This is a genomic window from Nocardia sp. NPDC001965 (assembly GCF_053594175.1).
The window spans coordinates 1-56,032 of sequence record NZ_JBSFDZ010000031.1; the positions used below are offsets into that span (position 1 = coordinate 1).

General features: G+C 68.1%; 57 protein-coding genes and 1 pseudogene (1 of these 58 cut by a window edge). 25 read left to right on the plus strand and 33 right to left on the minus strand.

What is annotated here, in order from left to right:
• On the minus strand, positions 1-257 hold a 257-nt coding region (locus ACWCPQ_RS28500; RefSeq protein WP_449904574.1), incomplete at its 3' end, for a hypothetical protein.
• A 380-nt stretch (positions 258-637) separates the two neighbouring features.
• Positions 638-817 (minus strand): hypothetical protein, encoded by a 180-nt coding sequence (locus ACWCPQ_RS28505; RefSeq protein ID WP_449904576.1) that lies wholly within the window; start codon positions 815-817, stop codon positions 638-640.
• 259 nt (positions 818-1,076) lie between these two features.
• Here ACWCPQ_RS28505 and ACWCPQ_RS28510 point away from each other — a divergent pair, with 259 nt between their 5' ends.
• Entirely contained in the window at positions 1,077-1,787 is a 711-nt protein-coding gene (locus ACWCPQ_RS28510; RefSeq protein ID WP_449904579.1) for a helix-turn-helix domain-containing protein, read from the plus strand.
• Here the strand turns inward: ACWCPQ_RS28510 and ACWCPQ_RS28515 are convergent.
• Positions 1,769-2,344, minus strand: coding sequence for a dihydrofolate reductase family protein (locus ACWCPQ_RS28515; protein WP_449904582.1), 576 nt, complete (start codon positions 2,342-2,344; stop codon positions 1,769-1,771). The genes ACWCPQ_RS28510 and ACWCPQ_RS28515 overlap by 19 nt on opposite strands.
• Positions 2,345-2,448: 104 nt before the next feature.
• On the minus strand, positions 2,449-3,219 hold the full coding sequence (locus ACWCPQ_RS28520) for an SDR family oxidoreductase (protein WP_449904585.1): 771 nt from the start codon (positions 3,217-3,219) through the stop codon (positions 2,449-2,451).
• A 550-nt stretch (positions 3,220-3,769) separates the two neighbouring features.
• Here ACWCPQ_RS28520 and ACWCPQ_RS28525 point away from each other — a divergent pair.
• The 4 genes from ACWCPQ_RS28525 to ACWCPQ_RS28540 all read left to right on the plus strand — a co-directional run bounded on the left by ACWCPQ_RS28525 (position 3,770) and on the right by ACWCPQ_RS28540 (position 7,450).
• Positions 3,770-4,345: a DsbA family protein gene (locus tag ACWCPQ_RS28525; RefSeq protein ID WP_449904587.1), complete on the plus strand. Its 576-nt coding sequence runs from the start codon at positions 3,770-3,772 to the stop codon at positions 4,343-4,345.
• A 189-nt stretch (positions 4,346-4,534) separates the two neighbouring features.
• Positions 4,535-5,653, plus strand: coding sequence for an outer membrane protein assembly factor BamB family protein (locus tag ACWCPQ_RS28530; RefSeq protein WP_449904589.1), 1,119 nt, complete (start codon positions 4,535-4,537; stop codon positions 5,651-5,653).
• A gap of 94 nt (positions 5,654-5,747) precedes the next feature.
• Entirely contained in the window at positions 5,748-6,692 is a 945-nt protein-coding gene (locus ACWCPQ_RS28535) for an ATP-binding cassette domain-containing protein (RefSeq protein ID WP_449904591.1), read from the plus strand.
• Positions 6,689-7,450, plus strand: coding sequence for an ABC transporter permease (locus tag ACWCPQ_RS28540; protein ID WP_449904593.1), 762 nt, complete (start codon positions 6,689-6,691; stop codon positions 7,448-7,450). Before ACWCPQ_RS28535 ends, ACWCPQ_RS28540 begins: the two co-directional genes overlap by 4 nt.
• On the opposite strand, the gene ACWCPQ_RS28545 is transcribed toward ACWCPQ_RS28540, so the two are convergent.
• Positions 7,434-10,598, minus strand: coding sequence for a BTAD domain-containing putative transcriptional regulator (locus tag ACWCPQ_RS28545; protein ID WP_449904595.1), 3,165 nt, complete (start codon positions 10,596-10,598; stop codon positions 7,434-7,436). The two genes, ACWCPQ_RS28540 and ACWCPQ_RS28545, sit on opposite strands and share 17 nt — an antisense overlap.
• Positions 10,599-10,745: 147 nt before the next feature.
• Between ACWCPQ_RS28545 and ACWCPQ_RS28550 the strand changes: the two genes are divergently transcribed.
• The 9 genes from ACWCPQ_RS28550 to ACWCPQ_RS28590 all read left to right on the plus strand — a co-directional run bounded on the left by ACWCPQ_RS28550 (position 10,746) and on the right by ACWCPQ_RS28590 (position 20,529).
• Positions 10,746-11,009 (plus strand): ferredoxin, encoded by a 264-nt coding sequence (locus ACWCPQ_RS28550; protein WP_449904597.1) that lies wholly within the window; start codon positions 10,746-10,748, stop codon positions 11,007-11,009.
• Between the two features lie 53 nt (positions 11,010-11,062).
• The gene (locus ACWCPQ_RS28555) at positions 11,063-12,289 is read left to right on the plus strand and encodes a cytochrome P450 (RefSeq protein ID WP_449904599.1); all 1,227 of its coding nucleotides are present in this window, start codon (positions 11,063-11,065) and stop codon (positions 12,287-12,289) included.
• A 92-nt stretch (positions 12,290-12,381) separates the two neighbouring features.
• Positions 12,382-13,029, plus strand: a complete 648-nt coding sequence (locus ACWCPQ_RS28560; protein ID WP_449904601.1) for a hypothetical protein — start codon at positions 12,382-12,384, stop codon at positions 13,027-13,029.
• Between the two features lie 134 nt (positions 13,030-13,163).
• Positions 13,164-14,000, plus strand: coding sequence for a hypothetical protein (locus tag ACWCPQ_RS28565; protein ID WP_449904603.1), 837 nt, complete (start codon positions 13,164-13,166; stop codon positions 13,998-14,000).
• 112 nt (positions 14,001-14,112) lie between these two features.
• The gene (locus tag ACWCPQ_RS28570; protein WP_449904605.1) at positions 14,113-15,540 is read left to right on the plus strand and encodes an MFS transporter; all 1,428 of its coding nucleotides are present in this window, start codon (positions 14,113-14,115) and stop codon (positions 15,538-15,540) included.
• A 41-nt stretch (positions 15,541-15,581) separates the two neighbouring features.
• A complete protein-coding gene (locus ACWCPQ_RS28575) occupies positions 15,582-15,788 on the plus strand; it encodes a heavy-metal-associated domain-containing protein (protein ID WP_449904607.1) in 207 nt (68 codons plus the stop codon).
• 154 nt (positions 15,789-15,942) lie between these two features.
• The gene (locus ACWCPQ_RS28580) at positions 15,943-16,791 is read left to right on the plus strand and encodes a helix-turn-helix domain-containing protein (RefSeq protein WP_449904609.1); all 849 of its coding nucleotides are present in this window, start codon (positions 15,943-15,945) and stop codon (positions 16,789-16,791) included.
• 157 nt (positions 16,792-16,948) lie between these two features.
• The gene (locus tag ACWCPQ_RS28585) at positions 16,949-18,796 is read left to right on the plus strand and encodes an ABC transporter ATP-binding protein (RefSeq protein WP_449904611.1); all 1,848 of its coding nucleotides are present in this window, start codon (positions 16,949-16,951) and stop codon (positions 18,794-18,796) included.
• Positions 18,793-20,529, plus strand: coding sequence for an ABC transporter ATP-binding protein (locus ACWCPQ_RS28590; RefSeq protein ID WP_449904613.1), 1,737 nt, complete (start codon positions 18,793-18,795; stop codon positions 20,527-20,529). Before ACWCPQ_RS28585 ends, ACWCPQ_RS28590 begins: the two co-directional genes overlap by 4 nt.
• Here ACWCPQ_RS28590 and ACWCPQ_RS28595 read toward each other — a convergent pair.
• The 8 genes from ACWCPQ_RS28595 to ACWCPQ_RS28630 all read right to left on the minus strand — a co-directional run bounded on the left by ACWCPQ_RS28595 (position 20,526) and on the right by ACWCPQ_RS28630 (position 26,397).
• Positions 20,526-20,759 carry a hypothetical protein gene (locus tag ACWCPQ_RS28595; protein ID WP_449904615.1) on the minus strand — a complete coding sequence of 78 codons (234 nt, stop codon included), beginning with the start codon at positions 20,757-20,759 and terminating at the stop codon, positions 20,526-20,528. The two genes, ACWCPQ_RS28590 and ACWCPQ_RS28595, sit on opposite strands and share 4 nt — an antisense overlap.
• A 290-nt stretch (positions 20,760-21,049) precedes the next feature.
• A complete protein-coding gene (locus ACWCPQ_RS28600; RefSeq protein ID WP_449904617.1) occupies positions 21,050-22,525 on the minus strand; it encodes an alpha/beta hydrolase family protein in 1,476 nt (491 codons plus the stop codon).
• A gap of 140 nt (positions 22,526-22,665) precedes the next feature.
• A complete protein-coding gene (locus tag ACWCPQ_RS28605) occupies positions 22,666-23,928 on the minus strand; it encodes an amidohydrolase family protein (RefSeq protein ID WP_449904691.1) in 1,263 nt (420 codons plus the stop codon).
• A gap of 87 nt (positions 23,929-24,015) precedes the next feature.
• On the minus strand, positions 24,016-24,306 hold the full coding sequence (locus ACWCPQ_RS28610; protein ID WP_449904619.1) for a DUF6510 family protein: 291 nt from the start codon (positions 24,304-24,306) through the stop codon (positions 24,016-24,018).
• 3 nt (positions 24,307-24,309) lie between these two features.
• Positions 24,310-25,038, minus strand: a complete 729-nt coding sequence (locus tag ACWCPQ_RS28615) for a ferredoxin reductase (RefSeq protein WP_449904621.1) — start codon at positions 25,036-25,038, stop codon at positions 24,310-24,312.
• On the minus strand, positions 25,035-25,640 hold the full coding sequence (locus ACWCPQ_RS28620) for a sulfite oxidase-like oxidoreductase (RefSeq protein WP_449904623.1): 606 nt from the start codon (positions 25,638-25,640) through the stop codon (positions 25,035-25,037). The genes ACWCPQ_RS28615 and ACWCPQ_RS28620 overlap by 4 nt, the downstream gene beginning before the upstream one ends.
• Before the next feature lie 245 nt (positions 25,641-25,885).
• A complete protein-coding gene (locus tag ACWCPQ_RS28625; RefSeq protein WP_449904625.1) occupies positions 25,886-26,179 on the minus strand; it encodes a tail fiber domain-containing protein in 294 nt (97 codons plus the stop codon).
• A 68-nt stretch (positions 26,180-26,247) separates the two neighbouring features.
• Complete coding sequence (locus ACWCPQ_RS28630) at positions 26,248-26,397, minus strand: hypothetical protein (RefSeq protein WP_449904627.1); 150 nt, start codon at positions 26,395-26,397, stop codon at positions 26,248-26,250.
• A gap of 291 nt (positions 26,398-26,688) precedes the next feature.
• Between ACWCPQ_RS28630 and egtD the strand changes: the two genes are divergently transcribed.
• The gene (gene egtD / locus ACWCPQ_RS28635) at positions 26,689-27,663 is read left to right on the plus strand and encodes an L-histidine N(alpha)-methyltransferase (RefSeq protein WP_449904629.1); all 975 of its coding nucleotides are present in this window, start codon (positions 26,689-26,691) and stop codon (positions 27,661-27,663) included.
• Between the two features lie 35 nt (positions 27,664-27,698).
• Here egtD and ACWCPQ_RS28640 read toward each other — a convergent pair whose 3' ends face one another.
• Positions 27,699-28,985, minus strand: coding sequence for an MFS transporter (locus ACWCPQ_RS28640; protein ID WP_449904631.1), 1,287 nt, complete (start codon positions 28,983-28,985; stop codon positions 27,699-27,701).
• Between the two features lie 109 nt (positions 28,986-29,094).
• Here ACWCPQ_RS28640 and ACWCPQ_RS28645 point away from each other — a divergent pair, with 109 nt between their 5' ends.
• Positions 29,095-29,280 (plus strand): hypothetical protein, encoded by a 186-nt coding sequence (locus ACWCPQ_RS28645; protein ID WP_449904633.1) that lies wholly within the window; start codon positions 29,095-29,097, stop codon positions 29,278-29,280.
• Between the two features lie 50 nt (positions 29,281-29,330).
• Here the strand turns inward: ACWCPQ_RS28645 and ACWCPQ_RS28650 are convergent, their stop codons facing one another.
• The 4 genes from ACWCPQ_RS28650 to ACWCPQ_RS28665 form a co-directional block, all read right to left on the minus strand.
• Positions 29,331-29,510, minus strand: coding sequence for a hypothetical protein (locus ACWCPQ_RS28650; protein WP_449904635.1), 180 nt, complete (start codon positions 29,508-29,510; stop codon positions 29,331-29,333).
• Between the two features lie 131 nt (positions 29,511-29,641).
• Complete coding sequence (locus tag ACWCPQ_RS28655) at positions 29,642-29,782, minus strand: hypothetical protein (protein ID WP_449904637.1); 141 nt, start codon at positions 29,780-29,782, stop codon at positions 29,642-29,644.
• 5 nt (positions 29,783-29,787) lie between these two features.
• Complete coding sequence (locus ACWCPQ_RS28660) at positions 29,788-30,183, minus strand: hypothetical protein (RefSeq protein ID WP_449904639.1); 396 nt, start codon at positions 30,181-30,183, stop codon at positions 29,788-29,790.
• 133 nt (positions 30,184-30,316) lie between these two features.
• Positions 30,317-31,249, minus strand: a complete 933-nt coding sequence (locus ACWCPQ_RS28665) for an aldose 1-epimerase family protein (RefSeq protein WP_449904641.1) — start codon at positions 31,247-31,249, stop codon at positions 30,317-30,319.
• Between the two features lie 171 nt (positions 31,250-31,420).
• Between ACWCPQ_RS28665 and ACWCPQ_RS28670 the strand changes: the two genes are divergently transcribed.
• Together ACWCPQ_RS28670 and ACWCPQ_RS28675 are read left to right on the plus strand one after the other, a co-directional pair.
• Positions 31,421-31,840, plus strand: coding sequence for a DUF6325 family protein (locus ACWCPQ_RS28670; protein WP_449904643.1), 420 nt, complete (start codon positions 31,421-31,423; stop codon positions 31,838-31,840).
• Between the two features lie 13 nt (positions 31,841-31,853).
• Entirely contained in the window at positions 31,854-32,165 is a 312-nt protein-coding gene (locus ACWCPQ_RS28675) for an SHOCT domain-containing protein (protein ID WP_449904645.1), read from the plus strand.
• Positions 32,166-32,169: 4 nt separating this feature from the next.
• On the opposite strand, the gene ACWCPQ_RS28680 is transcribed toward ACWCPQ_RS28675, so the two are convergent.
• From ACWCPQ_RS28680 to ACWCPQ_RS28695, 4 genes and pseudogenes are all read right to left on the minus strand, one after another.
• Positions 32,170-32,457 (minus strand): DUF1330 domain-containing protein, encoded by a 288-nt coding sequence (locus ACWCPQ_RS28680; protein WP_063035550.1) that lies wholly within the window; start codon positions 32,455-32,457, stop codon positions 32,170-32,172.
• 116 nt (positions 32,458-32,573) lie between these two features.
• Positions 32,574-33,575, minus strand: coding sequence for an adenylate/guanylate cyclase domain-containing protein (locus tag ACWCPQ_RS28685; RefSeq protein WP_449904647.1), 1,002 nt, complete (start codon positions 33,573-33,575; stop codon positions 32,574-32,576).
• 595 nt (positions 33,576-34,170) lie between these two features.
• A pseudogene (locus ACWCPQ_RS28690) lies at positions 34,171-36,231 on the minus strand (CocE/NonD family hydrolase); the annotation flags it as partial.
• A gap of 153 nt (positions 36,232-36,384) precedes the next feature.
• Positions 36,385-36,975: a class I SAM-dependent methyltransferase gene (locus ACWCPQ_RS28695; RefSeq protein ID WP_449904648.1), complete on the minus strand. Its 591-nt coding sequence runs from the start codon at positions 36,973-36,975 to the stop codon at positions 36,385-36,387.
• Between the two features lie 91 nt (positions 36,976-37,066).
• On the opposite strand from ACWCPQ_RS28695, the gene ACWCPQ_RS28700 reads away from it, so the two are divergent.
• Together ACWCPQ_RS28700 and ACWCPQ_RS28705 are read left to right on the plus strand one after the other, a co-directional pair.
• Positions 37,067-37,648, plus strand: coding sequence for a helix-turn-helix domain-containing protein (locus tag ACWCPQ_RS28700; protein WP_449904650.1), 582 nt, complete (start codon positions 37,067-37,069; stop codon positions 37,646-37,648).
• Positions 37,649-37,894: 246 nt separating this feature from the next.
• Positions 37,895-38,437 carry a C40 family peptidase gene (locus ACWCPQ_RS28705; RefSeq protein WP_449904652.1) on the plus strand — a complete coding sequence of 181 codons (543 nt, stop codon included), beginning with the start codon at positions 37,895-37,897 and terminating at the stop codon, positions 38,435-38,437.
• Positions 38,438-38,559: 122 nt separating this feature from the next.
• On the opposite strand, the gene ACWCPQ_RS28710 is transcribed toward ACWCPQ_RS28705, so the two are convergent.
• Positions 38,560-39,726: a thiolase family protein gene (locus ACWCPQ_RS28710; RefSeq protein WP_449904654.1), complete on the minus strand. Its 1,167-nt coding sequence runs from the start codon at positions 39,724-39,726 to the stop codon at positions 38,560-38,562.
• Between the two features lie 1,169 nt (positions 39,727-40,895).
• Here ACWCPQ_RS28710 and ACWCPQ_RS28715 point away from each other — a divergent pair.
• Both ACWCPQ_RS28715 and ACWCPQ_RS28720 read left to right on the plus strand, forming a co-directional pair.
• Complete coding sequence (locus ACWCPQ_RS28715; RefSeq protein ID WP_449904656.1) at positions 40,896-41,726, plus strand: EamA family transporter; 831 nt, start codon at positions 40,896-40,898, stop codon at positions 41,724-41,726.
• A gap of 39 nt (positions 41,727-41,765) precedes the next feature.
• Positions 41,766-41,915 (plus strand): hypothetical protein, encoded by a 150-nt coding sequence (locus tag ACWCPQ_RS28720; protein ID WP_449904658.1) that lies wholly within the window; start codon positions 41,766-41,768, stop codon positions 41,913-41,915.
• Positions 41,916-42,035: 120 nt separating this feature from the next.
• Here ACWCPQ_RS28720 and ACWCPQ_RS28725 read toward each other — a convergent pair whose 3' ends face one another.
• The 8 genes from ACWCPQ_RS28725 to ACWCPQ_RS28760 form a co-directional block, all read right to left on the minus strand.
• Positions 42,036-42,230 (minus strand): DUF5919 domain-containing protein, encoded by a 195-nt coding sequence (locus ACWCPQ_RS28725; protein WP_449904693.1) that lies wholly within the window; start codon positions 42,228-42,230, stop codon positions 42,036-42,038.
• Positions 42,231-42,253: 23 nt separating this feature from the next.
• Positions 42,254-42,598 (minus strand): hypothetical protein, encoded by a 345-nt coding sequence (locus ACWCPQ_RS28730; RefSeq protein WP_449904659.1) that lies wholly within the window; start codon positions 42,596-42,598, stop codon positions 42,254-42,256.
• 21 nt (positions 42,599-42,619) lie between these two features.
• Positions 42,620-42,970: a hypothetical protein gene (locus ACWCPQ_RS28735; RefSeq protein WP_449904661.1), complete on the minus strand. Its 351-nt coding sequence runs from the start codon at positions 42,968-42,970 to the stop codon at positions 42,620-42,622.
• A gap of 181 nt (positions 42,971-43,151) precedes the next feature.
• Positions 43,152-43,916 carry a respiratory nitrate reductase subunit gamma gene (gene narI / locus ACWCPQ_RS28740; protein WP_449904663.1) on the minus strand — a complete coding sequence of 255 codons (765 nt, stop codon included), beginning with the start codon at positions 43,914-43,916 and terminating at the stop codon, positions 43,152-43,154.
• Positions 43,913-44,662, minus strand: a complete 750-nt coding sequence (narJ, locus tag ACWCPQ_RS28745; RefSeq protein ID WP_449904664.1) for a nitrate reductase molybdenum cofactor assembly chaperone — start codon at positions 44,660-44,662, stop codon at positions 43,913-43,915. Before narJ ends, narI begins: the two co-directional genes overlap by 4 nt.
• The gene (narH, locus tag ACWCPQ_RS28750) at positions 44,659-46,335 is read right to left on the minus strand and encodes a nitrate reductase subunit beta (RefSeq protein ID WP_449904666.1); all 1,677 of its coding nucleotides are present in this window, start codon (positions 46,333-46,335) and stop codon (positions 44,659-44,661) included. Before narH ends, narJ begins: the two co-directional genes overlap by 4 nt.
• Positions 46,335-50,030 (minus strand): nitrate reductase subunit alpha, encoded by a 3,696-nt coding sequence (locus tag ACWCPQ_RS28755; RefSeq protein WP_449904668.1) that lies wholly within the window; start codon positions 50,028-50,030, stop codon positions 46,335-46,337. Before ACWCPQ_RS28755 ends, narH begins: the two co-directional genes overlap by 1 nt.
• A gap of 133 nt (positions 50,031-50,163) precedes the next feature.
• On the minus strand, positions 50,164-51,402 hold the full coding sequence (locus ACWCPQ_RS28760; RefSeq protein ID WP_449904670.1) for a nitrate/nitrite transporter: 1,239 nt from the start codon (positions 51,400-51,402) through the stop codon (positions 50,164-50,166).
• Between the two features lie 292 nt (positions 51,403-51,694).
• Here ACWCPQ_RS28760 and ACWCPQ_RS28765 point away from each other — a divergent pair, with 292 nt between their 5' ends.
• Both ACWCPQ_RS28765 and ACWCPQ_RS28770 read left to right on the plus strand, forming a co-directional pair.
• Positions 51,695-52,441, plus strand: a complete 747-nt coding sequence (locus ACWCPQ_RS28765) for an RluA family pseudouridine synthase (RefSeq protein ID WP_449904673.1) — start codon at positions 51,695-51,697, stop codon at positions 52,439-52,441.
• Positions 52,442-52,783: 342 nt separating this feature from the next.
• Complete coding sequence (locus tag ACWCPQ_RS28770) at positions 52,784-53,560, plus strand: metallophosphoesterase (protein WP_449904675.1); 777 nt, start codon at positions 52,784-52,786, stop codon at positions 53,558-53,560.
• A 7-nt stretch (positions 53,561-53,567) separates the two neighbouring features.
• Here the strand turns inward: ACWCPQ_RS28770 and ACWCPQ_RS28775 are convergent, their stop codons facing one another.
• Together ACWCPQ_RS28775 and ACWCPQ_RS28780 are read right to left on the minus strand one after the other, a co-directional pair.
• Complete coding sequence (locus ACWCPQ_RS28775) at positions 53,568-54,620, minus strand: AraC family transcriptional regulator (RefSeq protein WP_449904677.1); 1,053 nt, start codon at positions 54,618-54,620, stop codon at positions 53,568-53,570.
• 41 nt (positions 54,621-54,661) lie between these two features.
• Positions 54,662-55,576, minus strand: a complete 915-nt coding sequence (locus tag ACWCPQ_RS28780) for a cation diffusion facilitator family transporter (RefSeq protein WP_449904679.1) — start codon at positions 55,574-55,576, stop codon at positions 54,662-54,664.
• Between the two features lie 212 nt (positions 55,577-55,788).
• On the opposite strand from ACWCPQ_RS28780, the gene ACWCPQ_RS28785 reads away from it, so the two are divergent.
• Positions 55,789-56,032, plus strand: the 5' end (the start) of a protein-coding gene (locus tag ACWCPQ_RS28785; RefSeq protein WP_449904695.1) for an ABC transporter ATP-binding protein. Its footprint extends 1,874 nt past the window's final position; 244 of the gene's 2,118 nt are visible here — the first part of the coding sequence; the start codon lies at positions 55,789-55,791; its stop codon lies beyond the right edge, outside the window.

Sequence of the window (56,032 nt, forward strand, 5' to 3'; positions counted from 1 at the left end):
CGATCAGCCTGAAGATTGCACTCCGCCGCCGTATCCCGGCACTGCGTCGCGAACTCCTCACCACCGGCCCCACCCAACACCGCACGACGACCATCGGCCCTGGCCGAAAGAAACTCCGCCCCCCGGCGCAGCCGTTCCGCCTTCGCCGACAACTCATCGGCCTCACGGCGCATCGCATCTTCCCGAGCCTCCGGGAAATGCCCAGCAACAACCGCTAAAACCTCAGGCGGTAACCACCACGGCAACAGCAGAGACAAACTTCACCCCTGCCCGTAGCAGCGGGAGAGCCGAATAGGCCGGCTCTGCTCTGCGCTGGATACCGCGCACGTCGATGAGAACCGCACCGCCTGGGCCGGCAGAGCGGCGCGGAGTTCGGAGGGCAGTCCGCGCTACTGACTCAGCGATTCGCCCTGGTTCCGTCACGAAAGCGTTCATCTCGCCGGGACAGGGCAAGAGTGGCCGATTCACCACCTACTCTTCCCTTTCCGCGCACCAGCCGATTCCGAACAGTGTGCGCGAGGTCCACCGGTATCGCATTTCCGGACCTTCCTGCCCTTGGCAAGAGGGGTCTACATCGGCACAGAGCTCCCCGTCGTCCTCCGGTACGCCGGTCGGACGAGTATTCGCGGCCGCACCGTCAATACGGGTAGTCCCGGAACGTCATGACACCGCCGACCAGGACAACTATCACCGTGAGGATGTAGACCGTGACACGGAACCACATCGGCCCGAAATAGCTGACCGCCAGCGATGCGCCGAGCGCGACGAGAATCATCACCACTCCGTAGAACGGCGTGCGTTGCTCTCTGTCGACCATTCCTCCAGTGTCCGCCCGAGGTCTGCGGGTAGCAACGCCGGAGATCTCGTCGCGGACGCGGGACGTGACCGCCCTCCGGATATGTATCGATGGTGGTGGATATTGTCCCCGCGTACTGACGCCGCGAATCTCGCGGTCGCGACCCGCGCGGCGCACCCCGAGTCACTCTCGGCCCACGACTCACGGAGGTGCGTCGATGGCCGTGCCCGGCTCGACGTCCCCGTTTTCCAGGCGCTCGATTCGGCTTAGGATCTCGAAGGTGGGACTGCTGTTCGCGACACGCGCGTCGGATTCGCCGTGGGTCGAATCCGTGTGGACCTGCCGCAGCGACGACGTCTCGGAGATGACCTCGGTAGCCTCCGAGACCTGGGGCCTGGTGTTCTGGGAACAGGACGGGCGGGCACACGCGGCGATCACCGGTCCGGAAAGTCGCTCCGGGACCGCACCGGTTCCGGAGGGGGCGGGTTTCGTCGGTATCCAGTTCGCGGTCGGGACCGCACTCCGTGCCACGGCCACCCCGGCGCTGGTGGACGGTGGCGTCGTCCTGCCCGAGGTGACCGGCCGGACCTTCTGGCTCGACGGCGCCCACCGGGAGACACCCCGGCCCGACGATGTCGAGGCGCTGGTCGATCGGCTCGTGCGGGAGGGGGTCGTGGTCCGTGACCCGCTGGTCGCGGCGACGCTACAGGGATCGGCGCCCGAAGTGACCGAGCGGACCCTCGAGCGTCGTTTCCGGGCGGCGACCGGGCTCACTCAGGGCGCCATCCGGCAGATCGGACGTGCCCGGACCGCCGCGCTGCTGCTGACCTCGGGTGAGACATCCGGTGACGTGGTCGACAAGCTCGGGTACTACGACGAGCCGCATCTCGCCCGCGCGCTACGCCGGTACGTCGGGCGGACCGCCCAGCAGCTGCGCACCGGGACCGGTGGCGCGATCGCGCTCGATCCCGGTCAGCGCACGACGGAGTAGACGAGTTTGGTCACGCCGTTGGAGTAGGTCGCCGACTCGCGCACACGCAGCGACTGCTTATCGCGGTCAGCGCGGCTGAACAGGCCCTTACCCGCGCCCAGCAGCACCGGGAACACGAGCAGGTTGTAGCGGTCGATCAAATCGGCGTCCGAGCAGCGCCGGGCCAGTTCGGCACTGCCGTGGATGTAGATCGCGCCGCCGTCGGTCTGCTTCAGTTTCGCGACGTCGTCTTCCGAACGCAGGATCGTGAGCGGACCCCACCCGTCGATCAGCGCATCGTCGGCGAGGCTCGACGAGACGACGTACTTGGGCAGGTCCTTGTACACGGCGTGGTCCTCGGAGTCGCGCCATATCGGGGCGAACGCCTCGTAGCTGCGGCGGCCGAACATCAGCGCGGTCGTATCGGCGAGCTCCTCGCCCTTGAGCGAGTATGCCTCGGGCACGAACTCCGTCTCCATCACCCAGCCGCCACTACGGTGCCCCTCGACCTTGCCGCCGGGCGAATCCACGACGCCGTCCAAGGACATGAAGCCGGTGTAGACGAGTTCGCGTGTCATCAGTTCCTCCTGAGGCCGGGCACCGGATCGTGCCTGTGCTCAGCAGCCTAGGAAACGATCGGCGCCGGTGTCTTGGACGAAACCGACACGGGTCCGGTCGAGCCTCAGCGGCGCCGATCTCGCCCACGCGCGGCGAGATATTCCTCGAAGGTGATCCGCCCGTCCGCCCGCTCCGGCGCGAGCTGGAGTCCGGCGCGGAAATCGCGCATCGCCCGGCCCGGCAACGGAACCGCCAGTACGGGTCGGCGACGGCCGACGGCCCGCAGATACGCGCGCCCCAGATCGGTGGCCGTGCGCACCTGCGGGCCGCCGAGATCCGGTACCCGTCGCCGGGCGGGGCCCGTCGCGAGCGCGACGAGCCGGTCCGCCACCTCGGTCACATCGATCGGCTGGACGGACACCTTCGCCGGCATCGCCAGAAACGGCAGCATCCGCTGGACATCGCATATCTCGGCGATCAGATCGTGGAACTGGGTCGCGCGCAGGGTGGTCCACGGGAGGCCGGATCCCTCGATCAGCTTCTCGCACTCCACTTTCGCGCGGTAGTAGCCGAGCGCGTGGTCGTCGATGCCGACGATCGACAGATACACCAGGTGCGGACGTCCCGACGCCTGCGCGGCCTCGATCAGCGCGCGGGTCGCGGCGATATCGCCGCGACCGTCGGTCGTGGCCAGGTGGACGATCACCTCGGTATCGGCCACCGCCGCACGCAGACCGCGCCCGGTGCCCAGGTCCGCGACAGCCCACCGATGAGCCGCGGGCGGGCGTTCGGAACGCGTCAGTACCCGCACCTCACGACCCGTCGCGAGCAGGCGCGGGACGAATACGCGTCCGAGGCGGCCGGTGCCGCCGGTGACCAGTATCGGTTTCGTCATCGGTACCTCCGAGTCGCGCGACGAATTCACTCTGCATTTGCGGTAACTCACGACGGCCGGTGACGGCGGGTTCCGGCGGCAGGCATCCGCGGGCGGATACGCTCGGCGAATTCCGGAAACCCAGCCGGGACTCTATCGTGCGGGCCGGCCGTTTCCAACGATCTCGGCGATCCCCGGCCGGCGACCTTCCCGCTTCGCCGCCGACTCCGAGTAGCGCCGGGCGATGCTCACTGTCCCCGGGCCGGGGATTCGAGGTGTTCCGCGTCCGAGCCAGCCGGGGCGGAGGAGCCGCCCGGCCGCGATCGAGCGCTGTCGCGCCGGTCAGGGAGCGGGCACTAGGCTGGCGACGCAATAAAGGTCGAGCGGAAAGCAGCTGAAGTGAGCACCTATCCGGGCGGCCTGCCGCCGCACCAGAACCAGGGCCCGAACCGTCGACTGCTCGTCATCCTGACCCCGTTCCTGGTACTACTCGTAGCCGCCGCCGCGACGGGTATCGGATTGCTGGTCCGCACCGCGGCGGCCGACGAGATCCCCGGGTACCGCGACAGCGGTGGATGGTGGCTCCGCCCCCGCCAATGTCCTGGCCGACGGCGCGGTCCGGGTCGGGGATCCGGACGCGAAGGTCACTGTCCGGGTCGTCATGGACCTGCAGTGCCCCGCCTGCAAGGCATTCGAATCGGCCAACGGCAAGGTCCTCGAGGACGCGGTCCGCGACGGCACCGCCGTGGTCGAGTACAGCGTCATCACTTTCCTCGACCGCGCCAGCACGACCGAGTACTCCTCCCGCGCCGGTAACGCATCGTTCTGCGTCGCGGACTCGGGCGTGGACAACTACCAGGGCTGGCTCGCGGATATGTTCGAACAACAGCCCGAAGAGGGCGGCGACGGGCTCCCCGACAGCACCCTGATCGATATCGCCGAATCTGCCGGATACACCGATCCCGCGGTGGCCCGGTGCATCACCGACCGGCAGTACGACAGCTACCTGCGCACCGAAACCGATCAGGTGCTCGACAGCGGCGTGAACTCGACGCCGACCGTTGTCGTCGACGGCGAGCAGGTCACCGACGCCGGCGCCCTCATGAGCCCGAACGGGCTCGCCGCGGTGATCGCGGCAGCGCGCTGAGCACAGCCGGCCCGGCGCAGATCACAGCCGCGATCGCCGCTCGATGCGGCCATCCCGCGATGACGCCCGGAAACGAGTCGAATTCCGCCGAAGATCGCTGATACCTTCACTCTTCGCGCTGATACCGCGGCTGTTTCGCACCACCCGGCGAGCATCCGCCCGGTTCGGCCGCACGAAGGAGAGCATCGGATGGACACGGCGGCGATCGGTTCGGCGAGCAGGCGAACGCGCAAAGTCTGGTGCACGGTACTCGTCGTGGTGGTGCTGACCGGGATAGCCGTGATCGTCCAGTGGAACCGGCGACCGCAGGAGCGGCCGGAAACAACCGTGCTCGACAGCCGGTTCCTGGTTTCGGCCCGGCTCGACTCCGCCCCGGTGCCGCGCTGGACGCTGCGCGCCGCGGATCTGTCCGACGAACCGGGCGCGATACGCGGCGACCACCAGACCGATTTCGAGGTCACCGATGCGGCGGTGCGGGACGGCGTCGTATCGGTGACCGGCCGGACCGAGGACCGGATGACGGCCGTACTCACCCGCGGAACCGTTTCCGATTTCGACGCGACCTGGCGGCGCACCTATCCGGTCCCCGCTGCCGACGACGCGGCGAACCCGAGGATCGATGGGCGCGCCCGGGACTACGTCCTGGACGGTCACGACCGCAGCATCCGGGTCTACGACCTGCGCACGGGCGATCCGCTGTTCACCGGTCCCGTTGCCCAGACCTTCGCCGGTGGCATCATCGCGACTCAGGTGATCGATCGCGGTCGGAGTGCGGGGCGGGTCGCACTCGTCGACCGCACCGGCCGGCAGATCGTCGAAGTCGGCAATGCGAGCTTCCTCCTCGATCGGCACCCGATCGCGACTGCCACACCCGCACCGATCCTCACCGGGGAGAGCGCTTACGAGCAGAGCACGGGCCGCGTCCGTTGGACGAACCCACAGCTCGGGATCGACGAACACACCGGACGGGCGAGCGCGGTGGAGGGGGTGGTGGGCAACACCGTGATCGTCCGATCACCCGGCGGAGCGGAGTTGGTCGGCCTCGACCTCGCGGACGGGCACCCGGTCTGGCAGCAGCCGACACCGTTCTCGAATACCTTGCACTACGACGGCGTAACCGACGCGAGCCACCTCACCCTGACCGACGGCGAAACCGTATCCGCGATCGATTCCGGCGACGGCTCGTCCACCTGGTCCGTGCCGCTACCACCTGGCGGCCGGCCCGGCTTCCGGACGGCGGTGAAGGCGATGGGCGGGCAGCTGGTCACGGTGACCGCCCACGAGTTCACGGGATACAGCCCGGCCTAGCGCACCCGGATCACCGGACTGGCCGACAGTATGTCAGTGGTCGTGTCAGCACGGCGTCAGGCCCGTATCAGCCCGGCCGCCGACAGTTGCCTCCATGAGCACTACAGCGATCGCGGCCTCGGGGCTGCGGAAAGCGTACGGGGACAAAACCGTCCTCGACGGTATCGATCTGAACATCGGCGCCGGCACCATCTTCTCCCTGCTCGGCCCCAACGGCGCGGGCAAGACGACCACGGTGAACGTACTGACCACTCTGTTGAAAGCCGATGGCGGGACAGCGCGGGTCGCCGGGCACGATATCGCCACCGAGACGAAGGCGGTGCGCGCCTCGATCGGGGTCACCGGTCAGTTCGCGGCGGTGGACGATCTGCTGACCGGCGCGGAGAACCTGGAGCTGATGGCGGATATCCACCGCCTGAAAGGCGCCGAACGCAAGCGGGTGGTGGCCGAACTGCTGGACCGGTTCGATCTGACCGGATCGGCACGGAAACGCGCGGCCACCTATTCCGGCGGTATGCGGCGGAAACTGGATCTGGCGATGACGCTGGTGACCCGGCCGGAGATCGTTTTCCTGGACGAGCCGACCACCGGGCTGGATCCGCGGAGCCGGCGCACCATGTGGGAGATCGTGCGCGGGCTGACAGACCAGGGAGTCACCATCTTCCTCACCACCCAGTACCTCGAGGAAGCCGACCAGCTCGCCGACCGGATCGCGGTGCTCGACCAGGGACGGATCGTCGCCGAGGGGACCGCCGACGAGCTGAAGCGCCGGGTACCCGGCAGCTATGTCCGGCTGCGTTTCACCCAGGGGGCGGAACTGGACGCGGCGGCGCGGGTGCTGCCCGATTCCACCAGGGACGACGAAACGCTTTCCCTGCGGGTTCCGGGCGACGGCGGTTCGAAATCGCTGCGTTACGTCCTGGATCGACTCGACGGGGCCGCGCTCGAGGCCACCGAGGTTTCTGTGCACACCCCCGATCTCGACGATGTCTTCCTTTCCCTGACCGGCCATGCGACCACGGAGGTCGACGCGATATGAACACGATCACCGCACCGCTGACCGATTCGTCGATCATGCTGCGCCGCAACTTCAAACATATCGCCCGCAACCCGGTCACCATCTTCAACGCGGCCTTCATGCCGGTCGTGATGATGCTGATCTTCGTCTACGTGTTCGGCAGCGCTTTCGATGTCGGCGGCGATTACATCGACTACGCGACCCCGGGGATGCTGCTGCTGGCAGTCAGTTACGGACTGTCGGGCACCGCGGTGGCGGTGAGCTCGGATATGTCGAAGGGCATCATCAACCGGTTCAAGGTCATGGACGTCTCCCGCAGCGCGGTACTGACCGGGCACGTGGTGGCCACCATCCTGACCAACGCTGTCGCCATCGTGGCGATTCTCGCGGTGGCGTTCGCACTGGGATTCCGGCCGCCGGCGACCGGTGCCGACTGGTTCGGCGCGCTCGGCATCCTGGCGGCCACGTCCTTCGCGGCCTCCTGGCTCACGGTCGCGCTGGGTATGGCGGCGAAAACTCCGGAATCCGCGGGTATGGGGGTGGTGCCGCTGATCATGCTGCCGTTCGTGAGCACCGCGATCGTGCCGGCCGAGAAGATGGGGCAGGGGGTCCGGCAGTTCGCGCAGTATCAGCCGTTCACCCCGATCATCGAGTCGCTGCGCGGTTTCCTGGCCGGCAACCCCTCCGGCGGTCACACCGCGGCGGCACTCGCCTGGTGTGCCGGGTTCGCGGTGGTCGGATACCTGTGGTCCCGGGCCACTTTCAACAAGCGAGCGTGACGGCGGCCAGCTCCTGCCAATCCGCCTGCGCCCCCTCCCGCGTCGCCTCGGTGAAGTCCGCTTCACCGAGGCGTTCTCGCGCTGTCCGCGCGATCCGCGCCGCGTCCGGCTGGGAGAGGTCGGGCGCCCCGTGCACCGCGACACTCACCGCGAGCAGCCGCGCGGCCTCGGCGTTGCGGTCCGCCCGCAGCGCCAGATCCGCGATTCCGACGACCACCTGCGCGACGAGAATCGCGTGCCCGGCCTCGGTGGCCGCCCGGAATGCCGCGGCATGGTGTTCCCGGGCCTCGTCGAGATCGGTCGCGAGATAACCGAGCACAGTGTGGATCGCCGCGGCCAGTTGCGGCATCTCGGCTTCGCTGCCCAATACTGTTGTCGCGATACCGATCTGCTCGTAGGCCTGCCCCGTATCGCCGCCCCACCGGGCCAGCTCCGCTTTCGCCAGGGCCAGTTCGGCGAGTGCGACCGGCCAGGCGACCCGTCCCGCGTAGCGTTGCGCTTCGGCCACCGCGGCCGCGCTGGCTTCGGTATCGCCCGCCAGCCAGTACAGCTGGGCCTGCCGGGAGAGCAGTCCGAGGATGTCCTCGGCCGCGCCGATCTCGGTGACCACGGCGACAGCCTGCTCGAAAAGCTCACATGCGGCGGCGAATTCGCCGCGGGTGGCATGCCGGTTCGCCGCCTCGGACAGCGCGAACGACATCCCCCATCGCTCGCCCAGGGCCCGGAACTCGGCCAGCGCGCCGTCGAGATAGGCGCCCGCTTCCGGACCGTCGCGCCCCAGCACGATCCGCATCTTGCCCATCTGCAACCGGGCCAGGGCACGCACCCAGGGGTCGGCATCGGTGAGCAGCGGTTCGAAGGCGGTCGGCAGAGCCTCCGGCCCGTGCAACATGCTCTCCAACGCGGAGATGAACGCCAGAGCGGGATGCCCGGCGCGAACATCGCGGCCGGTCGTGTAGGCCTTGCGGATCCACTCCTCCACCTGGTTCGCGTCGTTACGCCCGGAACTCAGGAAATGCACGACCAGCGCGTATACCAGGGCACGGGTTGCGTCGTCCACCTCGGCGGGCAGATCGGCGACCGTTGTGACGAACTCCAGGCCCTCGGCCTTGTGCCCGCCGAGCCACCAGTACCAGCCGGCCGCCGCGGCCAGTCGCAGCGCACCGGCGGCGTCGCCGGCCGCGAGCGCACCACGCATCGCGGCACCGATGTTGTGGTGCTCGGCCCCGAGCACCACCAGCCATTCCAATTGTTCGGCGCGGCGCAGATGCGGTTCGGCGGTTTCGGCGAGTCGGGTGACGTAGCCGAGATGTGCTCGGCGGGCCGAATCCGACTCGCCGGCCGCCGCGAGCCGTTCCTGTGCGTACTGGCGGATCGTATCGAGCATCCGATACCTCGGCTCGGTTCCACCGGCGGTACGCAGTAGCGATTTCTCGGTCAGCGCGGTCAGTAATTCGAGCACCTCCCAGCGTTCGACCGTCGGATCCCCGCCGCTGCCCTGGCCCTCCGGGTCGGCACAGACCTGTTCGGCCGCTTCCAGAGTCGCGCCGCCGGAGAACACCGCGAGCCTGCGCAACACCATTCGTTCGGCGTCGCTGAGCAGCTCCCAGCTCCAATCGACCACCGCGCGCAGCGTCCGGTGCTGCGGAATCGCGGTGCGGCTGCCACCGGTCAGTAGCCGGAACCGGTCGTCGAGGCGGTCGGCGAGCTGGTCGAGGGACATGGTCCGCAGCCTGGCCGCAGCCAATTCGATCGCCAGCGGTATCCCGTCGAGTGCCCGGCAGACGCGGGCCATGGTCGTGAGCGAGTGGGCGTCGGCGGTGAGGTCCTTGCGCACCGCCCCCGCGCGGTCCCGCAGCAACTGGACGGCCGGGGAGGCTGCGATCTCGGCGAGGTCGGCATCCTCGGCGGGTGAGGCCAGCGGTTCGACCTGCCACAATGCCTCACCGGTGATACCCAGCGGTTCCCGGCTCGTGGCCAGGATCCGTAACCGCCGGCACTCCCCGAGCACCCGGTGGGCGAAGGCCGCCACGGCTTCGATCACATGCTCGCAGTTGTCCAGGATCAACAGTGTCTCGCGGTCGCGGATCGCCGCGACGAGGCGGTCCACCGGCTCCGCGTCCGGAGTGCCGCCGAGTAGTGCGTCCCGCAGGCCGAGCGCGGCGATCGCCGATTGCGCCACGTCACCGCTCGCGTCGATCGAGGCCAATTCGACCAGCCAGGCCCCATCCGGCAGATCGTCGAGCAGCGTCTGCGCGGTCTCCAGTGCCAGCCGGGTCTTCCCCGAACCGCCGGGCCCGGTCAGGGTGGTGAGCCGGTGTTTCGAGATGAGGTCACGTACGGCGGCGATATCGGCGTATCTGCCCACATATCCGGTGAGCTCGGCGCGCAGATTCGTCCGGCGATCGTCGGTGTCCGCGCCGACTTCACCGCGCAACAGCGCGATATGCAGCGCCGACATTTCCGGCGAGGGATCCACACCGAGAGTGTCGGCGAGCGCTTCCCGCGCATCCTGGTACACCACCAGCGCCTCCGAACCGCGCCCGGCGGCGGCGAGCGCCCGCATCAGCGAGACCACCAGGCGTTCGCGGACCGGATAGCGGGCCACCAGATCGGTGAGCTCACCCACTCGGTGCGCGCCCCGGCCCAGCCGGAGCTCGGACTCGTAGAGGTCCTCGGCCGCGGTCAGGCGCAACCCCTCGAACCGGGTGATCAGCGCGTCGACGGCCTCACTGTCGCGCACATCCACGTCCTGCATCGGCGCCCCGCGCCAGAGGTCGAGTGCCTCGCGCAGCAGGCGGGCCCGGTCCGCGTCGTCCCCACCGCGGGCCTGTTCCAGGAGCTGCTCGAACCGGGTCGCGTCGACCGCGCGGGGTTCGACCGTGAGCCGGTATCCGCCCGCCTGCCCCTCCAGCGATCCGTCCGGTAACAGCCGACGCAGCCGCGAGACCAGCGCCTGCAGGGCGTTCGCCGCGTCGGCGGGCGGCTGCTCACCCCAGATCCAATCGACCAGCGTCGACTTCGCGACCGCACGACCGGGTTCGAGGGCCAAGGCGATCAACAGCGCCCGCAACCGGACACCCGGCACCTCGATAGATCCCCCATCGTCTGCTCGGATATCGAGCGGTCCAAGCAACGCGATCTGCACCGGACCATTCTGCCGCAGCCGGCCGAGGGCCGCCGGGCCGCCTTTCCCCAGCTGACGATCTTGCCGCTGACCTGGTCGAACATACCGTCAGCGCGGGTGTCAGGACGATGTCAGCCCGATATCAGCGGCACCGGCGACAGTTCTCGTATGAACAGCCCAGCACTCGCGACAGCCGGTCCGGCCGGTTCCGTCGTCCGGCCGGAAGGGAAACCGATGGAACTCAGTGTCGACCGGGAACGCTGCATCGGCGCGGGTATGTGCGCGCTGATCGCGCCGGAGATCTTCGACCAGGACGAGGCCGACGGCCGGGTGCGCCTCCTCGATTCCACTCCCACGGCCCCGCATCACCCGACCGCCCGCGAAGCCGCGCAGAGCTGCCCCGCGGCGGCGATCGGCCTCCGGGACCGATGACCCCCGGCATTCCGCAGCCCGGCCACCGACCAGACCATGAACAGGAAGAACCGATGAGCGATACCGCCTCCGTCCCGCACGGCCTGCCCACTGCCCGCGATGCGGGCCCCTTCGACCCGCCCCGCGCGATCACCCGGCTGCGCGAGACCCGCCCGGTCAGCCCGTTGATCTTCCCCGACGGCCACGAAGGATGGCTCGTCACCGGCTACGAAGAGGTCCGGGCGTTGCTGGCCGATACCCGCTTCAGCTCCCGCCAGGACATCGGCGTCCTGCACGCGCTGGACGCGAGCCCGGATATGCCCGTCCAGACCGAACCGTCCCCGCAGATCCCGGGTGTCTTCGTCGCCATGGACCCGCCGGACCACACCCGGTTGCGCCGCAAGCTCATCGGCGCTTTCACCGTACGGCGGATGAAAGAACTCGAAGCGCATATCGAAGAGGTCGTCGAACGGCAGCTCGACGAAATGGCGGAGCTGACACCGCCGGTCGATCTGGTGCGGGCGTTCGCGCTGCCGGTGCCGTCGCTGGTGATCTGCGAACTGCTCGGAGTCCCCTACGCCGACCGGGAAACTTTCCAGACCAACTCCGCCAAGTTCCTGCTCAGGGACCAGCCGCTGGAGGAGAAGATGGGTGCCTACGGCGCGATGATGGGTTACCTGGCCGAACTGGTGACGGCCAAACGCGCCGCGCCCGGTGAGGACATCCTGTCCGATCTGGCCCGGGACGACGACCTCTCGATCGAGGAACTGACCGGTATCTCCTTCCTGCTGCTGCTCGCCGGCCACGAGACAACGGCCAACATGCTGGCGCTGGGCACTTTCGCGCTCCTGGAGAACCCCGGGCAGCTTGCCGACCTGAGCGCGAACCCGGATCTGGCACCGGACGCGGTCGAAGAGCTGATGCGCTATCTGTCGGTCGCCGATATCTTCTACCGCTACGCCACCGAGGACCTCGAACTCGGCGGCGAAACGATTCCGCAGGGCTCCACCGTCGTCGTATCCCTGCTGGCCGCCAATCACGACCCCCGGCGTTTCGACGATCCGGACACCCTCGATATCCGCCGCAGGGCCCGCGGTCACGTCTCGTTCGGCCACGGTGTGCACCAGTGCCTGGGTCAGCAGCTGGCGCGCATCGAGATGCGCGCCGGTTTCGTGGGGCTGCTGCACCGCTTCCCGGCGCTGCGGCTCGCCGTGCCCGCCGCGGAAGTACCGCTGCGGACCGATATGAACATCTACGGCGTCCACGAACTCCCGGTCACCTGGACCGACTCCAGCCGTTGACCCCGACGCCCGGCCGCGCTCGACGCGGCCGGGCGGACCGACCGCATCCGCTGCCCCGCATCCGAACCCGACTCAGATTCACGGAGACCGCCATGCCCACCTACTCGACCCCGGAACCGATCGCCGTCACCGTCGAAGTGCTCTCCGGCGCAGTCACGGTGGTGGCCTCCGACCGCGCCGATACCGTCGTCGAGGTCCGGCCGGCCGACGCAGCCAGGAAGGGCGATATCCGCGCCGCCCAGCAGACCCGGGTGGATTTCGCCGCCGGGGTGCTGACCGTCACCACGCCGAAGGACTGGCGGACCTATTCACCGTTCGGCGGCAATCCGTCGATCGAGGTGACGATCGAGGTTCCCACCGGCTCCCGGCTGCGGGGTACCGCCGCGGTGGGCCGCTTGCTGGCCATCGGCGGACTGGGCCGGTGCGAACTCGAAGTGGCCGCCGGCGACATCATCGTCGAGGGTCCGCGCGATTCGGTCACCGCGAAAGTCGCCAAGGGCGATATCCGCATCGGCGAGGCGGCGCGCGGTGTGCTGCGACTCGAGACATCCACCGGCGAACTGGAAGTGGGGATCAGCGCGGGCAGCGCGGTGCACCTGGAAGCCGACGCGCTGCACGGCACGGTGCGCAACGACATGGGGCCGGCCGGCACGGGGACCCGCGGTGGCGAGGTCGTCCAGGTGCGGGCCCGTAATTCGTTCGGCGACATCATCATCCGGCACGCCGCCACGGTCGGATAACGAGCCGGATCCGCCGCTGCCGCAAGGCCGGACACCGTCGCCGGGTGTCCGGCTCTACGCGTTTTCCGGCCCGCGTGCCGAGCCGGTGACCACAGCGGGGTTGCACATACCCCCTAGGGGTATTAATGTCTCCCATGTCGAAGCGACCGACCGAGGAGAACGAAATGAACGCCACCGCGCACACCCACCAGCACGCCCACCACACCGGCGGCGGAGACCACGGCGGCCACGCGACCCACGCCGCCACCCTCCCCGGCGGACTGCAGATCACCGAAGCCGGGTACACCCTGGATCTCGAGACAGCGATCACCGAACCCGGCGCGACCGATCTCCGGTTCCGGATCCTCGGTCCGGACGGCGCCGCGGTCACCGACTTCACACCGATCCACGAACGCGAACTGCACCTGATCGTCGCGCGCCGGGAACTGACCGGTTTCCAGCACGTACATCCGGTGCGGGACGAGCACGGCACCTGGTCGATCCGGATCGATACGAGCGAAGCGGGCGCCTACCGAGTGTTCACCGATATCGCACCCACCGCCCTGGGCCGGACCATCACACTGGGCGCCGACCTCGCCGTAGCGGGACCCTATGAACCGCTTCCCGTTCCGGCCCGGGCCGATACCGCCGAGGTCGGCGGCTACCGGGTCACCCTGACCGGCGAACTGGCCACCGGCGCGGGCGGCGCGCTCACCTTCACCGTCGAGAAGGACGGGAACCCCGTACACGACCTGAACCCATACCTGGGAGCCTTCGGCCATCTGGTGATCCTGCGCGCCGGCGACCTGGCCTATGTCCACGTCCACCCTGGTGGTGAGCCGGGCGACGGCGTGACCCCGGCCGGGCCCGCGATCGGTTTCCACGCGGCCGCACCGGGCCCCGGAACCTACCGGCTGTTCCTCGATTTCCGGCACGAGGGTGTCGTGCGTACCGCCGCCTTCACCGTCGCGGTGGATACCACCCGGCACTGACCGGACTCCAGCGCACCCCACGCCGGCTCACGGAAACGCCCGTGCCGGCATATTTTTCCACCTCACAGATACCCTACCCGGGTAGAGTTTTCAGGAACGGATCGGAAATGCCATGAGTACGCAGACACGTCCCGCCACCCGTAAGTGGTGGGCACTGGCGGTGATCGCCGCCGCCCAGTTCATGGTCATCATGGACACCTCGATCATCGGGATCGCGCTGCCGCGGATGCAGGCCGATCTCGGTTTCTCCCAGGAGAATCTGACCTGGGTGTTCAACGCCTACGTCATCGCGTTCGGCGGACTGTTGCTCCTCGGCGGACGCCTGTCGGATCTGCTCGGCGCGCGCCGGGTGTTCGCGGCGGGCTGGGTCGTACTGCTGGGCGGTTCGGTGCTCGCGGGTGCGGCCACAACCGTGGGCGCCGAACTCACCGGACGCGCGATCCAGGGTGCCGGTGCGGCACTCATCGCCCCGGCGGCGCTCACGCTGCTGATGATCCTCTTCGGATCGTCACCGGGCGAATTGACCAAAGCCCTGGCGGTCTACGGTGCCGCGGCACCCGCCGGCGGCACGGCCGGAGTATTCCTCGGCGGTGTCATCACCGAATACATCAGCTGGCCGTGGGTCTTCTACATCAATGCTCCGATCGCGGTGCTCGCACTGCTCGCCGTACCGGCACTGATGCCCGCGGCACCGGCCCGCCGCGGCTCACTCGATCTGCTCGGCGCTGTCACCGCCACCGCCGGGCTGGCCGCCGCGGTATACGGAATCGTCCGCGCACCCGAGGTCGGCTGGGGCTCCGGGCAGACCTGGGCGGTGCTGACCGCGTCCGCGGTACTCCTCGCCGGATTCGTGTTCCTGCAATCGCGCCGCGCGCAACCGCTGATGCCGCCGGCAATCTTGCGGGCACCCGATCTCGCTGCCGCCAACCTCGCCCAGCTACTCCTGGGTGCGGCCTGGGTGCCGATGTGGTTCTTCCTGAACCTCTATCTACAGCAGGTACTCGGCTACAGCGCTTTCCCGTCGGGTGCCGCGCTGCTGCCGATGACCACCCTGATCATGCTCGGCATGATCGTGGTCGCGCCCCGGGCGATGCAGCGATTCGGCGCGAAGCCGATGATCGTGACCGGCCTGGTGATCCTCGGCCTCGGCTTGGGCATCATGTCGCTGGTGCGGCCCACCGGCACCTTCTGGATCGACGTACTGCCGGCGTCGCTGGTCGCCGCGGGAGGTATGGCGCTGGCCTTCATCCCCTCGCTCGGCACCGCCATCGGCGCGGCCCGGCCGGAAGAAGGCGGGCTGGCCTCCGGAATCGTCAATGTGAGCTATCAGATCGGCTCCGCGCTCGGCCTGGCCGCGATGACCGCGCTGGCCACCGCGTTCGGCACCGACGAACTCGGCGACCTGCCCCGGCTCACCGACGGCTACTCCGCCGCCTTCCTCGGCGCCGGCACGGTCGCCCTGGTCGGCGCCGCCGTAACCGCCGCGACCATGTCCTCGCCCGCCCGGCGATCCGCATCCGCGGCCGAACGTCCGTCCTGAACACCGCAACCATCGAAAACCCGACCACTACAGGAGATCCCATGAACACCAGTCACATCACCGTCACCGGAATGACCTGCGGTTGCTGCGCCGACTCGGTGCGCGACGAACTCGGCCGGATACCGGGCGTCACCGCGGTCACTGTGAACCTCGGCACCGGCGCGGTCGGGCTCGACAGCGCCGCACCGATCGACCGGGAGTCGATCGACGCGGCCGTCACCCGAGCCGGCTACTCCGTCGCCGAATGAGCCGAACAGCGACCTACCAGGGCGGGTCCCTTCCTTTCCGGAAGGGACCCGCCCTCGTCGTGTCACATCGTCGTGGCACCCCGCCCGGCATCGCTGCTGGTGGAGTGGATTCGCGGCCCACGGTCCGGCGGTGCTCGGTCCGTATCATTGCGGCATGGAGAACGTCGAGTCGACCGGTGCCGCCGCAGGGCTGTGGGATATTGCGGTCCCGGCGCGGCCGGCTCGCCTCGCGGGGGTCGAGATGGCCGGATTCCGCGGCCGAACCGCGGACCTCGTCGATATCCGGGTGATCCCACACCCGGCCCTCACGATGTTCATCGACTTCGGAGACGGCAGTCTCGTCGACGATACGAACGGCCGGCACCTACGTGGCGGCATCTTCGCCGGATTCCTGCCCGGTAGCGTGCGCGGGCTCGGCGCCGAAATCGATTGCCTGCAGATCCGGCTTTCCCCGGCAGTCGCCTACCGGGTGCTGGGTACCTGCGCGGAATCGGGATCGACAATGGTCTCACTCGACGATTTGTGGGGATCCGAGGCCGAACTGCTCCGCGGGCGGTTGCAGGCCGCCCGCTCCTGGAACGAGCGATTCACGATCGCGGAGGCCGCCCTCGCCGGCCGCCACGAAACCGGACGAGCGGTGGACCCCGAGGTCGGGTTCGCGTGGCAGCGGATGGTGCGCAGCCGAGGGCAGATCCGGATCGAGCGGCTGGCGGCCGAGGTCGGCTGGAGCCGCAAGCGGCTCTGGTCGCGATTCGGCTCCCAGATCGGGCTCACCCCCAAACGCGCCGCACAACTGGTCCGCTTCGACCATGCCGCGCACCGACTCGCCGCCGGACACAACGCCGCGCTCGTGGCCGCGGACAGCGGTTACGCCGATCAATCCCATCTCAGCCGGGATGTGGTGGCTATCGCCGGAATAACTCCGGCGGCGGTGGCGACCGCTCCCTGGCTCGCCGTCGACGGAGACGCGTGGGCCGGGAGTGTCCACACACCCACCCACTGACACCGTCCGCCCCGGCCGGAACATTCGTCCAATACATCCCGCGCTGCCGCGACGATGCTTGCGGTCGTAACCGGAAATATCGGTGGGAGAAGCCCTTTTCGGGCCCGCCGGACGATATGTCGAGCGCTCGTCACTCGACCGCGGGGCCAGGAGCACCATGACCGATATCAGCGAGACGGCGATGAACACTGTCGAACTCGCCGAGATGAACCGGCGCGACCGATCGGACACCCCGGCGGTACCGGAGGCGAACCCGGTTCGGCTACTGCGCCCCTTCCTGGGTGGTTTCGGCGCCGTGATCGTACTGCAGATCATCGGCGCGGTAGCCGGTCTGGCGCCGCTGCTGGCGGTGGTGGAGCTGGGCCGGACCCTGTTGTCCACCGGGCCGGTCGAGCACGGGCATATCCGGCTGGTGGTGATCGCGGGCGCGAGCGGTCTGTTCGTACAACTGCTGTGCACCGCGGCCGCATCCGGGATCGGGCATCTCCTGGACGCCCGGGTGCAGCTGGCGTTCCGGCGGCAGCTGGCCGGACAGCTGGCCCGGGTACCGATCGGCTGGTTCTCCCGTCGCCGAACCGGTGAACTGGCGAAAGTGGTGGGTGAGGACGTGGCCGCCGTTCATCCGTTCATCGCCCACGCCCCCGGTGAGCTCGTCGCCGCGTTCGTGGTGCCGCTGGTATCGCTGATCTACCTGGGCACCGTCGACTGGCGGCTCACCCTGATCACACTGATCCCGGTGGCACTGGCGGTGACACTGGTCCCGCTCATGATGCTCCCGGCACGGCTGCGTGAACAGGAGGAATTCGATGCGGCCACCGGCCGGATATCGAATGCCGTGATCGAATTCGTCCAGGGCATCTCGGTGGTCAAGGCATTCGGCGGGACGGCACGCGCGCACCGGGAATTCAGTGCGGCGACAGAGTCTTTCGTTGCGGTCTTCCTGCGCTGGGTACGCGGGCTCTCGGTGCCGGCCGCGGGAATGCAGCTGGTCCTGTCACCACCGTTCGTGCTGGCGGTGGTGCTGACCGGCGGTACCGCGCTGATCACCTCCGGTGCGCTGGCCCCAGCGGATCTGCTGCCCTTCCTGCTGCTCGGCCTCGGCCTGACCGCCCCGGTCGCCGCCCTCGGGCACGGTTTCGACGACGCCCAGGCCGCCCGGCGCGCGGTCGGCCGGATCCGCGAGGTACTCGACCGGCCGGCACTTCCGGAGCCCATTCGGCCCCGTACTCCGGCGGGGCACCGGGTGGAGCTGCGCGATATCCACTTCGGCTACGAGTCCGGCCACGAAGTGCTGCGCGGAATAGATCTGGTCCTGGAACCGGGCACAGTGACCGCGCTGGTCGGGCCCTCGGGCAGCGGAAAATCCACGCTTGTCCAGCTGCTGCCGCGCTTCTTCGACCCGGATCGCGGCGCGGTCGAGCTGGGTGGGGTCGATCTGCGCGATCTCACCGCGCACGACCTCTACCGAACGGTTTCCTTCGTTTTCCAGGATGTGCGGCTGTTGCGCGCCTCGGTCGCGGACAATATCGCGCTGGCGGTTCCGGACGCCGGCCCGGACCAGGTGGTCCGGGCCGCGAAATCGGCGAATATCCACGACCGGATACTCGAGCTGCCCTCCGGATACGAGACCGTCCTCGGCGCCGGAACCGGGCTGTCCGGGGGTGAGGCACAGCGGATCGCGCTGGCCCGCGCCCTGCTGGCGGATACCCCGGTGCTCGTACTCGACGAGGCGACTGCTTTCGCGGACCCACATACCGAGCAGGCCGTACGCCGGTCGCTGGCGGCGCGGCGAGGCGAGGTGACCGTGCTGGTCATCGCACACCGGCCGGAGACGATCGCCGACGCCGACACCGTCGTGCTGCTGGACAACGGTGTGATCGTCGAACGCGGTACCTCCGCCGAGCTGCTGGCCGCGGGCGGAAGATTCGCCGCGTACCAGCACTCCCGACATCCCCTGGAAACCGAGACCGACAGTGAACTGCCACGAGGAGACAGCGCGCGATGATCCGGATGCTGTTGCGGGTGCTGGGCCCAGAATACGCGCGGCCGGTACGTCGCACCGTGGCACTGATGACGGTTACCGCGGTCGCCGAAGGCCTGTCCTATGCTCTGCTGGTCCCCGTCCTGCGAGGATTGTTCGGGAGTACGCCCGGCGACGCCCGACCCTGGCTGATCGCCTTCGTGGTCGCCGTCGGATGCTACGGCGCGCTGCGCTATCTCAGTGACCTCGCCGGCTTCCGGGTCGGGTCCGCGTTACTGCTGGGCCTCTACCGGCGGTTCGGCGATCACCTGGCGCGGCTCCCCCTCGGCTGGTTCGGCCCGAACCGGGTCGGCCAGGTATCGGCACTGGCCGGACGCGGGATTCTCGAGGCGATGAGTGTGATCGCGCACCTGCTCGCGCCGTTCGTCTCGGCCTGCGTCACCCCGCTGACCATCGTCGTGGTCATCCTCGCCTTCGACTGGCGGATGGGACTGGCCGCGCTCGCGGCGGCGCCGGTCGTAGCGGTGGTGCAGATCCGGACCGGGCGTGCGGCGGCGGCGACAGATGCGGAAAGACACGCCCGTGACGCGGAGGCCACCGCGCGGGTCGTCGAATACCTGCAGGCCCAACCGGTTCTGCGCGCAGGTGGCCGGAGCGCGGAACGTTTCCGGCTGCTCGACGATTCGCTGCGCGCGGTCGAGACGGCGAACCGACGCGCCACGCTGGCGGCGCTGTCCGGTGCGGTGGGCTCGGCGATCACGGTGCAGGCGATTTTCACCACGCTGCTGGCGCTCGGCGCCTACCTCACCATGGGCGGCGGAATCGGTGCAGCGGAATTGCTGACGATTCTGGTGCTGGCCGCTCGCTGCGCCGATCCGCTGCTGTCGCTTTCGGAGATGGGCGGCAAACTACGCAGCGCCCGTTCGGTGCTGACCCGACTCGACGATCTGCTGTGCACAGAGCCGCTACCGGAGGCCGCCGAGCCGGAGCATCCGGACGGCCATGACCTGGAGCTGGAATCCGTCGTATACGCGCACGGGAACCGCACGGTGATCGACCGGGTGTCGCTTTCGGTCCCGGAGGGGCAGCGGCTCGCCATCGTGGGCCCGTCCGGTGCGGGAAAGAGCACACTGCTGCAGTTGATGGCCCGCTTCCACGATGTGGACGCCGGGACGGTGCGCCTCGGCGGCATCGATGTGCGTGCCGTCGACACCGCAGTGGCCATGGCCCGATTCGCCGTCGTATTCCAGGACGTCTACCTGTTCGACGGCACCGTCGAGGACAATATCCGTCTCGGCCGGCCCGATGCGACCGACGCCGAAATCCGCGCGGCGGCCACGGCGGCCCGCCTGGACGAGGTGATCGAACGCCTACCCGGGGGCCGGGCGGCAGCTGTCGGCGAAGGCGGGGCACTGCTCTCGGGCGGTGAACGCCAGCGGGTCTCGATCGCGCGAGCGCTGCTGAAGGATGCGCCGATCGTACTGCTCGACGAAGTGACCTCGGCGCTGGATCCGGTGAACGAGGCGGCCGTGCACGAAGGCATCGAACGCCTCATGGCGGGCCGGACTGTCGTGACGGTGGCACATCGGCTGCGGACGGTCCGGCGGGCCGATCGGATCATCTTCCTGGACAAAGGGCGGATCGTCGAGGACGGCACCCACGAGGAGCTCCTGGATCGCGGCGGTCGCTACGCCGACTTCTGGCACGTATCCGCGGCACCGGGCGCGCGCGAACAGGTTCCGGGTGGGGCGACCTAGTCGATCCGGCGGATCGCCGGGCTACAACCCTGCGTCATCATGACGTGGTCGGCGAGATCCTCCATGCTCATCATCTCGGGATGGCTGTAGTAGACCAGCTCGAACCGGCGCTGCCGCCAGGATGGCGGGTCGGTCCGTCCGGCATCGCTCGTATCGCACAGCGCTTCGAGCCGGCCCAGATCGAACGGCTCCTTACCGCGCGCGTGCGCGTCCGCCTTGACGGCTGCCAAGCGCTCTGTCCGTGTCAGATCCGCCCTGCCCCACACTCCTGCCGCGAAACGGCGTGCTTCTTCGAGGTCCACTGACGCTCTCCTACCTGCCCGCGGGCCCGGTCCAGCCGGCAGGCTGGTTTAACCACGAGAAGTTCTGGGTACGAGTTTAGGCCGTCAACCACGGGGCCGCATCGCCGAATCCCGTGCGCGCGCCGAAATGCCTCGCACACTGGGCATTCTACGAATCGAGCGGCATCGTGCCGCCGAATTCGTCCCAACCGAGAAGAAGATCACCCGAACCCGGGCACTCATCGGCGCTCGATATGGACTTCACGCCACGGCGGCGGATCGTCGAGCAGGGTCGCCGAGTCGTCGCCCAGGAACCGATCGAAGAAGGCCAGGGTGTACGCGGCAACGATCTCGTGGCCGCGAGCGCCGCCGATCGGACCCGACATCCCCAATCGCTGCGCCAGCGGCGTCCAACTGGGCGCATCGGTGAAGTTCAGGTGGAACATCCCGGGGATCACCACGTGATATCCCCGTCCCGGCGGACTCGCGGCGAACACGGCACGCTGGGTGTCGAGGGTTTCGGTGATCTCCCGGTCCGGCCAGCCACCGCTGCGATCACGTTCGAGCAGAATGGATTCGGCGTCCCGGGTCAGCCACATACCGGGCTGCCGCAGCCCGTCACGGACCACATCGGCGGTCATCGCGGCATCCATCATCGAACAGGCACGCAACCGCGGGTCGGCGTGGCATGCCGCGCCGACCGTCATCGCTCCGAGCGAGACGCCGAACGCGCCGGCCCGGCCCAGATCGAGGCGACCGGTCAGCAGACCGGCGGGATCCGCGTCGTCCAACCGGGCCAGCCGGTCCAGGGCGGAGGAGATATCGCGGGCCAGGTACGGGATGAGCCCGTCGGGTAGGACTGCGTAGCCGAGGCCGGGTGCGGGCACGGTGGGCGTGATGCTCTGCTGAACCGCCGGATACACCCGGTCCTTGGTCCATCCGGTGACCGTGCGGCCGTCCGGAAACACGGTCGCGGCCGAGGTGTAGGGCTGATCCAGGCCGACCACGACGAACCCGTGCGAGACCAGCCGTTCGACCTGGAACATATTGGATTGACGGAACGCGTCGAGCCCCGAGGCGAAGATCAGTACCGGATACCGGGAACGGCCCGATGCCACCGGCGGTCGCCGGGTCGCGTGGGTGGGTACGGCGTCCCAGAAGTCGAAGACGAAACCCGGCGCGCCGAGCATCGGGCCGGCCGCGGCCGAAAGCGCCGCGGAATCGGTCACGTAAGGGGCGTCGGCAGTGTTCGCCGTGGGTTCGGCCGGATACCAGATCTGCGCCATCAGTTCCCGGCGGGCGGCCGGGTCGGGGTCGAAGATCTCCCGCCGGGCGTCGTCGCGCCAGTGGTAGGTCGTGGTGCCGATCGCGTACGGACCACCGGGTTCGGGCAACCGGAAGACGGGGACAGCGATCGGTGTCGCCACCGAGACCGCGAAAACCGCTACTCCGGTAGCTGTTCCGGTAGCGCGAAACCACCACGCCGGGCGCCCGGGGCGGACTGCGCCCAGAAGCCACCCCACGGCGATGGCCGCGGCCAAGGCGTACGCCGGGACGAGCGGCCAGCGATAGCCTCCGGCGGACAACTGGACAACCGCTGCCACCGGGGCGAGCAGGGCCAGGTGCCGGATCCGGCGGGCTCGACCCCGCCACGGCACCGCACAGCTGACCAGGCCTGTGACATTCGCCGCCCACATCACGATCTCGGCCGACATAGAACTGTTCCCTCCGGGATAGCGGCACGCCGCGGATGCCGGGCGCACCCGCCGAAGACTCCACTGTCCACAACCGGCCGGGTTTCTTATAGGAAGAATGTTCCCCACGGCCGGTGGCCGGGCCCGATACCGGCCGCGGATCACCCTGGAGGTGTGGCAGCCGGAAGGAATCCGGCCCGGTCCACCACCGGCACACCATCCTTCACCACCAGCAGAATCTTGTCCGGGTTTCCCAGCTCGCCGATATCGGCGAGCGGATCACCCGCCACGACGACCACATCGGCGATCTTGCCGGCCTCGACTGTGCCCAGATGCTCCTCGACTCCGCACAGCCGGGCGGCGGTACGGGTACCGGCGACGATCGCCTCTCCCGGGGTGAGCCCGCCGAACCGCACCAGCAGTCCGAGCTCGGCCAGATTCGTGCCGTGATCGGGCCCCAGACCGGCGTCGGTACCCAGTGCGATCGCCACCCCGGCGGCGGCCGATTCCCCGACCGCCTGCTGGGCGACCTCGTGCCAGTGCACACTCTTGTGTGCGGCGACCGCGGAGGTACGGGCCGGGTCGAGATCGTGCACGGTCTCCAGCAGGGTGGGCACCAGGAAGGTGCCCTGATCGACCATCCGCCGGCGCAGTTCGTTATCGAGGGCGTAACCGTGCTCGATACTGCGCACGCCCGCCTCGATCGCGGCCCTGATCCCCGCGTAACCGATAGCGTGGGCCGCCACCGGCACCCCACCGTAGGCAATACCCTCCTCGACTGCCGCGCGTACCAGTTCGGTTCGCATTCCCAGCCATTCGGGCTGGTCGTTCGGAGTCGCGACACCACCGCTGGTGGCCACCTTGATCACATCCGCACCCAGAGCGATCAGCCGGCGCACTGTGGCGCGGATCTCGTCGACGCTGTCCACGCGGAACGGTGGTGCTTCGGGCGCGGCGAGATACGGGGTGGGATCGAATCCGGAGCGCAAGGTGAAATCCCCGTGTCCGGCGGTCTGGCTCAGCATATTGATCGCCACCAGCAGTCGCGGGCCCTCGATCAGGCCGTGCGCGACGGCATCGCGGAAACCGGTATCGATACCCATGAGGTCGCGTGCGGTGGTGACCCCGTTGCGCAGGGTCACCCGGAGCCGCTCCAGCACGGTCAGCGTGCGATAGGAGGCGGGTTGGGCGAGACCGTCGTAGAGCGTGCCTTTGGTCCCCGGCAATGCGAAATGTACGTGGCAGTCGAAGAATCCGGGACAGATCGTATTACCGCGCAGATCGACCCGCGCCTCCCCCGCGACCGGCTCCGGTTCGTCGCCGCGGCGCCCGGCCCAGGTGAACCGGCCGTCCCGGATGACGACTGCCGCGTCCGGGACCGGATCACCGCCGCGTCCGTCGACGAGGCGGGCGTTATAGAGCAGCACGGCGAGCCCGTTCGCGACGGTGACCGGTCGGTGCAGTGGTCATACTCTTCTCCGATCCGCGCAGTTCGGGCGATCCGTCCGGACTCAACCAGCGACCGGCAGCCGCAGCGCCGCACCGGCCCCCAGATCCAGCCAGGTACCGGCCGGAGTCTCGGTGAGGCGCAGCAGGACCCGGGCGCAACCGGGGCAGCGCGCCACCCGGCCCGGGCAGTGGGTGTACACCACCGCCGTCGCCAGTGGGCCCACCCGGCCGCAGTACCCACAGCGGCAGTCGCAGCTGGTGATATCGGCGACGAACACCTGGGACAGCGGTCCGGCCAGCGCATTGCCGTCGATATGATCGTCGCCGAATTCCGGAGCTTCTGGGGTCGGCACAGTTCATCCTCCGCTCGGTCCGAAACGCTCGGTGCGCACCGCAGCCGCCGGATACCCGGCACCCACCAGCAAGGCCGCGGTGTGTTCGACGAAACCGGTCGGGCCGCAGACATAACAGCCGGTACCGGGCGCCGGTGGAACGTCGTGGACCGGCAGGTCGGCTCTGGTGAGCCGACCTGCCGGTCGCGGGCAGTCGGCGGGCGCGCGCCGGGTGTACACGAAGTCCACCCGGGCCTGGTATCCGCCGAAATCGTCCAGTTCATCGAGGTAGTAGCGCTGGCCCGGGTCGCGCACGGAGTAGACCAGGCGCAGCGGCGCGGACTCCCCCGCCGCCCGGTATGCCCGGAGCATGGCCATCAGCGGAACGATCCCGGCGCCGCCCCCGATCAGCAGTACCGGCTCGCCGGCGGGTTCCCACACGAACCAGCCGCCGACGGGACCGCGGACCTCGATGTAGGCACCCACCGGCAGGTCGTCCACCAGATACGGCGACACCTCGCCGCCCGGCACCCGCTGCACCGTCAGCTCGATCGATTCGCCGGCGGTGGGTGCGGCCAGCGAATAACTGCGTTCGGCGTGATAGCCGTCCGGGGCGGTGAGCCGCACGTCGACGTGCTGGCCCGGCAGATGGCCCGGCCAGTCGGGCACCCGCAGCGTCAGGGTGCGCGCGCCGGGAGCCTCCGGACGTATCCGCACCAGTTCGGCCGCCAGCCACCGGGGCGGCGCGCTCAATCGCCGCGGTATCGCTGTTCGCGCCACGGGTCGCCGTATTCGTGGTAGCCGGCCGCCTCCCAGAATCCGGGAACGTCCTCGTCGAGGAGCCGGATTCCCCTGACCCATTTGGCCGATTTCCAGAAGTACAGATGCGGAACGAGCAGCCGGGCCGGGCCGCCGTGCTCGGGTTCGAGGTCGCGGCCGTCGAAACTGTGCACGATCCAGGCTCTACCGTCGAGGAGATCCTCCAGCGGGATATCGGTGGTGTATCCGCCGTGGGATTCGATCAGCGCGTAGTCCGCCTGGGTCTCTACATCGGCCAGCAGGGTATCCAGCGAGACGCCCTGCCAATCGGTGTCCAGCTTGGTCCAGCGGGTCACGCAGTGGATATCCACGTGCGGGGTCTCCTGCGGGAGGGCCCGGAACGCGGCCCAGTCCCATACCTTGCGGCCGCCGGCCTCGTCGGTGACGGTGAAGGTCCAGTTCTCGGGATGTACTCCCGGCGTCGGCCCGGCCGAGAGAACCGGGAAATCCTCGGTGAGGTACTGCCCCGGCGGCAGGCGCGTATCGACGTCGGCATCGCGGCGGCGACCGGAGAAACCCGGCGAGAAGAGCGGCATCCAATTCTCCTGTCACGGAGCGGTGCGTGCAGTCTGCGTCGCGGCATTCGATCATTGTCCGATCAGTAGCCAATATGGTGCCACGGTTGCCGGGTGTCAAGCGGATCAGGGATTGCAGAACGGCCACGGATCGGCACAATGACCGGCTGAAGTGGGTATATGACATCGGACGGTCCGCTCCAGGCCCTCCGAAGAGGGCGGCGCATCACGTTTGCCGAACGGATGCGGTAGAACCCGTCCGGACCTCACCCGGGCCCGGGTGAACCCACGTCGGAATCGGTGCCGGTCATCTGGCCGCGCAGCCGGTCCACCTCGGCCCGCAACTCCAGCACCTCCCGGTGCAGTGCCTGGATGCAGACCAGCGCGACGCCGCTGGCATCCCCCGCGTGGATCACCTCGTCGTTGTCCCCGAGACCGAAGGCGGCCATCCAGTCCTGCGCCATCGGTCCCAGATGACGGATGTGGTCGGCTTCCCATTCATAGCGCCAGGTGCTGATCGGCAGGGCGGCGACCTCATTCAGGATGTCGTAGCCGTTCACCGCTGCACCGGCCGGGCGACGCGAGGTCGCCGGCTTCGGCAGCAGACGCCGAAGCCGACGGGTGAATCTCAGCGCTCCCACCGTACGGGGGCGATATCACGCTTGATATTGCGATTGCTCTCGATCACGGCGCTCGCCACACCGGAATTCGCCACTGCCAGTACCACCCCGGCCGCGGTGACGGAAGCGAGCGACAGTGCCATCGAAATCTTCTTCATGGCGGTCTTCCTCTCTGTGCCGGGCTGCGCCGGGCACATCGGTTCCCAGCTCGGCGGCTCGTCGTCGCCGAGCCCGTCCGACAGTAACGGCGCGACCCCCACCGAACATCGGTGTCGACATCGTGGAATATCCGCATCCCGGCTCCGGCCGACATCCGTGCCGGCGTCCGCCGGAGGTCGTATCCGCACCGGAGATGCGCAGATGCGGATATTCCGCTCGGGATGGCGGATGTCCCTTCGCCGCGGTTGCCATACCTTTTCCGGCGACAGCCACGGAAAGAGAGGGATCCAATGGCTATCGCTCCCACCTTCGATATCCAGCTCACGGAGGCCGATCTCCGCGAGCAGTTGCGCACCGATGTGCTCTGGGGATTGTCCGGTCCTCGGAAATGGCTTCCGCCCAAATGGTTCTACGACGCCCGGGGCAGCAAACTCTTCGATCTCGTCACCGGACTGCCGGAGTACTATCCGGCCCGCACCGAATACGCACTTCTGCTCGACTGCGCCGACGCGATCGCGCGGCACGCCTCGGGTGCGACCGAATTGGTCGAACTGGGTTCGGGATCCGCGGAGAAGACACGAATACTGCTGAACGCGCTCAGCGCGCACGGATCACTGTGCTCCTACGTACCGCAGGATGTCTCCGAGAGCGCGCTGCGGGCGGCGGCCGGTTGGACCAGCGACGAGTTCCCGCATCTGTCCATCCACGGAATCGTCAGCGATTTCACCACCATGCTCCCGGCACTGCCGCACGGTGGTTGCCGCGTGGTCGCGTTGCTCGGCGGCACCCTGGGAAATCTGCCGCCTTTCGACCGCACCGCCTTTCTCGGCGAATTGCACCGGATGCTCAGACCGGGCGAACACCTGCTGGTGGGTGTCGGACTGGTGACCGATCCCGCCGAGATGATTTCCGCCTACGACGATGCCGCGGGCGTCACCGCCGAGTTCAACCGCAATATGCTGCATGTGGTGAACGCCCGCCTCGGCGCCGATTTCGATCCGCTCGGATTCGCCCATATCGCGGTATGGGACCCCGATCTGGAGTGGATCGAAATGCGTCTGGTCGCCACGAGACCGATGCGGGTCACGATTCCGGAGCTGGATCTGGTGGTCGATTTCGCCGCCGACGAGCAGCTGCGTACCGAGATATCGGCGAAATTCCGGCCGGCCGCTGTCCGGACCGAACTGACCGCGGCCGGTTTCCGGGTGCGCCGGGTCTGGACCGATCCCGGCGACCGATTCGCGCTGGTACTCGCCGACCGGTGAACCGGTTTCCGTCCTGTGGTCCGGCGCCGGGCGAATCATCGAGTCCGGGTGCGCGGTTGCGGGCCGGAATCGGCGCGGATGCCGGACGACTGCTCCGGTCGGTTCCGAACCGGAGCCGCACCTGCACTCCGCCCCGAATTGCGCCGGCGCCGACGGCCGATCATCGCAACAGTCGCCGATACCACCGCGGTCGCGACGCCCATACCGAGGAAGGCGCCGGAATACCCGGCCGAGCCGACGAACCAGCCGAGAGCCACGGCCCCGAGCCCGAGCCCGCCGTCGTAGGCGATATTCCACAGTGTGCTCGCGGTACCGCTGCGGGCGGCGCCGAGACGCCGCACGGTGAGGACGAACGAATCGTTCTGGCAGGCCCCGAAACCCGCGCCGAGCAGGGTCGTCCCGGCGAGCAACAAGGCATGGTGCACGGTGGCCAGCGCGACGGCGGTGAGTGCCAGGCCGCCCGCGGCGGACAGCACCGACACCGTGAGCAGCCGTCCAGCACCGAATCGATCGCCCGTCATTCCGGCGCCGAGCCGTGCCACGACCAGCGCGATCGACGCGGCGAGCAGCGCCCACGACGCAGCGGCGGCATCCGGAAGGGCGACCGGTAGAAAGGTGGTGACCGCACCGAACGAACCGGCGGTCAGTGCGAAGAGCGCGATCGGTGCCGCGATCCGGCCGGCGTCGGCCGGGCCGGCCAGCCGGAAATGGGCGCGAGACCCCTGCGGCAGCGACCCGGCCAGCACGGCACCGGTCAGGCAGGCCAGCGTCGATCCCCAGAAAACGATCGGGAAGCCCCAGGTCCGGGCGATCCAGACGCCACCGGCAAGCGCACCGAGATTCGGTAGCGCGGCCGCGACACCGAACAGTGATGCCCGAGAGGCCAGTGCACGCGCAGTGGACAGATCGGCGACGAGGGTGGCGCCCGCAATCACCACCAGGGCCAGGCCCACGCCGCGGACCACGGTGATCGCCAGGACCGGCGCGATATCGGCGGACAACAGGTACAGCGGAGTCGGCGCCCCGAGCAACACCGCGCCGGTCGTGATCATGGCCCGCAGGGTGAGCATCCGGAAGAGCCACGGCGCGGCCAGTTGCGTTGCCACGGTCGCCGCCATCATGGCGCCGGTCGTCGCCCCCACCGCGATACCGCTCGCCCCGCCCGCCGCCGACCAGAGCGGGACAACCGACAGCAGTGCGGCATAGTCGACGAAGGCGAGGAAGGTCACCGCCAGCAGGACCGCGAAGGCGCCCCGTCCCGTGGCGGGCAGATCCCCGGCCGAGCTGTTCGTATCCTCGACCGGACCGGTTCGCGTCGTCATAGGTCACCCTCTCCGGGCGGGCCGCCGACGCGGCGCCCGTGCCCGTTGCTGCCGACCACTTCACGATTACGCCGACCCCGCTGTTCTGTCCGCCGAACGCTGCGTAGCGGTGGGGCTGGGCTGGACAGTGCTGCCGGCGATCACCGTGGAAACCGAGATCGCCGCCGGCGAACTGAATGTGCTCGGCGGCCCCGCCCTATCCGCCTGCGATCCACCGGTGACCCGTCCGCGCCGCCATCGCAGTCCCGCGCTCGAGGTTGTCGCGGCGGACATCCGGCGTCACCGGCAGCGTTGAATCCGACCGGCTCGGCAGATGACACGAAACGGTTGCCGGGTCGCACGCGTTCAACGGAACAATTCGAGATGGTCGGTGACCCATTCACCGTAGGTGCGGGCCGGATGCCCGGTCAGCGTCCGGACGGCGGACGAAGGGACGGGCGGTTCGAGCCGCGCGTACTCGAACGATCGCAGCAGTCCGGCGGCGGCCCATTCCGGTACGCCGGCGCCGAGCAGGCCACGCCGCACCGTTTCCGGCGATACCTCTTCGAAGGCGATCGCGACGCCGAGGACATCCGCGATCGTCGCGACCAGTTCCCGGGGGGTGAGCAGCGCCGGGGCCGGTCAGGAGGTATTCCCACCCGCTCCGGCGGAATCGGTCAGCAGGGCACCGGCGCCACATCCCGCTCGTCGATCGGCGCGACGGCCACATCGGGATAGGGAGCCGATACGGCCCGGCCCTGCCGGATCCCCGCCGACCACCAGTGCGCGGTGTTCGAGGCGAACAGCGTTGGTCGCACGATCGTCACCGCGCCGGTGAAGGCTTCGAGACGATCCTCCAGCGGCCGGTACCCCGCGCCGATCGGACTGGCGGAGTCCAGCGCCGAGGCCGACGAGAGCAACACCAGGTGGTCCACACCTGCTCGTGTGCCGCGGCGATCAGCTCACCCAGACGGCTGCCGGGATCGGCGGCGCCGTCACCGAGTCCCAGCGCGGTGAGATCGACCAGGACGGCCCGCGCACCGGTGAGCAGGTCATCGAACGGTCGCCGCGCCGAAATGTTCTCGACTCCCCCGACGACCGGTGCCGCCGCCGGATGCCGGGTCACCGCCCGAACCACGGCGCCACCGGCCGCCAAAGCCGCGACCACCCGCCGCCCCACCGGTCCGGTCGCGCCGGTGACCACGATCGTCGACCCCATCAGCACATCTCGCGGCCCGGGCGGTGCGCGCCGCAGTCGACGGCAGACACCCGAACATCCATGGAGCCCATGGAACCGGGCACAGGTCCGCGAAATTCCGTGCGCCGTCACCGCCGGCCAGGGACCCTACGGTTCACCGACCGGACGGCGGCGCCGGTGTATAGCGGATCGACCAGCCACCCTCCCAGCGCTCCCCCGGTGCCAGGTGCCGCAGCCCCAGACCGGAGTTCAGTGCGTCCGGCGGGGCGGTCATCGGTTCCAGCGCGACAGCGAGACCTTTGCCGTCCGCGCGCGGGAACTCCCGGGGCGTGAAAACCTGCAGATACTCCCACCCGGTATCGCAGGCGAGTTCGACCGCCGCACCGTCGGGTGCGGTGAGCCGGGCCGCAGGCGCGGGCATGACTCCGCCGAACGGTGTGTCCAGGTCCAGCCGGGCGAGCGGTACTCCGGCACGCAGGTCGTAGCGGGTGCCCGCGACCCGATGTTCGGCCACCGGATTCATCCGGGCATCGATCTCGAAGTAGGTCTCCGCGGCCACCGTCAGCACCAGATCCTCGATCGGCGTCGCGCCCACACGGAGGTACGGGTGCGCGCCCACCGCGTACGGCGCCACCCGTTCGCTGTGGTTGGCGACCCCGTGGGTCACGGCGAGCCCGTCGGACCGCAATTCGTAACGCACCCAGGTGTCGAGCAGGAACGGCCAGCCGTGCTGCGGGGGTATCAGCGCACCCAGCGTCACCGCGGCCGCGGACTGCTGCCGTATCTCGTAGTCGGTATTGCGCAGCAGACCGTGGATCGCGTTCGACCGGGTCACCTCGGTGATGTCGAGCTGCTGCGGTAGCCCGTCGAGAATCCAGATACCGTCACGGACCCGGTTGGGCCAGGGCACCAGGACGATACCGGCGCCCATCGGTGGTGTGGCCGCCGCCGGGACCGGTTCGGTGACCGCGACTCCGGCGACGGTCAGACCGCGTAGCACGGCGGCCACCGTGCCGATCTCGGCGTGCGCGCCGGGAGTTTCCAGGACGATCGAACGGCCGGTCGGGGTCGGTTCGGGGGTGGTCACCTCCGCCAGCCTAGATTCCCGGTTCGCCGGCGACGGCGAAGGCGGCGGGTGCGTCCGGCAGGCGTAACCGGCGGACCGGTCGGTGCCGGGAGTACGCCAACCGTGCACAGAGCAGGTTTCACCCGAATCGGATGATGCGTCGCCACCCGCCCCGGGGCAGGATCGACACTCATGACGACCGAGCGTCTGGGCCCTGTCGAACTGGCCGTGCTGGCCTTTCCCGCAGAACGTATCGCGTCGTCGGTGGTCGACGCGTTACGCGCGGTGGTCGGCCACGGCGCAGCCACCATCATCGACCTGATCTACCTGGCGCGAACCGCGGAGGGCGATATCGTCCAGCTCGAAGTGGACGAGCCCCTGCAGGATGTGGGACTCGACGGGCTGTCGGTCGACCCGCGCGGGCTGGTCAGCGACGCCGATCTCGATATCGTGCGCGACACCCTCGAACCTGGGACCTGCGCGGTGGTGGTGGTCTACGAACAGACGTGGGCTCGCCGGCTGGGCGCCACCGTGGCCGCCGCAGGCGGTGAGCTGGCGCTGCACGTCCAGATTCCGCGCGACGCCGTGGACGCGGCGCTCGCCGCCTCGTGAGAAAGGACCGGCCATGGTGTTCAGGGCAGGACGCGTAGGACGACCGGGGCTGCTCGGCACGATGGCGCGCACGGCCGTCGTCGCGGGTACCGCCCGCGCCACTACCAATGCGCTGGACCGCCGCTCCCAGCGCCGGGCGGTCGAGCAGGAGGCCTACGCCGAGCAGCAGCAGACCTACCGGCAGCCGGAGCAGTACACGCCGCCGCCGGCCGCGCAGCCCGAAGAGGATCTGGTGGCGAAACTGGAGCGCCTCGGCCGGTTACGCGATTCCGGGACCCTCTCGGAGCAGGAGTTCGCGGCGGCCAAGGCCCAGCTGTTGCGGTAGCGGCCTACAGGCCGTTGACGATCACGGCGTTGCAGTCGGCGGCCGCCTGCCGCAGCGGGATCGCCGCCTGGTACTCCTCGGATTCGTACCAGGCGCGGGCCGCCTCGGGCGATTCGAATTCCAGCACCACCGTCTGGGTGGCGGGCCATTCTCCTTCGAGTACCTCGAACTTCGTATCGATCGCCAGGACCTTCACGCCGGCGGCCATCGCCTTACCGGCCGCCTTGCCGTATTCGGCCATCCCCGCGGGGTCCTTGATCAGTTCGGTGACGATGACATAGCCCTTGGCCATCCTGGATCTCCTATTCACCCGTGAGCCGTGACCGGCTCCCGGACGACCCTACCCACCGGTCCATTTACGTTGTCAGAAATCCCATATGCTGAAACAGAGAGTTTCGATCTGCAGAATCAGGACTTCCCGTTGCGGCGGAGCAGATGCGGCCGCAGCCGGTTGAACCCGCGCACCCGCACACTGCGCAGATGCCGGATGCTCAGTTCCGGCTCACCGTCCAGTTCCGCCGCGGCACCGTCGTCCACCAGGATCGTGCCCGGCCGGGCGACACCGGTGAGCCGGGCGGCGATATTCACCACCGAGCCGTACAGGTCGCCGAAACGTTGCAGCACCGGCCCGTACGCGAGAGCCACCCGCAGCTCCGGAGTCGTGCCCACGGTCATGGTGGATTCCTGTAGCGCCAGCGCGATCCGGGCCGCGGCCAGCGGTGACTCGGCCGCGAACATGACTTCGTCACCCACGTTCTTGATCACCCAGCCGCCGTTCTCGGCAATGGCGTCGTTCGTGGTGGACTCGAAGGCTTCCAGCAGTGTGGACAGTTCGTCCGGATGCAGGTGCCGGGTCAGCCGGGTGTAGCCGACCATATCCGCGAAGCCGACCGCCAGCACCCGGGTCGAATCCTCGGCCGGGGCCTCCTCGAGATTGCGCGCGAGCGCCGCGTCGAGATGTCGCCGCCAGGCATAGGACAGCAGGCCCTCCAGCAATTCCACCGTTTCGGCGGTCGCGGTGCGGGTGATCCGGTCGTGGTCCCCGTTCGCTCCGGCCGCGGCGACGCGCCGATCTATCTCGGCGAGCACCAGGTCGACCTGCCATTCCGCCAGCCGCGCCATGGTCTGCCCGATGGTACGGGCGGTGGCGGCCTGCTCACGGGCGTCGGCGCCGGCCAGGATGCCGACCTCCCGGAAGCGCTGGATAGCCGCGATATCCGCGTCGGTGTAATCCCGCGCGCTGTCGTCCTCGCTGGCCGGGAAACCGAGAGATACCCACAGCCGCCGGGCGAGATCCGGCGATACTTCCGCCTTTTCGGCGACCTCGTTGCGGTTGTAGCGCCGGCGACCGGCGAGCAGGCTCGCCTCGGCCGCCGATCGCACCGATTCGGCCCTCTCCTGCGACACCATGGCCGAAACCTTACGACGCCGCGGCGGCGATGCGGGTGGACCGGCGGAATCGCTCGGTGATCTGCGTCATGACGCAGATGCCGAAAAGCCGCCGCCGGTCGGGCCGGACGCCGGGATCACCGACCGGTGCCGGCCGATCCACCCGATCCGCAGCTCACCCGGATGCCATCCGCCGCCCACTCGACCGTGTGGACTACGGTCCCGGGACCGGGACGGCCGGCGCCCCATTCGCGGGCAGCTCCCCGGGGACGGACGCGGGAGCAGGAACCCCGGCGGGCGCGGGCGGCCCGGCGGCAGGAGCCTCGACAGGCGCAGCCGGCGCCGCGGGAACAGGAGTCTCGACAGGCGCGGGCACCTCGCGGGGTGGCGAGACTTCTCCGGGTGATGCCGCGGGCGCCGCCGGTGGCGGCGCGGTGGTCACCGGCCGCGTAGTCGCAGGCTGCGGATCGGGCACTACGGGCGGGGCACCGGCGGCCGCTGTCGGCGGGGTGGTGGGAACCGTCGGCGTACCGGGGGTGTGCGCCGGTCGCGGCGCCGGAGCCGGCTGCCCGGCCGGGGCCGGGGCCGCCCGGCCCGGTTCGCCCGGCGAGACGAACAGCGGCCGGTCGGTCGGGAGATTGATGAAACTCGGCGCGGCCGGATCCAGCTCCAGATGTTGCGGCGCGAGTTCGGTGTTGTTCAGCATGGGCCGGAATGCCAGTGCCTTGGGCGAGTTACCGGCGAATACGTCGAGCCGCAGCCGGTGCCCCGGCGCCAGCACCGCCTGGATCGGAATGACCGCGATATCGAGGGCGACCGGCTCGCCGGGCACCACTTTGCGCACACTGTCGAGGGTGAGCGGGTTGTGCGGCGCGGTGAGGTCACCGTTGGCCGAGCGGGTGCTGCGGGCCTCGTCGATCGCGCGCAGCGACGCGGTGAGCTGGCCGGTGCTCAGCACGGTCGAGGTGCCGTCCGGCGCCACATCGTTGACCGTGACGTTCCAGTAGCCGTCCGCGGCGTCGTGGACGGTCTCGAGATGCACATTGATCGGGCCGGAGATGATTGTGCGTTCGGCGATCGGCTCGGTGGTGAAGGTGAGCGCATTGCGTTCGGCGATGCGGGAATCCTTGGCGCACATATCCAGCACCGCGCCGATCCCCGCCGACCCCTGCGCCATATCCCGCGAGCACAGATTCGTCAGCCCCGGCGCCACCGTGAGACGGTCGGACCCGCCCGGCTGCCCGGTGAGCGAACCGTCGTGCACGCTGTCGTCGGTGGTCCCGCTGGGGGCGCCGGACAGATAGACCCGCCGATGTGTCATCCCCGGCTGCGGGAACTGGTCCATGACCACCCAGTTTCCGCCCTGCTCCCAGACGATCACCGGGCCGTAGCCGGCGATCCCGTTGTCGATGTCCTTGAGCCAGTGGTCGAACCACGCGCGCTGCAGTACGTCCAGTCGCGGCGGCGACCCCGGCCGGCCCGTCCCCGAACCCGGGTTGGCGTGATAGGTGTCGCCGACGATCAGTTGCTTTCGGCCCGGCGGCAACTGGATGTCGTTGTAGAGGGTGGTCGCACTGTTGGCGAAGATATCGTGCCAGCCGCCGTAGACGAAGGTCGGCACGGTGATCTTCTCCGGATGCCCCATGATGCCCTGCCGGAAGGCACTGTTCTCGTCGAGCGCGTCGGACAGTGCCGGGGGCATATTGCGCAGCGACGGTGTGAGCAGGGCTTGGGCCAGCAGATCGTAGTTCGTCGCGGGATCGGCCATCCGGTCGCTGAGCCACTGCCAGTCGAAGGTGCCGTTGAGCATGGCCTTCACATCCGGCATGAGTTTGGCCTGGTTGACCTGGTTCAGCCACAGGGGAAGGAAGGTCACGCCCACCCCACCACCCGGTGCCACCACATCACGCATGAGATCGCTGCCCGGCTCGACCGGGAAGATGGCCTGGAGCGGTTTCGGTGCGTTCTCCGCGGCGCGCAGCTGGTTGATCCCCGCATAGGATCCGCCGCTCATCGCGACCCGGCCGTTGGACCACGGCTGCCGCGCCGACCATTCGATCACTTCACGGGTATCGAGTTGTTCACGTTCGCCGAGGGTGTCCCAGAGCCCTTGTGACTGTCCGGTACCGCGCACATCGACCGACACGACCGTGTACCCGGCGCGGACGAGCTGGCTGTCGAGCCCCAGTACGGTCGCCACCGTGCCGCCGTCGAGGGCGTGCAGCAGATCCTCGAATCCGCTGATCGGGGTGCCGGTCAGATTGATCCGGCGCACCAGGTCCATGGTCCACTGCCGTACTCCGGGATCGCCCATCGCCGAATCGATGAGGCTCGACATCATCTTCGAGTACGGCGTCATGGTGACGATCGTGGGCAGCGGCCGGGTCTCCACTGCCCCGCCCGCCGCGGCCGGCCGGTACACATCGGCCTTGAGTACGACGCCGTCGCTCATGGTGATCAGGACGTCTTTGTCGATCTCGGTTTCGGGATACGGCTGCGGCCCGTCGTGCAGAGCGGTCCACTGCTGGGCGAGTTCGGCCGGTGACACCGCGGGCGCGGTATCACGGTGTACCGGGTGGCGTGCGGATTGTGCTGCCACCACCAGGATCACGGTCACGATGACGACCACGGTGGCCGCCGCGGCGGCCGCGAGCCCGTGAACCCGGTACAGCCGCATGAACAAACCCTCCACCTCGTGGTTCCGGTTTCCGCGCACAGGTGGAGCCGACGATAGCAATTCGCTCTGGCCGGATCGGGTTCCGACGCGCGGTTCCGGATAATCACCGGAGTCCGAGATGGAGAGTATCCGCGCTGATACGCGCGCTGGGCGTCAGTCCGCGCGCCGCACCCGCAGTACGAGATCCTTGATCTGATGCCCCGCGGCAGGCCGGTTGCGATCACGCCGATCGTCGACCTCGACGGTCCATTCGTCGCCGAGCAGCGCCAGGATCTCGGACGGCTGATAGAACTCGTAGGGGTCGAAACCGTGCGGATTCTCCTCGCGCGGCGGGAATTCGGTGGGGTCGTGCGAGACGAACAGCAGTGTTCCACCCGGAGCCACCGCATCGAGCAGCCCACGCACGGTGGTGTGGTCCGATTCGTGAACGATCGGGAAGTAGTGCGCCGAGACCAGATCGAACGAACGCGGCGGCAGCGGCGCGACGGTGATATCGGTGCGCTGCCAGGTGACCTCCGGATGCCCGGCAGCCGCGCGATCGAGCGCCACCTGCGAGATATCCACCGCTGTCACCTGCCAGCCCTGTTCGGCCAGCCAGTAGGCGTCCGCGCCCTCACCGCAGCCGAGGTCGAGGGCCCGGCCGGGTGTCATACCGGTCACTTCGGTGACGAGGGCATCGTTGGGCAACCCGCTGAAATGCTGGTCGCTACCGCTGTACATATCGTCCCAGAACTGCTGGTCCATGCGTTTTCTCCTGGTGTGGTCGGATCTACCGTCCAGCATCCGGGCAAACAGCTGGCTTGACAAATTTATTTGCTATATCTGCAATAGAGATATGGAGCAGGAGTTCGGCGAGGTCATTGATGCCATCGGGCCACGACTGCGCGATCTGCGCCGCCGCAACGGGACGACGCTGGCGGCGCTGTCCGAGGTCACCGGCATCCCGGTGAGCACGCTGTCGCGCCTGGAATCCGGCCAGCGCAAACCCAGCCTCGAACTGCTGCTTCCCCTGGCCAAGGCGCACCAGGTGCCGTTGGACGAACTGGTCGACGCCCCGGAGACCGGCGATCCCCGGGTACACACCCGCCCGGTCACCCGGCACGGCCAGACTTTCATTCCGTTGACCCGCAGGCCCGGGGGATTACAGGCCTACAAGCAGATCCTGTCCGGTCGCGAGGCCGCCCAGCCCGATCCGCGCACACACGAGGGCTACCACTGGCTCTACGTGCTCAACGGCAAACTACGCTTGATCCTGGGCGACCAGGACATGATCCTCACCCCCGGCGAGGTCGCCGAATTCGATACCCACCTGCCGCATTGGTTCGGCAATGCCGACGAGCATCCGGTCGAATACCTGAGCATCTACGGTCCACAGGGCGAGCGATTCCACATCAAGGCCAGATATCGCCCGGAGTGATATCGAACCGCCCCCTACGCTGCGGAAATGTATATGGTTACCGTTTCGTGATCCAGGTTGGCCGTGTCGTTTCCGGATCAGCGCGCAATAGAGCGAAATATGACTCCCCGGGTTTGCAGGACCGACATATAGCTGTGGTGTATTTCCAACGCTGTTCGAGCAGTCGGTGATGTTCTCACCGCGCACCTGGCGGTGAAAGTCGTTGTGATCCACCGGCTCTCGACCTGAGCACGGAGGACCGCAATTATGGATTCTGTACCGATACGTCAGCGCTGCGCCGCACTGGCCCTATTGGCCGCCGCGGCCGGCGCCATTCTCGGAACCACGGCACCCGCACAGGCTCAGCCGATCACCGTTCCCGGTCTCGGCACGTTCGAACTCCCTGATCAGATCCAGTTTCCGCCCGGAATCCCCGGTATCGGCGTCCCCGCCCCGCAGATCTCGCCCGCTCCGCCGGTCGGTGATATCGCAGTGGCGGCGGCACGCAGCAAGCTCGGGGCACCCTATGTATCCGGCGGCACCGGTCCCAATGTTTTCGACTGCTCGGGACTGGTGCAGTGGGCATACCAGCAAGCCGGAGTGCAGGTACCGCGCACCAGCTGGTCGCAGCTGTCCGCCGGTACCCCGGTCCCGCTGGATCAGCTGCACGTCGGCGATGTGATCTCCTACAGCGGTGGCGGTCATTCCGCCCTGTACGCCGGAGACGGTCAAGTGATCCACGCCGCGACCGACACGGTGGAGATATCCCCGCTGTCGTATTCGCCCGTGGTCGGAGCACGCCGCTTCTGACCCGGGCCGCGACGTGGTCCCGGCCGACCCGGCGGCAAGCCCGAACCACAGCCTCGGGCCCACGACGCACCCGCACAGCTCGGCCCCGGAACGGGTTACCGTTCCGGGGCCGAGCCGCAGGATCAGAGTCGTTCGATAATGGTGGCGTTGGCCAGGCCACCCGCCTCACACATCGTCTGCAACGCGTACCGGCCACCCGTCTGCTCGAGGTGGTTGACCATGGTGGCCAGGATCCGCACACCGGAAGCACCCAGCGGATGCCCCAGTGCGATGGCCCCGCCCCGCGGATTCAGCTTCTCCGGGTCGGCGTTCAGTTCGTGCTGCCAGACCAGCGGTACCGGCGCGAACGCCTCGTTGACCTCGTAGGCATCGATATCGTCGATCGTCAGCCCGGCCCGCTCCAGCACCTTCTTCGACGCCGGAACCGGCGCGGTCAGCATGAGCAGCGGATCGTCGCCGACCACCGCGAAGGAGTGGAAGCGCGCCCGCGGCCGCAGGCCGAGTTTCGTGGCCGCCTGCTCACTCATGATCAGCGCCGCCGACGCCCCGTCGGTGAGCGGCGAGGAGTTACCCGGGGTGATGGACCAGTCGATCTCCGGGAATCGCCGCGTGTACTGCTCGTCGGCGAACGCGGGCTTCAGACCGGCCAGCTTCTCCGGTGTGGACCCGGCCCGGATGGTCTCGTCGGCGGTCAGCTCACCGGCGGCCACCAGTTCCCGGTCGAACCCGCCGGCCGCCGCGGTCTCGGCCGCGAGCCGATGCGACCGCGCCGCGAACTCGTCCAGTGCGGCCCGATCGAACTTCCAGCGGGCGGCCAGGATCTCGGCGGCGACACCCTGCTGCACCAGACCCTCCGGGTACCGATGCGCGATGGGGCCGCGGTTGGCGTCCTGACCCTGAGCGTTGGAGAACATGGGCACCCGACTCATCGACTCCACGCCGCAGGCGATGGCGATATCGTAGGCACCCGCGATCACCCCCTGGGCAGCGAAATGCGCGGCCTGCTGAGAGGATCCGCACTGCCGGTCCACCGTGGTGGCCGGTACCGATTGGGGGAACCCGGCAGCCAGCACGGCGGTCCGGGAGATATTGAACGCCTGCTCCCCGCTCTGGGTGACACAGCCGCCGATCACATCGTCGACCAGCGCCGGATCCAGTTCGTTGCGCTGCAGCAGTTCGGTCAGCACCCCGGCGAGCAGGGTCGCCGGGTGTACCCCGGACAACCCACCACCGGCCTTACCCTTCCCGGACGGCGTGCGAACTACATCGACGATGACGGCGGACTGCATAGTCCCTCCTGAAATGCTCGTTCCGGCCGGTCGAGTTAATGACCGTTCTTAGATAAGTTAACACGGATTCGCATGGGTAGGCCAGAGCGGGTCCGCGCGGACCAGGCGAGATACAGGACAATTCGGCCCATCCGTTCGCTATAAGCTACCCAGGATGACGAATACGGCGATTCCGGTACTCGTGGGCCGACTGGCGTCCGGTCACACTGCGGGGTCTCGTGGGCGCTGTGGCCTGCGGAGGTTTACCCCGTCGGTTGCCTTCTGCGCCTCCGTCTTGCGCCCGATGACGACCGGCCTCGATACCCGGACTCGGAATCACGCTTCGCCACGATCCAGCCGAGAGAAGGACACGAACGAGAGCTGATCTCGGTCGAGTCGGGTGACAGCAGGGTTCAGCTCAGTTCCGGTCGGCTTCCGACTCAGGGAGGCGAGCCGGAGACCAGCGAACCGTGGGAGTACACGTGGACTCTCGAATACTGGTGGCCACAGGAGTCATGGGATAGCGAGCCGACCCTCACATGACCCTCCCACGGCCTGCACCTCACCTTGCCCGTCGATATCGGCGCCCTGCGAGCGGCAGCGAACCGCGCTACCGGCTGAGCCGACCAGGAAAAACTCGACACGAACGGCAGACTCGAACAGAACACTGCCGGTAGTCGAGCCGCGGTGATGCGCCCGTAGTCGCGGGCACATCACCGCGGCATTTCCTTCCCTCTTTATTCCTTTGTCGGAGCATATCGATCTCCGCACCCGCTGCAGACTGGTCCGTTGCTCATTCCTGTCGGCCTTTGCGTGATACCGCCGAGGCCTTCCGGTCGCGATGCCGGTGGACGATATGGAGCTCGGTCGGATAGCGGCGTGCCCGGCCCTGCTCGATTGCGTCGAGGACCGGGGCTTTCCGACTGCCGGCAAGTTACGGAATGGGGCAGCACGGTCAACATTTCGTGAACCGTCCGGTGGGTAACACCGAAAAGCCGTGCATTTCCCGCCTGCGGGAAAAACTACGGATGCCTATTGGTAGTTTCGACCATTACTGTGACGCCGTGTCACTCACTCCAGCAGTCGATCCCGTCTTATCGAGCACGTCAGGACGTGGATACCGAGCCCCGGGCGTACCGGCCCACGTGCTCGTAGTCGCCGCGATGATATGCATTCATCTCGGTTCGGCCATGGCCAAGAATTTGATCGAAATCGCCGGCGCCCAGACGACGGTATGTCTGCGCATCGCATTCGCCGGACTTCTCGCGATTCTCATCTGGCGTCCCTCCCTGCGGATCGATCCCCGCGCCGTTCCCGGCATCATGGCGCTCGGCGCGGCGATCGCGCTGATGAACCTCTGCTTCTACGCCGCCATCGAGCACATTCCGCTCGGTATGGCGGTCACCATCGAATTCCTCGGCCCGCTCTGCGTCGCCCTGCTCACCTCCTGGCGGCCGAGCAACCTGATCCTGGCCGCGACCGCGGGCGTCGGCGTACTACTCCTGACCGATTCCGCCGGAACCGCCTCGTGGACCGGCATCGGCTTCGCGCTGCTGTCCGGACTCGGCTGGGCCGGCTACATCGTCTTCGGCAAAGCGGTCGCCCGCTACACCGCGACCAACGACGCCCTCGCCCTCGCCCTGGGGCTCGGCGCCCTGGTCACGGTCCCGGTACTGCTGACCCGCGCCGAGGACCTCCCTCTCGACCCGTGGTTCCTCATCGGAGCAGTCGCCGTCGCCGTCCTCACCTCGCTGGTCCCACACGCCATCGAACTCAACGCGCTACGCCGCATGGAGGTCTCGACCTTCGGCGTCATGATGAGCATGGGGCCCGCGGTGGCCGCCCTGGCCGGACTCCTCCTGCTCGGTGAGACATTGCGGCCGGCGCAGTGGTTGGGTATCGCCGCGGTGGTCGGCGCCAGCGCGGGCGCGACCCTGCTCGCCGACCGGCGCGCACCCGCCACACTCGAAACCCCCGGGGAGCACCAGCCGATCCCCGGCAAGGCAGTTCCGGTTCCCTGACCCGTGGATACGGCGCGCACACCGCGTTCGGCGTCACCGATGCTCTTGCGATACCGCCCCGAGACAACGGTGCGCGGCGCGTACGGGTCGGTCGACGTCGCCGGTGTGCACGCCGTCTCCGAAACCGCCTCGGGAAAGCTGGCCATCGCGCGCAGAGCTGTTGCCCAGGGCGCCGATCTGCGATGTTGAATCGAGCGATCTCGTCATAGGTCCGAAGGCGCAGGAAGCCTTGTGGCGTCGGGGAAGAGCTACCTCGGAGTCGGACAAAGAGTATGTGTGGACGCTCGATCCCATCGACGGGACCTCAAATTAAATGGCGCTCCGATGACCCCGATCTTCGGCTGTCCATCGTGCAGCAGTGCCAGCGAGAAGGCACCTGATCTCAGCACCGGAGTCCAGCAACCGATAGATCTCGTGTTCGGGATATTGCTGGCACATGAGATTCAGCGAGATACCGACCATATCTATGGTGCGCGCGCACTCGAACAACTGTTGGGGCGGCATCCGTTGCGTGCAGGCGGCACGGCTCAAGAAGACCGATTCGATATCGGCAGTGGGAGACTCGCCCCCGGAGTCGGCTCCGGAGCGACTAGGATTCTCGGAAGCACCGGGTCCGGATCGGCTTCCGCGTGATGCTGGAACAGCTCCTCCATCGACCGGCCCGGAAACATGTCTTGCAGGATGCGGCGATGGTGCGGACAGGGCAGGCCGCTGATATCCCCGGACAACCAGCGGTAGAACTGCGCCTTCTTCGGACCGCATCCCACGATCGCTGGATCGATCTTCAGTGCATGCCGGTCGTACTCCCTGTTGAACGCCGCGACCGTTTGCAAGTGGCGTTGTTGCAAGAGCACTTTCAGGAAGGTCGCCATGTCCCATCTCCAGGGGTGTGGTCAACGCGGGCAGCCGAGAACAGAAGAGACGCAGAAGATATCACCGCGATGAAGCCGGGACACGGAGAGCGACGAGACGAGACCGCCCTTCAGGAGACGCTCGGGCAGTAGTTGTCCGCTGCTTTCGACAGGAGTGATCCGATTGGCCTCCATCAGGCAATACCCTGCCCGTCCAGAATCACTTTCAGGACGCCACTGTTCCGCATGGACGAATAGGGCGAACCGCTGATGCCGCATGCCATCGTGTTTCTGAAGCGTTCGCTCTGTGACGTCGGCCGAGGGTTGCTCGAGACCGAATGCGGGTTGCTCGCCGCTGCGCACGGGTTCCATGCTCAACGCGTCGCGGTCCACGATCCGAGCGACCCGGTCCCGTGGACCTTGGACGAAGTCCTGAGATCGGGTCCCAGCGGAATCATCATTCCGTCCCTGGACCATATCGATTTCCGCGCACGTCACGTGTTGACGCGTTGTTCACTTCTGGTTGGGCGACCATACCGGCTTACCGCCCGAAGACCACAACTAGGAAGTCGGATTACCGAATCCGCTCCCACCCCCGCCGCTCCGGCCGGGAACCCAGTTCCCGGTCGCGGCTGCGGTAGACGATATAGGGCCTGGTCAGGTATCCGAGCGGCATCGAGAACACGTGGACCAGCCGGGTGAACGGCCAGAACGCGAACAGCAGCCAGGCGGCGAGCGCATGGAGCTGGAAACCGATGGGGGCGGCCAGGATCAGATCGGTGTCCGGGCGGAAGGACAGGATCGAGCGGAACCACGGGGAGACCGTCTGCCGGTAGTCGTGCGGATGGTTGTTCGCGTTGTTGACCACGGTGGTGCCGAACCCCAGGAGCAGGGTGCCGATGAGCAGCACATACATGATCTTGTCGTTGGTGGTGGTCGCGGAGAATACCGGGCCGGTGGTGCGGCGGCGATAGATGAGGATCGCGGCGCCCGCGAGGGTGGCCACCCCGGCCAGTATCCCGAGGATGGTCGACGCGGCGTGATACACCCCCTCACCGATACCGAGGCCCTCGGTCCAGCCCTCGGGTATCAACAGGCCGACGATATGGCCGAGGATCACCAGCAGGATCCCGTAGTGGAACAGCGGGCTGCCCAGCCGCAGCAGCCGGTTCTCGTAGAGCTGGGAGGAACGGGTGGTCCAGCCGAACTTGTCGTAGCGGTAGCGCCAGTAGTGGCCCACCAGGAAGATCGCGATGGATGCGTAGGGCAGCGCGACCCACAGCAGAATATCGCCGGCGGTGAGGCTTTCGCCCGGGGCAGCGAGCACGGTGATGTTCATCGACGTGCCTCCGTGTTCATTTGCCCCGCCTCCGGCGTTCGTGCCGATGATCCGGAGTAGGCGGAGGAGGGGTCCGGACCGGCGCGGCCGGTTGCGGGGCGGGCAACGACCGGATCGGGGAGGTACTGCGGTGGGGTGAACGGGGCGAGGCCGACGGCTTCCTCGGGTGGGCCTGCGGCGATGAGCCGGGCGACGGCGTCTTCTTCGGAGCCGACCAGTGCGGGCAGGGTCGCGGTGACCGATTCGAGGACGTCCGCCCAGGGCGAGCCGAAGTCGCGCAAGCCCCGGCGCATCACTTCCAGGCCGGCTCGATGCTCGGTGAGCAGGCGCAACCCGGTTTCGGGGTTGCCGGACGCGGCGAACTCGAGTACCACGGAGAGGTGGTCGGGTAGTTCCGCGTCGGAGAGTTTCAGCCCGGCTTCGCGGTACGCCTGTTTGAAACGCAGCAGCGCGACGCCGCGTTTGCGGGTGTCGCCGTAGGCGAAATAGGTGAGGTAGGGGCTGAACCGTTTGCGGTGATCGAAGGTCGCCACATAGTCGGCGGCGAGTTCGAAGACCGACCTGGTGCGCACATGACTCAGGAATTGGGTGAGCGGAGCACCCACCGGCGGGGGAAGTGTCGCCGCCACCGCGCCCAGTAGATCCATGGTGCGGCGCAGCGATTCGTCCGGGTAGCCGAGCAGCAACGACTGCACCTGCCAGGCGGCGGCGCGGGCGGCCGGGTCCAGACCTCGGGCGGCCTTCATCGCTGGTCGTCCGCGTCGCCGGATGCCGGGCTGCCCTCGGGCGGGAAGAGCCCGTCGGGGACCTTTCCGTCCCAGTTGAGCAGGTTCACCCGGCCGCGGCCGCCGACGCTGGTGGCGGTTTCGGCGGTCTGCCGGTTACGCAGCATGCGGAAGTTCTCCACCGCGATGGGCGAGACTCCGCCGGAACTCTCGCCGAACGGGCCGGAACCGGTCATTCCCGGACCGCCCTCGTAGTCCAGGCTGCATTCGGTGGCGAGTTCTTCCAGCCCGTGCGCCGATTCGGTATGTGCGGGCGGAATCACGTAGCGCTCGTCGTATTTGGCCAGGGCGAGCAGCCGGAACATATCGTAGATCTGCTCCCCGGTCATCCCCACCGCCGCGGCGATACGCTCCTGGGGTGCGCGGCCGAGATTGATATCGCGCATATAGCTGCGCATGGCGGCCAACCGGTGCAGTACCGCGTTCACCGGTTTCGGATCCCCCGCGGTGAACAGTTGCGCGAGATAATCCACCGGAATGCGCAGCGCCTCGATCGCGGCGAAGAGATTGCCGTAGTCCTCGGCATCGTGGCCGGTATCGCGGACGATATCGACCACCGGTGACAGCGGCGGGATGTACCAGACCATCGGCATCGTGCGGTATTCCGGATGCAGCGGCAGCGCCACCTTATAGGTGTTGATCAGCGAATAGATCGGCGAACGGTCGGCGGCCTCGACCCAGTCCCACGGAATACCGGCCCGTTCGGCTTCCCGGCGCACCTCCGGGTCGGCGGGATCGAGGAAGACCTCCCGCTGCGCTTCGTAGAGTCCCTGTTCGTCCGGCGTTGCCGCGGCTTCGAGCACTTTGTCGGCGTCGTAGAGGACCAGGCCGATATAGCGCAACCGGCCCACGCAGGTTTCCGCGCAGACCGTCGGCAATCCGACCTCCACCCGCGGGAAACAGAACGTGCACTTCTCGGCTTTCCCGGTGCGGTGGTTGAAATAGACCTTCTTGTACGGGCACCCGGAGACACACATCCGCCAGCCCCGGCAGCGGTCCTGATCCACCAGGACGATCCCGTCCTCACTGCGCTTGTAGATCGCGCCCGAGGGACACGAGGCGGCGCAGGACGGATTCAGGCAGTGCTCGCAGATCCGCGGCAGATAGAACATGAAGGTCTGCTCGAATTCGAAACGCACCTTCTCGGCGAGTTTGCGCAACAGCGGGTCGCGATCACCGAATTCGGGTGCGCCGCCGAGATCGTCGTCCCAGTTCGCCGACCATTCGATCTTCGTATCCTCGCCGGTGATCAGCGATTTCGGCCGGGCCACCGGGGTGTGGCGCTGGGCGGGTGCGGTGGTGAGGTTCTCGTAATCGTAGGTCCAGGGTTCGTAATAGTCGCTCAGGGCGGGCAGGATCGGATTGCTGAAGATCGTGAACAGTTTGCGCAACCGACCGCCACCCTTGAGCTGCAGACGCCCCCGACGGTTCAGCTCCCAGCCGCCGCGCCACCGATCCTGATCCTCATAGGTACGCGGATAGCCCTGCCCGGGCCGGGTCTCCACATTGTTGAACCACACGTACTCCACGCCCGACCGGTTGGTCCACGCCTGTTTACAGGTGACCGAACAGGTATGACAGCCGATACATTTGTCGAGGTTCATCACCATCGCCATCTGTGCCATCACCCGCATCAGTAGCTCACCTCCTGGCTGCGACGGCGGATCACGGTCACCTCGTCGCGTTGATTACCGGTGGGTCCGAGATAGTTGAACGCGAAACTGAGCTGGGCGTATCCGCCGATCAGATGGGTGGGTTTGACCAGCAGCCGGGTCAGCGAATTGTGGATACCGCCGCGATGCCCGGAGGTTTCGCTGATCGGCACGTCGATGAGCCGATCCTGCGCGTGGTACATGTACACCGTCCCGGCCGGCATCCGGTGCGAGACCACCGCGCGCGCCACCACCACGCCGTTGCGGTTGACCGCCTCCACCCATTCGTTGTCGGCGACACCGATCGTCGCCGCGTCGCGCGGCGAAATCCAGATATTCGGCCCACCGCGCGAAAGGCTCAGCATGAACAGGTTGTCCTGATATTCGGAGTGGATCGACCATTTGCTGTGCGGGGTGAGATAGCGGACGGTGACCCCGAGCTCTCCCGTCGAACCCAGCACCGGTTCCCCGAACAGGGCGGCCATGTTCAGTGGCGGCCGGTACACCGGAAGTCCCTCGCCGAGTTCGGTCATCCAATCGTGGTCGAGATAGAAATGCTGGCGACCGGTGAGCGTATGCCAGGGTTTGCGGCGTTCGATATTGATCGTGAACGGCGAATACCGGCGGCCGCCGGCTTCCGACCCCGACCATTCCGGTGAGGTGATCACCGGAACCGGGGCGGCCTGGGTATCGGCGAAGGTGATCTGTTTGCCCTCGTGTTCGGCGGCCAGATCGGCGAGCTGCACGCCGGTGCGCTGTTCGAGCGTCCGGAAACCCTCGGCGGCCAGGCGCCCGTTGGTGGTGCCGGACAGGGCGAGAACGGCCTCGCAGGCCTGGATACCGCGCTGCAACGACGGCCGGCCGTCGGCCGGGCCACCGCGGATCACCCCGTTCTTGTGCCGCAGATATTCGACCTCGGGTCCGAAATCGAAGGTGACGCCCTTCGTCGTACCGCCGAGTTTCTCCGCCAGCGGGCCCAGCGCGCTCATCTTGGCGGCGATCGCGCCGTAATCGCGCTCCACCACCACCAGTTTCGGCATGGTGACTCCGGGTACCGGTTCGGTATCCCCGGTCTTCCAATCCGCGACCCGGCCGTGTGGCGTGGCGAGTTCGTCGGGGGTGTCGTGCAACAGCGGGACCGCCACCACGTCTTTGCGGACCCCGAGCCGGGGACCGGCGAGCTCACTGAACTTCTCGGCGATCGCCCGGAAAGCGTCCCAATCGGTGCGCGTCTGCCAGGGCGGCGCGATGGCCGGATTGAACGAATGCACGAACGGGTGCATATCGGTGGTGTTCAGATCGTGTTTCTCGTACCAGGTCGCGGCGGGCAGCACGATATCGGAGAACAAAGTGGTGCTGGTCATCCGGAAATCCAGGGTGAGCAGCAGATCGAGTTTGCCGCGCGGGGCGTCGGGCCGCCACACCACGTCCCGCGGACGCGCCCCCGCCGGCGTCTGTTTGGCACGCAGCGAGGATTCGGTGCCCAGGAGATGTTCGAGGAAGTACTCGTTGCCCTTGGCCGAGGAACCCAGCGGATTCGCTCGCCACACGCTCAGTATCCGCGGGAAGTTCTCGGGAGCGTCGGGGTCCTCGCAGGCGAAGCGCATACGGCCGGAACGCAATTCCGACACCACATAACCGGCCAGCGATCCGCCCTCGGCTTCGGCGGCATCGACCAGTTCCAGCGGGTTGCGGTCGAACGTGGGATACGACGGCATCCAGCCCAGCCGCGCCGATTGTGCGATCACATCGGCGGTACTCATCCCTGCCAGCTGCCCGGCACCGGGCGTGGCCGAGAGTTTGTCCGCGCCGAACCAGTCGTAGCGGAACTGATTCGAATGCAGGTACCAGAAAGCGGTCTGGATCATCTGCCGCGGCGGCCGCGACCAGTCCAGCGCCGAGGCCAGCTGCGTCCAGCCGGTGATCGGGCGGCATTTCTCCTGACCGACGTAGTGCGCCCAGCCCCCGCCGTTCACGCCCTGGCATCCGGTGAGTGTGGTCAAGGTGAGGAACGCGCGGTAGATGGTGTCGGAGTGGAACCAGTGGTTGGTACCGGCGCCCATGATGATCATCGAACGGCCGTTGCTCTCCTCGGCGTTGCCCGCGAACTCGCGTGCGATCCGCAGCGCCACCGAGGCCGGGACACCGGTGATGGATTCCTGCCAGGCCGGGGTGTAGGGCTGGGAGGGGTCGTCGTAGTCGACCGGCCACTTCCCCGGCAGACCTTCCCGGTGCACTCCGAACTGCGCCAGCATCAGATCGAACACCGTGGTCACCAGGTGACCGTTCACCCGGCGTACCGGCACGCCCCGCAGCATCGCGGAATCCGCGCTGCCGACGGTGTCGAAGCGGGGCAGCGAGACCGGCACCGCGGTTCTGCCGAACAGTGTCAGCTGCGGTACCACGCCTTCCAGGTCCAGATTCCAGTTCCCCATTCCGGTTTCGCCGTAGCGGTGACCGACCGAACCGTTCGGGACGACCGGACGGCCGTCGGCCGCGAGCACCACGGTTTTGAATGCCGCGTTCTCCACCCCGGCGTACTCGTCGAGGTCGGCGGCGGTCAGGAACTTGCCCGCGACATAACCGTCCGCGGTCTCCTCCACCCGTACCAGGAACGGCAGATCGGTGAACTGGCGCACATAGCTCGCGAAATACGGCACCTCGCGTTCGACGAAGAACTCGCGCAACACCACATGCCCCATCGCCATGGCCAGCGCGCCGTCGGTGCCGGGATGCGGGGCCAGCCATTCGTCGGCGAATTTCACATTGTCGGCGTAGTCCGGGGAGACGGCGACGACCTTCTGCCCGCGATACCGGGCCTCGGTCATCCAGTGCGCGTCCGGGGTGCGGGTCACCGGCAGATTCGACCCCCACATGATCAAGTAGCCGGCGTCCCACCAGTCCCCCGATTCCGGGACGTCGGTCTGGTCGCCGAACACCTGTGGTGAGGCCACCGGCAGATCCGCGTACCAGTCGTAGAAGGACAGCATGGTCCCGCCCACCAGCGAGACGAACCGCGCGCCCGACGCGTGCGAAACCATCGACATCGCCGGAATCGGCGAGAAACCCGCGATCCGGTCCGGGCCGTACCGGGCGATGGTGTGGATATGGGCGGCCGCGATCATCTCGGTCGCCTCGTCCCAGGTCGCCCGCACCAGCCCACCCTTACCGCGCGCGGATTTGTAGCGCTTCGCCGACTCCGGATCCTCGACGATGGTCTCCCACGCGGTCACCGGATCACCGGTGGCCGCCTTCGCGGCCCGGTACATCTCGAGCAGCACGCCCCGGATATACGGATACCGCACCCGGGTGGGCGAATAGGTGTACCAGGAGAACGCCGCACCCCGCGGACAGCCGCGCGGCTCGTACTCGGGTTTGTCCGGGCCCACCGACGGATAGTCGGTCTGCTGGGTCTCCCAGGTGATGATCCCGTCCTTGACATAGATCTTCCAGGAGCACGATCCGGTGCAGTTCACCCCGTGCGTGGACCGCACCACCTTGTCGTGACTCCAGCGGTCCCGATAGAACTCGTCCGCCTGCCGGCCCCCGACCTCGAACATCGCCCGCCGATCCGGCGATATGTCGGCGCGGGTGAAGAAACGCCGGGTCCCCACCAGCGCATCGGTGAGCCCGTCGTCGAGCCCCGCCTGCCCCGAACCCCGGCGCGTATGAGTCATCAGGCCTCCTTCGAAGCGGTTACATACGGTTCGCGGAGGCTGCAGCAAAGGCGGAGGACCGCATTACAGAACCTCCTCGAAGCAGTCGGATGCGATCCGCGGAGGCTGCAGCGAAGGCGGAGGTATCGCAACATCAGGTCTGGTTCCGGTCGACTTGCTGCCGTACGACGATCACCGTGAACAGCAGTGCGACGAGGGCGACGACCGCCAAGGCCAGCAGGCCCGGCCCGTAATCGCCGGTGGTCTCGTAGATGGCGCCCATCACCAGCGGCGGAACGAATCCGCCCAGGCCGCCGGCGGCCCCGACGAACCCGGTGACCGCGCCGACCTTGCCGGGCGGCGCGATCAGGGCCACCAGAGCGAAGGTGGCACCGCTTCCGGCGCCGAGCGCTGCGGCCAGCGCGAGGAAGGCGATGGTGCCCGTCGGTGCGAGGCCGGGAGTGACGGCCTGGACGGAGGCGCCGATCACGACGACACAGAGTGTGGTCGCCAGGACGGTGGGCGCGTCGAATCGGTCGGCCAGCCAGCCGCCGACCGGTCGCATGATCACCGCGAGCAGTACGAACCCGGCCATCCGGTTCGCCGCATCGGCCTGCGACAGATCGTAGGCGGTACGCAGATAGGAGGGCAGGTACACCGAGAACGCGACGAAACCACCGAACGAGACGGCGTACAGCGCCGAGGCCGCCCAGGTCGCGGGTAGGCGTACGGTCTGCTTCAACCGGTCGGTCATCGATTCGGTGGGCGGGGTGCGCCCGGGTGCGTCACGCAGCAGATACCAGGCGACGGCCGCGTAGATCAGCAGCGCCATCGCGCACAGCAGGAAAGGTGTGGCGGTGTTACCCGCGTCCACCAAGCGCACCGTGGTCAGGGCGCTGATCGCGGTACCGCCCATCCCCATGCCGTACACACCGATCGCCAGTCCCTGCTTCTGCGGCGGGAACCACGCGCTCACGAACGGCACCCCGACCGCGAACACCGTGCCGCCGATACCGAGGAAGAAGCCGCCGATCAGCAGCGCCGCCAACGCCGAATGCCCGATGAGCCCCAAGAACAGCACCGGGACCACCGTGATCACCGAGACCGCCGGGAACATCAGACGTCCGCCGTAGCGGTCGGCCAGCGCGCCGATCGGGATCCGCCCCAGCGATCCCACGATCACCGGAACGGCGACCACCAGTGATTCCTGGAAGGAGTTCAGCCCCAACTCGTCGCGGAATCGCGGCGCCAGCGGGCTCAGCAGCGCCCACGCCCAGAAGTTGAGCGCGAACCCCACTGTGGCCAGGATCAGCATCTGGGTGCGCCCGCCCGGCGCGATCCGGTCGCCGACCATGATCCGGCCGGGATTGCGCGGAGTAAAGGAGGCCACCATCACTCCTGGGGAGGTCGGTCCGGCTAGCTCTCGCGCCCGGTGGACACCTGGTCCACGTCGACCCGCTCGACGGGCGATTCGGTCGTCGAACGCGGTTCGAGAGGGCGAACCCTCGCGAACCGCCGTATGCGATATCACTGACTCAGGCCTGCTGTCGCCATTGTGCCTTCTACGGCGGCCGACTCTCGGCCCATCCGGGATCCCGGGAGTTTCGCGATATCGCCGGTACCCGGCCGGACTCCGGAACCTGTCCACAGCAGGCGACGATCCGTTGTGGTCCTAAGCTCGACCGGTGGATATCGACTGGCCCGAGCTGCGCGCCCGCAGCCTGCTCATCGAGGACGAGGCGATCCTGGCTCTGAACAAACCCGCCGGGATCTCGGTCACCGGAGAACGCCACGACAGCGATATCGTGGCGGCCGCCGAGGAACACGGCGAGAAGTTGTATCCGGTGCACCGGATCGACAAGGTGACCTCGGGGCTCATTCTCTTCGCCCGGGATCTGTCGGCCCACGGCCCGCTGACCCGCCAGTTCAACAAGCAGACCGCTGAAAAGATCTATCTGGCGATAGTCGACGCCGGCTCGACCGAACTCCCCGAGACCGGGACCGTCGAACTTCCGCTCAGCGTGGGCCGCAAGAATCGCGTCCGGGTCGCTGCCCCCCGCGAAACCATCCGGCGCGACGCCGATCGCTGGTCCGTGGCCGAATCGGACCTGCTGAACACCAAGAACTATCCGTCCACCACCGAATTCACGGTCCTGGCCCGCCAGCCCGGTCACACGGTCGTGGCTCTGCGGCCGATCAGCGGCCGCCGCCATCAGCTGCGAGTGCACCTGGCCTGGATCGGCCACCCGATCCTGGGCGACCCGCTGTTCGATCGCTCCGGCGCCTTCCCGCGTGCCCACCTGCATTCGTGGCGCCTGACGCTGTCCGCCGACTGGCGCCCCGACGGCCGGCTGGCCTTGGCGGCGGCGCCCGGGGACGACTTCTGGGCGCCGCTGGCCGGTCCGCCACCGGTTCTACCCGATCCCCGGTGACTTCGCCGGAGCGCGGCCGCCCCGGGTGGGCGCGGACCGGATGCCCCGGGTGGAGAAGCCACGCGAGCCCCGCCACATCTCGCGCATCGTGCACCGCTGGTGTCCTCGCTCATAGCTCCGCTGTTCATGCCCCTTATCTGCCCTAAGCTGGCTGTTGGAACCGACACCGGACCGGGACTCCACGCGGTGTCGGGTGCTACGAGCTCGGAAAGGGCCGAGTCCGTCCGGTCGTTGCCCTCGCGAAATGCCTGCGCCGAGGTATGTGTTTCGCGGGTGCAACGGCGGGACTCAGGGGCCTCGACCCTGTGCGCCGGCGACGCACAATCGAACACAGGAGGCCCGATGATCCTGGTGGCCCAGGTCAGCGATACACATTTCGATCTCGGTACCCGTAACGTCGAACGTGCGCAACGGGTGATGGCCTATCTGGCGGATCTGCGGCGACGGCCCGATGTGATCGTGGTGACCGGGGATATCACCGATTCCGGGAAGCCCGAGCAGTACGCCGAGGCACGGTCGGCACTGCAGGCCGATCTGCCGGTACTCGCGATTCCGGGTAATCACGACGAACGTGCCGCGTTCCGTGAGGTGCTGCTGGGCACTCCCCCGCTCGACGACCCCGTCAATCATGTGCACCGGGTCGGTGGCCTGACGTTGATCCTGCTGGATTCCAGCGTTCCCGGTCAGTCCGCCGGGCGCCTGACCGAGCAGACCTACGACTGGTTGCACAGCACTCTCGCCGAGACTCCCGGCGACGACGCCGTCCTGTTGGCGCTGCATCATCCACCGGTGTTCCTGCACAGCCCGATCGTGGATTCCATCGCCCTGGCCGGGCCGGAACGGCTCGCCGCAGTGATCGCCGCCGACGAACGGATCATCGGGACCCTGGCCGGGCACGCGCATACCGCCGCCGTGGCCACCTTCGCCGGACGCCCCCTGCTCATGGGACCGAGTACCGCGTCGGTGCTGGGCGGCGAATGGGAGCTGGCGCCACCCGAGCGAGTGATGGACTACGCGCCGGATCCGGCCGTGGCGCTCCATGTGGTCGACGACGACCACCGGTTGATCACGCATTTCCGTAGCGTCCCGATGGGTGGCTGGATCGGTACTCCGTTCTGATCGCCGGTCAGTACCGGCCGGCACGGGCGCGGCGATAGGCGGCGGGGGTGCCGCCCGTCCAGCGCCGGAACGCGTAGATGAAGGTCGATGCCTCCGCGTAGCCGAGCCGGATCGCGACATCGCTCACCGACAGCGGTGTGGTGGTCAGCATCTCCTCGGCCAGGGCCTGACGCACCTCGTCGAGCAGCGCGCGGTAGCTGGTACCGGCGGCGTCGAGGTGGCGGCGCAGGGTGCGCGTGCTCATGTTCAGATCGCCGGCCACCGTGTCGATACCGGGCGGTGCGGCGAGACCGTCCAGACCGCCGCGCGGCACGAGCCGGGCCCGCACCTCCGCGGCGATCCCGGTCCGGGCCCGGCGGCGGTGCACCAGGTCCCGGCACTGGGCCAGACAGATGGCCAGGGTGTGCTCGTTGGCCTGCGGTAGCGGCCGGTCGAGGATCGCCGGATCGATGGCCACCAGGTTGTCCGGCTGCCCGAACCGCGGCCGGGCGACGGTCACCTCTTGGATCAGATCCGCGTAGGACGGTTCGGGGAACCGGAATTCGGCGCGCAGCAGGGCCAGATGACGGCCGAGCAGGTCGCTCATCACCTGATGCATCGCCGTCACATCGCGTTCCACCAAGAACTGACGGACATCGGCGGGCACCGATTCGTCGTGGATGCGGCCGATGAATTCGCCGTGCTCCCACTGGGTCACGGGCAGGCAGAAGGTGAAGCTCAGTTCGAGGTAGCGCAGGGCGAAATCGATGGCCTCGGCCAGTGTCGGGCTGCTCACGCAGGCGAACCCGAAGATTCCGAAGGTGGTGATGCGGTACCGCCGGCCCACCTCGACGCCCATACCGGGCCGGTCCAGTTCGCGGACCAGGTTGCGGACCACGGCGAGTTCGGTGTGCGCGTCGATCTGGGCGTCCGGATCGTGCAGCCGGGCTTCGGTCAGGTCGGTACCGCGCAGTAGCGCCGAGAGGGAAACTCCGTGCTCGGTTCCGTATCCGGCCATCAGCGCGACACTGGCGACTCCCCGGGGGAAGTCCCAGTCCCGGATCGACGGACTCTGCACCATCCCGACATTATGGCCGAATATCTCGATCGATCGTCAGGGGTTCACCAGGAGAGCTCGGCACAGCGGCGGGCGGTATCGGCGGACTCGACCTGGAGGGTCGCGTGCTGGATATGGAACCGCTCGGCCAGCAGGCGCTGGGCAGCGCGCAGGATCTCGTCACCGGCGTCCGCGCCGGTGGTGGTGATATGGGCCGAGGCGACCTCCATACCCGAGGTCAGGGTCCAGACGTGCAGATCGTGGACATCGCAGACCCCCGGCACGGCGGCCAGCTCACCGGCCACCTTCTCCACATCCAGTTCCTCGGGGCTGTGCTGGAACAAGATGCGCAGCGACCGCCGGGCCAGCAGATAGGTGCGGGGCAGAACCCACAGGCCGATCGCGACGCCGACGATCATATCGGCGTAGAGCCAGCCGGTCGTCAGCGTGATCGCGGCGGACACCAGTACGCCGAACGAGCCGACCATATCGGCCAGGACCTCGAGATAGGCCCCCCGCACATTGAGGCTCTCCTCAGCTCCCCGCCGCAGCAGCAGGAAGGCCGCGATATTGGCCACCAGGCCGATCGCGCCGGCGGCGAGCACCGGACCGCCGGGCACCTCCGGCGGTTCACCGAACCGGCGCACCGCTTCGACCAGCACATATCCGGCGACAGCGAAGAGCAGGACGGCATTGGCGAGCGCGGCGATCACCTCGGCGCGGTAATAGCCGAAGGTGCGGGTGTAGCTCGGGCGGGTGTTACGGGCCAGCGCGATCGCCGACAGCGCCATGGCGATACCCACGACGTCGGTGAGCATATGGGCCGCGTCCGACAGCAGTGCCAGCGAACCGGTGGCCAGCGCGACCACCAGCTCTATCAGCATGAATCCCACGCCGATGGCCAATGCCAGAGCCAACCGGCCGACATACTTCCCGGAGGCGCTCTCCGGTGATACGTGATGCGTATGATCATGTCCCACCCGACAAACATATGCGTCAATGCGCATGCTTGCAATACCTTCGATTCGCGCCCACCCGCCCGGCTGGCAGACTTGAGTTCGTGAGTGACCAGTCCGCAGCCACCCGACCCGGCGAACCGGACCGGGACCCCGGCGCCACGGCGCTCGACTCGGCCGGGTCCGGCACCGCACCGGGCGACAGTGCGCGCAGCGGGACCGGACACGCCACGGCACTGCGTCCGATCGAACTCGCCACCGGGGCGGTACTGGGCGGCGTCACCGTCGGACTGGTGACCATCGGCACCGTCGTCCCCTTCGCCGCCGCACTCCAGCTCGTCGCGGCGGTTCCGATGGGCCTGCTCGCTCATCGCTACCGCTTCCGGACCGTGTTCACCGCCTCGGTATCGGCCGCCCTGGTCACCTTTGTCGCGGCCGGGCTCACCGCCGCCATGGCCATGGTCGCCACCGCCACCATCG

Excerpts from the sequence above, each read along its gene's own strand:
- ACWCPQ_RS28675 (WP_449904645.1), top strand. The coding sequence starts at position 31,854 with ATGGTGTTCAGGGCAGGACGCGTAGGACGACCGGGGCTGCTCGGCACG.
- ACWCPQ_RS28670 (WP_449904643.1), top strand. The coding sequence starts at position 31,421 with ATGACGACCGAGCGTCTGGGCCCTGTCGAACTGGCCGTGCTGGCCTTT.
- ACWCPQ_RS28585 (WP_449904611.1), top strand. The coding sequence starts at position 16,949 with ATGACCGATATCAGCGAGACGGCGATGAACACTGTCGAACTCGCCGAG.
- ACWCPQ_RS28640 (WP_449904631.1), bottom strand. The coding sequence starts at position 28,985 with ATGACGACGCGAACCGGTCCGGTCGAGGATACGAACAGCTCGGCCGGG.
- ACWCPQ_RS28535 (WP_449904591.1), top strand. The coding sequence starts at position 5,748 with ATGAGCACTACAGCGATCGCGGCCTCGGGGCTGCGGAAAGCGTACGGG.
- narJ (WP_449904664.1), bottom strand. The coding sequence starts at position 44,662 with ATGAAGGCCGCCCGAGGTCTGGACCCGGCCGCCCGCGCCGCCGCCTGG.
- ACWCPQ_RS28760 (WP_449904670.1), bottom strand. The coding sequence starts at position 51,402 with ATGGTGGCCTCCTTTACTCCGCGCAATCCCGGCCGGATCATGGTCGGC.
- narH (WP_449904666.1), bottom strand. The coding sequence starts at position 46,335 with ATGCGGGTGATGGCACAGATGGCGATGGTGATGAACCTCGACAAATGT.
- ACWCPQ_RS28600 (WP_449904617.1), bottom strand. The coding sequence starts at position 22,525 with ATGTCGGCCGAGATCGTGATGTGGGCGGCGAATGTCACAGGCCTGGTC.
- ACWCPQ_RS28505 (WP_449904576.1), bottom strand. The coding sequence starts at position 817 with ATGGTCGACAGAGAGCAACGCACGCCGTTCTACGGAGTGGTGATGATT.
- ACWCPQ_RS28725 (WP_449904693.1), bottom strand. The coding sequence starts at position 42,230 with ATGCCGCCCCAACAGTTGTTCGAGTGCGCGCGCACCATAGATATGGTC.
- ACWCPQ_RS28515 (WP_449904582.1), bottom strand. The coding sequence starts at position 2,344 with ATGACACGCGAACTCGTCTACACCGGCTTCATGTCCTTGGACGGCGTC.
- ACWCPQ_RS28720 (WP_449904658.1), top strand. The coding sequence starts at position 41,766 with ATGCTCTTGCGATACCGCCCCGAGACAACGGTGCGCGGCGCGTACGGG.
- ACWCPQ_RS28590 (WP_449904613.1), top strand. The coding sequence starts at position 18,793 with ATGATCCGGATGCTGTTGCGGGTGCTGGGCCCAGAATACGCGCGGCCG.
- narI (WP_449904663.1), bottom strand. The coding sequence starts at position 43,916 with ATGAACATCACCGTGCTCGCTGCCCCGGGCGAAAGCCTCACCGCCGGC.
- ACWCPQ_RS28680 (WP_063035550.1), bottom strand. The coding sequence starts at position 32,457 with ATGGCCAAGGGCTATGTCATCGTCACCGAACTGATCAAGGACCCCGCG.
- ACWCPQ_RS28775 (WP_449904677.1), bottom strand. The coding sequence starts at position 54,620 with ATGGTGCAGAGTCCGTCGATCCGGGACTGGGACTTCCCCCGGGGAGTC.
- ACWCPQ_RS28565 (WP_449904603.1), top strand. The coding sequence starts at position 13,164 with ATGTCGAAGCGACCGACCGAGGAGAACGAAATGAACGCCACCGCGCAC.
- ACWCPQ_RS28705 (WP_449904652.1), top strand. The coding sequence starts at position 37,895 with ATGGATTCTGTACCGATACGTCAGCGCTGCGCCGCACTGGCCCTATTG.
- ACWCPQ_RS28715 (WP_449904656.1), top strand. The coding sequence starts at position 40,896 with ATGGCCAAGAATTTGATCGAAATCGCCGGCGCCCAGACGACGGTATGT.
- ACWCPQ_RS28560 (WP_449904601.1), top strand. The coding sequence starts at position 12,382 with ATGCCCACCTACTCGACCCCGGAACCGATCGCCGTCACCGTCGAAGTG.
- egtD (WP_449904629.1), top strand. The coding sequence starts at position 26,689 with ATGGCTATCGCTCCCACCTTCGATATCCAGCTCACGGAGGCCGATCTC.
- ACWCPQ_RS28730 (WP_449904659.1), bottom strand. The coding sequence starts at position 42,598 with ATGGCGACCTTCCTGAAAGTGCTCTTGCAACAACGCCACTTGCAAACG.
- ACWCPQ_RS28570 (WP_449904605.1), top strand. The coding sequence starts at position 14,113 with ATGAGTACGCAGACACGTCCCGCCACCCGTAAGTGGTGGGCACTGGCG.
- ACWCPQ_RS28660 (WP_449904639.1), bottom strand. The coding sequence starts at position 30,183 with ATGGGGTCGACGATCGTGGTCACCGGCGCGACCGGACCGGTGGGGCGG.
- ACWCPQ_RS28710 (WP_449904654.1), bottom strand. The coding sequence starts at position 39,726 with ATGCAGTCCGCCGTCATCGTCGATGTAGTTCGCACGCCGTCCGGGAAG.
- ACWCPQ_RS28695 (WP_449904648.1), bottom strand. The coding sequence starts at position 36,975 with ATGGACCAGCAGTTCTGGGACGATATGTACAGCGGTAGCGACCAGCAT.
- ACWCPQ_RS28580 (WP_449904609.1), top strand. The coding sequence starts at position 15,943 with ATGGAGAACGTCGAGTCGACCGGTGCCGCCGCAGGGCTGTGGGATATT.
- ACWCPQ_RS28555 (WP_449904599.1), top strand. The coding sequence starts at position 11,063 with ATGAGCGATACCGCCTCCGTCCCGCACGGCCTGCCCACTGCCCGCGAT.
- ACWCPQ_RS28520 (WP_449904585.1), bottom strand. The coding sequence starts at position 3,219 with ATGACGAAACCGATACTGGTCACCGGCGGCACCGGCCGCCTCGGACGC.
- ACWCPQ_RS28755 (WP_449904668.1), bottom strand. The coding sequence starts at position 50,030 with ATGACTCATACGCGCCGGGGTTCGGGGCAGGCGGGGCTCGACGACGGG.
- ACWCPQ_RS28630 (WP_449904627.1), bottom strand. The coding sequence starts at position 26,397 with ATGAAGAAGATTTCGATGGCACTGTCGCTCGCTTCCGTCACCGCGGCC.
- ACWCPQ_RS28620 (WP_449904623.1), bottom strand. The coding sequence starts at position 25,640 with ATGCCGCTCTTCTCGCCGGGTTTCTCCGGTCGCCGCCGCGATGCCGAC.
- ACWCPQ_RS28575 (WP_449904607.1), top strand. The coding sequence starts at position 15,582 with ATGAACACCAGTCACATCACCGTCACCGGAATGACCTGCGGTTGCTGC.
- ACWCPQ_RS28700 (WP_449904650.1), top strand. The coding sequence starts at position 37,067 with ATGGAGCAGGAGTTCGGCGAGGTCATTGATGCCATCGGGCCACGACTG.
- ACWCPQ_RS28770 (WP_449904675.1), top strand. The coding sequence starts at position 52,784 with ATGATCCTGGTGGCCCAGGTCAGCGATACACATTTCGATCTCGGTACC.
- ACWCPQ_RS28540 (WP_449904593.1), top strand. The coding sequence starts at position 6,689 with ATGAACACGATCACCGCACCGCTGACCGATTCGTCGATCATGCTGCGC.
- ACWCPQ_RS28685 (WP_449904647.1), bottom strand. The coding sequence starts at position 33,575 with ATGGTGTCGCAGGAGAGGGCCGAATCGGTGCGATCGGCGGCCGAGGCG.
- ACWCPQ_RS28530 (WP_449904589.1), top strand. The coding sequence starts at position 4,535 with ATGGACACGGCGGCGATCGGTTCGGCGAGCAGGCGAACGCGCAAAGTC.
- ACWCPQ_RS28550 (WP_449904597.1), top strand. The coding sequence starts at position 10,746 with ATGAACAGCCCAGCACTCGCGACAGCCGGTCCGGCCGGTTCCGTCGTC.